The sequence below is a fragment of the Deinococcus marmoris genome (assembly GCF_001949125.1).
In the GTDB taxonomy this organism is placed as follows: domain Bacteria; phylum Deinococcota; class Deinococci; order Deinococcales; family Deinococcaceae; genus Deinococcus; species Deinococcus marmoris_A.
In genome coordinates, this window is the sequence record NZ_MSTI01000115.1 from 1 (window position 1) to 56,542 (window position 56,542).

Consider the following 56,542-nt stretch of genomic DNA (forward strand, 5'->3'; position numbering starts at 1 on the left):
TTCCGGTTGGTGCTCTCTACCGAGCGCACGGAATGGGTCGTGACCAACGACCCAGCTTTACAGACTGCGGACGATGTGCGCCAGACGCTCGTCGTCCGCTGGGCTGCCCTGGTCTTTCACCGCGAACTGAAGCAGATCACAGGGATTGAAGGCTGTCAGTGCCGTCTAGGACGATCTCAGCGCAATCATGTTGGCATAGCGATGCTGGTCTGGATTCGATTGGCCCAAGCTGCGCGAGAGGCAAAGAAGACGATATACGCACTGAAATTTGGCCTCCTCGACGAGTACATGCGTCAGCAACTTGCTAACCCATTTGTAAGTTTCGCGTAAGCCCTACAGATATTACGAAAGCCCTAGGGCTACTGCCGCACCAGATCACGCCTGACTGCGCCTTCCAGCAGCAGATTCAGCGCCAGCCGCATTTCCTCCTGCAAGGGGCGTTCGGTGCCGTAGGCGCTCCAACGCAGGGCCACCATCAGATACGTGTCGGCGATCAGGTTGCTGATGCGCTGCAAGCTGAGGTCCGTCCGCATCTGCCCACTCTGATGCAGGGGGCGCAGGATCAGCTCGATCACCTTGCTCAGCGGCAGCGCCTGATACGCGGTGCGGGCGCGTTCGGGGTTGGGATTCATGACCTCGTAGGCCAGCGGTGGGAACAGATCGCGCTCGCGGGCGTTTTCCTCGGCCAGTGCGTCCCAGACCTCGTATAACACGGTCAGCGGGGCAATACCCTGGGCCAGCCGCGACTCGGCCTGATCGCGCAGGCGCTCCATGACCTCGGAGCCGTAATCGAGCAGCACGGCTTCCTTGTAGGGGTAATAGTTGAAGAAGGTGCCGCGCGAGACGTTGCTGGCCTTGGCGATGTCGGTGGCCGTGGTGGTCTGGAAGCCGCCGCGCTTGAACAGCTCAATGGCGACACTGTAGATCCGGGCGCGTCGGCGCTCCTTCTGACGTTCACGCAGCGAGGAAGAATCCATAGGGGTGACACAGGTATAGCGCTTCCAGTCTAAAATTGCACCCCGTCTAAATTAGGGAAGACCCAAGGTGGTTTGGTCAAGCGGGGCGGGAGGTGGGATGTTTGCCCACTGTGGGATGAGTTATGCGTCTGGGGCAAAAAGACAACCCCTCTCCTGCGGAGCTGTGCCAGCCAGTCTGCTCCCCTCAAAAGGGAGCCAAGAGTGCGCTGCTGGCCGGGCAATTCCGAGACCCTTGCCTCCCTTCTGAGGGGAGGTGCCCCGAAGGGGCGGACTCGCAGAGCTGCCAAGCAGAGGGGTTAAGCGGGCAGGGCGATTCCAAAACCGGACTCCATATTCGCCACACCCCAGAGCCGTGATGAAGAAAATTGAGTCTTCCAAAAGCGACTTCTTCCCCAGCGTCACGGGCCAACCTGCCCAACCTCACTCCGTCGCCCACCCCGGCCCCCAACTTCGCTTAGGCTGTAGCGCATGAGCGTGATTCTGGGCATCGATATCGGCGGCAGTGGCATCAAGGGCGCACCCGTGGACACCGCCACTGGCAAGCTGCTGGAAGAACGGCACCGCATCCCCACCCCTGAAGGTGCGCACCCGGACGCGGTGAAAGACGTGGTGGCCGAGCTAGCAAAGCACTTCGGCACCACTGGCCCCATCGGCGTGACCTTTCCCGGCATTGTGCAGCACGGGCGGACCCTCAGCGCGGCCAATGTGGACAAGGACTGGATCGGGCTGGACGCCGACGCGCTTTTTACCAAGGCCACCGGGCAGGACGTGTACCTGATCAATGATGCCGACGCCGCCGGACTGGCCGAGGCCCGCTTCGGGGCGGGGGCGGGCGTGGACGGCGTCGTGCTGGTGCTGACCTTCGGCACGGGCATCGGCAGCGCTTTAATCCACAACGGCGTGCTGGTGCCCAACACCGAACTGGGCCACCTGTGGTTGCGCGACAAGGAAGCCGAGGGCTGGGCCTCTGACCGCGCCCGCGAGCGCGACGATCTGAACTGGAAACAGTGGAGCAAGCGCGTCAGCACCTACCTGCAACACCTGGAATTGTTGTTCAGTCCCGACCTGTTCATCATCGGCGGCGGCGTCAGCAAGAAGGCCGACAAATGGCAGGACCACATCAAGCTGGAGCGCAGCAAACTGGTGCCCGCCAAGCTGCTGAACGAGGCCGGAATCGTCGGCGCGGCCATGCTGGCACAGGAATCTCAGAACGATAGTGGGGAGAAAAAGCCTGTCGCCTCCAAAGCCGCGCCGAAGGCTGAGAGCAAGGCGGGCAAGAAGAAGTAGGATTCGCGTTCCAGAGAAGCTCCAGGCAGGGCCGAGGGCGAAAATCCCCGCCCCACCCCTCTAACATGCCCACATGACCCTTTCCTCGCCTGATCCGTTCACGCCGCGCCTGTTCGTCTGCGATGTCCTGTACACCGGCATGGGCGGTGGCCACGCGCCCGGCGGAGTCGTGGTGGTGAGCGGCACGGTGGCGGCCACGGGCGATCCGGCGCAACTTCGCCTCCAGCATCCGCAGGCGGTTGTGGAAGAGATTGGAGGCATCATCGCCCCGCCGCCGATCAACGCACACACGCATCTGGACATGAGCGCCTACGCGTTTCAGGCTTTGCCTTATTTTCGCTGGCTGCCTGAAGTCGTGATTGCCCAGCGCGAGCAGCGTGGCGTATCAGGCGCGCTGGCGGGGGCCGACGAACTCTCGCGCCTGGGTGTGGGCGGCGTGGGCGACATCGTGTGGTCCCCGGAGGTGATGGACGCCCTGCTGGCACGGGAAGATTTGCGCGGCGTCCTCTACTTCGAGGTGCTGAATACCTTTCCTGGTAAGGCCGACGAGGTCTTCGCCGGAATGCGACAGCGGGTGGAGGCGTGGCGCAAGCTGGAGCGCCCCGGCGGCCCCCGCATCGGCCTGTCGCCGCACACGCCGTACACGGTCAGCCACCGCCTGATGAAACTGGTCTGCGATTACGCGGCGGGCGAGGGCCTGCCCCTCCAGATTCATGTGGCCGAGCATCCCAGTGAACCCGAGCTGTTTGCCACGGGCGCGGGACCACTGTGGGACAACCGCCTGCTGCCATTCTGGCCTGAAACCTTTGCAGAGGTTATTGGGCGCACGCCGGAGCCGGAGCTGACCCCCGTGCGCTATCTGGACGAACTGGGCGTGCTGGCCGCCAAACCCACACTGATCCATATGGTCAACGTCACCCCAGACGACATCGCGCGGGTGGCGCGGGCTGGGTGCGCGGTGGTCAGTTGCCCGCGCAGCAACCACCATCTGGAATGCGGCACCTTTCCGTGGACCGCCTTTGCCGCCGCCGGGGTGGAAATCGCGCTGGGTACAGATTCCGTTGCCAGCGGCGAAAGTCTGGACGTGCGCGAGGACGTGGCCTTTGCCCGGAACCTTTACCCAAAGCTCGATCCACGCCTGCTGGTGCGCGCCGCCGTCAAGGGAGGCGGGCGCGTGGTGGGCCTGCCCGCACCATTCATCCGGCGCGGGGAGGTATGGTCAGAGGATTTTCTGTGGAGTCGGCGCGGTTAGGACTGGCTGCTGAGGTTGGCCTCGCAGGTGCCGTTGGCCACCGTCTGGCCGTTGCGCGTGTAGGTCAGCGTGCCGATCAGCGGGTTGCCTGCCAGATTGTCGAGCTTGCAGGTGTAGACCACCTTGTCGAAGCTGGCCGCCCCAGCGTCGCCCACCCAGCGAAACTCGGCGTTGCGGCGGTCCGGGTCATAGGTGGCCACGGCAAATCCAGCGCGGTTGTCGTTAAATCCGGTGTACTCGTCCCGAGCGCTGGAGGAGGCGAATTTGCCCTGCACGTTCACCAGATCGGGGATCTTGACGGTGGTGACCACGTTGCGGCTGTCCACCACGCCGCTGAGGGTCCAAGTCTGCCCGACGGCCAGCGGCCCGAATTGCAGCGGCCCCTTCTCACCGTCGGTAGAGGAAAGCAGCGAGGCCACTGGCCCGCACGCTCCCAGCAGCAGAGGCAGACCCAGGGCCAGCGGTAAGACAGCGCGTTTCAACATGTCCGCAGGATACGGGCCACACATGAGGAAGCTGGGAAATGCGTGACAGGTCAGGGCTGCGCTGGAAACAGACCGCCCTCGCTGCCTTCCAGCAGTCGCCGGATGGGCGCGAAGGTCCGGCGGTGGGTCGCGCTCACGCCCAGTCGCTCCAGCGCGGCGCGGTGGGCCGGTGCGCCGTAGCCCTTATGGGCTGCAAAACCGTAGCCGGGATGCTGGCGGTCCAGTTCGCGCATCACGGCGTCACGCTCTGTTTTCGCCAGCAGGCTGGCGGCGGCCACGCTGTAGCTCAGGACGTCGGCCTTTGGGGGGGCGCTGATGGGAATCCTGACGCGGAGTTTCAGGTAATCCGTGACCAGCGCCTGCGGGGGCGGACGGAGTCTTTCCAGCGCCCGCAACGCCGCCGCGTGCGTCGCGCCCAGGATGTTGAGTTCGTCGATCTCGTCGGGCCAGGCGTGTTCCACGGCGTAGGCCAGGGCCACGCGGCGGACCTCTGCGGCGTATTCCTCGCGTTGCGGCGCTGTCAGTTGCTTGCTGTCGCGGAAGGGGTAGTCCATCGCCAGACCGGGGAGGATCACCGCCGCCACCGTGACCGGCCCGGCCCAGGCCCCGCGCCCGGCCTCGTCCACACCCGCCACCCGGAAATACCCGCGCCGCCAGTGTTCGCGCTCGTAGGCCCAGTCCGGCGTCACAGAGGGGGTCAAAGGAGGCATGGGGGGAGGGTAGCAGGCGTGGACCGCGCCGTGTTTCCAGCCCGCCAGTCTCAGCCGCCCCCACGTTTGTGAGCTATGTCGTAAACTGCCCGGCGTGAGTGCCCAAGTCGAGACTGTTCAAGACAACTCTGCCCGCCCCGTTAAGCTGGCCCCCAGTATCCTGTCGTGCGACTTCGCGCATCTGGCCGACGAACTGGGGGCCATCGCCGGGGCCGACTGGGCACATGTGGACGTGATGGACGGGATGTTCGTGCCCAACATCAGTTTCGGGCTGCCGATCCTGGCGGCGGCGCGGCGGGCCAGCAACCTGCCGCTGGACGTGCATCTGATGATCGAGCGTCCCGAGCGCTACCTGAAGGACTTTGCCGCCGCCGGGGCCGACAGCATGACCGTGCATGTCGAGTCCACGCCGCACGTTCACCGCGCCGTGCAGCAGATCCGGGAACTGGGCAAGCGGGCGGGCGTGACCCTCAACCCCGGCACACCGCTGGAGGCCGTGCGGCCCTTGCTGGGCGACGTGGACTTGGTGCTGGTCATGAGCGTCAATCCCGGCTTCGGTGGCCAGAAGTTCATTCCGGCCAGCCTGGAGCGGATTCGCACGCTGCGCCGCTGGCTGGACGAGATGGGCAGCGACGCCGAGTTGCAGGTGGACGGCGGCGTGTCCAGCACCAACGCCCGCGCGGTGGTCAGTGCCGGGGCCACGGTGCTGGTGGCCGGCAGCGCCGTCTTTGGGCCAGGGGGCGCAAAGGCTGGACTGGAACGCCTGCGGGAAGCCCTGAAGTGAAGGGCGCAGCGGCATGAAACTGCGCGTCGATCTGCTGCCACACGGGAATTACCCGGACGTGGTGCTGGTGATCGATGCGTTGCGCGCCACCACCACCGCCGTTGCTTACCTGGAACGCGGCGCACAGGCGCTGCTGCTGACCAGCACGCCGGAAGTGGCGCTGGCCCTGCGCGGCACGCGGGAAAACCTGCTGCTGGCCGGAGAACGTGGCGGCCTGCCCATTCCCGGCTTCGATTTCGGCAACAGCCCAGCAGAGGCAGGGACGCAGAACTTTGCGGGCAAGACGGTGGTCATGAACACCACCAACGGCACCGGGGCCGCCCACGTCGCCGCGCAGAGTGGCAAACATGTGCTGCTGGCCGCCCTGACCAACGCCCACGCCGCCGCCCGCCGCGCCCGCGCCCTGGCCTCCGAGGGCATTGCCATCGTCTGTGCCGGAACGGATGGGCGGGTGGGTCTGGAAGACGTGTACACCGCTGGGGTGCTGGCCGAGTACCTGCTGGCGATGGGCGACTTCACGCTGGACGACGGCGCGCGGATTGCCCTGACCGTGCGCCGGGGCGGCGGCGATCCCGCAGAGGCCCTGTCAGGCAGCGATCACGGCCTGCATCTGGCCACCCTGGGTCTGGCCGAGGACGTGCAACTCGCGGCAGGCCTCAGCACCAGCACGGTGGTTCCCACCCTGGAACGCGGCGAGGATGTGCCGGAGGGAACGCTCCGGTTTGTGGCAGGCTGAGGAGCGGACAACTTCATGGGCGAGGTCTTTCTTTCCTCTCTGTGTCATGAAACAGTAGTTCGGAACTTTTTTTGATGTCGCTGGAAATATCTGCACTGGGACAGCTTCGCCGTCCACCCCCCTCCCAACCCTCCCCCGCAAGGAGGGAGGGCTTTTGTGTTATCTGACACGGAGTTTGCGGTAAAGACGTTGACGCCGAACTCAAAAAATTTCCAAACCATTGATGAAAGAACGCCGCCCAAAATTCCAGGTTTCGGGCGGCGTTCTCTGGAGACTGGATCTAGATCCGCGTAAAGTCTGGCCCTTCCTCCAGATCCTTCACCCAGGCCGCGATGATGTCGATGCACGCCTTGACATCATGGGCGTCCACCATTTCGCTGGGGCTGTGCATGTAGCGGTTGGGAATGCTGACCACGGCGGTGGGCACCCCTGAACGCACCAGCGTCAGCGCGTCGGCGTCGGTGCCGGTGCGCGAGGTATTGGCCCCCAGCGTGAAGGGAATGCTGTTCTTGCGCGCGGCCTCCTGAAGCTGGCGTACCACCACCGGGCTGCTGGTTGGCCCCACGCCCAGATTCGCACCGCTGCCGAAGTGGATCACGCCGTACTTCTTCTCGCTGACGCCGTTCTGCTTGGTCTCGTGCGTCACGTCCACCGCGATTCCGGCGATGGGATCGATTTTGTGGCCGCCCAGTCGCGCGCCGAACAGCCCGATTTCCTCCTGGCTGGTGCCCACGGCCACGACGCGGTGCTTGAGGTCCGTATGTTGGAGCGCCTTGAGGGCTTCCAGCACCACGAACGCGCCCACGCGGTTGTCAAGCGCCCGGCTGACGATCTTGTTCCCCACCATGATCGGTCCCTGCTCGATCACGCCGTAGGTGCCCACCGGAATCTGCTCCTGCGCGTCCTCCTTGCTCAGGCCCACGTCGATCCACAGGTCTTCCAGTTTGCTGGCCTTGCTGCGCTCCTCGGATTCCATGACGTGGATGGCCTTCTTGCCGATCACGCCCAGCAGATCGCCGCCCGGTGCCAGCAGGCGGATGCGCTGGCCCACCAGCACCTGCGGGTCCCAGCCGCCGATGGGCAGCACGCTGAGAAAGCCCTCGTCGCCCACATGCGAGACGATCAGGCCGATCTCGTCCAGGTGGCCCATCAAGGCAATCGCGGGCGCGTCCTGTGGTCCCAGTTCGGCGTACACGTTGCCGTAATGGTCCTCGGAGACGCGGGCAAAGGCGCTGGCCTCGGCTTTCCAGACGTCGGCGGCGCGGCGTTCCAGACCGCTGGGTGCGGCTTCGGAAAGCAGCGCGAAAAGGAAGTCCTTGTTGATGCCCAGTTCTGAGTTAGAAGTCACGCAGGGCAGTGTAGAGCAGGCTTCCGCGCGCTGCCTTCAGCACATGACCCACCGATTGCTCATACGCGCCGCCGGGGCACGTTGCGGCGCTGGCCTCCGCTATCCTCTGAACCCATGAGCCGTCCTCCCCCCGATTCAGAACGTTCAGACCCTCCCAGTCCCGACTCCGGGGCCAACACTGCGCCGGACATCCGTATCAGCGTGCAGGTCAGCCATCTGGCCGCGCACAGTACGCCGGAGCGCAAGGTTTTCAGCTATGTGATTCGCATAGAGAACCACCACGATCAGACCTGGCAACTGCTGGCCCGGCACTGGGACATCGTGGACGCGCACGGCCACGAGATCAATGTGGACGGCGACGGCGTGGTGGGCGAGCAGCCCGTGATCGCGCCGGGCGGCACCTTCGTCTACGATTCCTTCGTGACGGTGGAGGCCACGCCGGGTGTGATGCGCGGCTATTACGTGATGCAGGACGCCTGGGGCGCGCGGGTGCGGGTGCCGATTCCGGCGTTCATGCTGGACGTGCCGGGGCAGCGGACGCTGAATTAGGCTTTTTTAGCCTTCCCGCCTATTCTCCAGTAGCATCGCGTCGCCCAGCGAATAAAAGCGGTAGTCCCCCGCCAGCGCCGCGTCATAAGCTGCCTGAATGCGCTCCTCTCCAGCAAAGGCAGACACCAGCAGTAGCAGGGTGCTGCCCGGCAGATGCAGGTTGGTGATCAGCAGATCGGGAACGTGAACAGGCGTGCCAGGGGTGATGAAAATACGCGTGTCGCCCTCGCCCGCCTGTACCATCTGCCCGTCCCAGGCGCTTTCCAGCGTGCGAACCGTGGTGGTGCCGACGGCCACGACGCGGCGGCCCTCGGCCCTGGCGCGGTTGATGGCCTGCGCGGTGGCCTCGCTCACCGAATACCGCTCGGCATGCATGGTGTGGTCCGCCACCGATCCCTGGATGGGCCTGAATGTTCCCGCGCCCACATGCAGGGTTACGGCGCAGCGTTCCACGCCCCTGCTGTCCAGCCGCGCCAGCAGCTCCGGCGTGAAGTGCAGCCCGGCGGTGGGGGCGGCCACGCTGCCGGGATCGCGGGCATACACCGTCTGGTAGCGTTCGCGCCAGACCTCGTCATCGTCGCCAGCATCGATATACGGCGGCAGCGGCAGCCGCCCGATCTCGTCCAGATGCGGCTTGAGGTCATGCTCGAAGCGCAAAAGCCGTGCGCCGTCTTCCAGAATGCCGACGACTTCGGCCCGATGCTGCTCACCGTCAGCCTGGCCCAGCCACAACTCTTTCCCGGCCCGTTTCGCAGGCTTGAGATACGCGCTCCAGACATTGTTCTCTTCCTCGCGCAGCAGCATGACTTCCACCACGCCGCCGCCGTGGCCTTCGGGGGTCACGGGCTTGCGCGCCATCACACGGGCGGGAATGACGCGGCTCTGGTTAGAAACCAGCAGGTCGCTGGGGCGCAGCAGCGTGGGCAGATCGCTGAAGACGCGGTGCGAAATCTCGCCCTGGCCTACCACCATCAGGCGGGAGGAGTCGCGCGGTTCGGCCCCGGTCTGGGCGATGCGCTCCGGGGGCAAATCGAAGTTCAGGCGGGCGAGAACGGCGTCGGCGTCATAAAGATTGGAGTCGGGCATCGCTGGATTACTGGACGGGTTCTTCTGGCTTCGGCTCGTCGGCCTTGGCATTGTTGCGCTGGCGGGCGGGCATCAACGCGTCCTCGATGTCGGGCAGGTGCATGAAGCGGTCTGCGGCGTCGATCAGGCGCTGGGCGGTGTGTTCGCGGAAGGCGATGACCTCCACGCGCTTGCCGCGCTCCTGCAAGACCTCCACCATGTCGGTGAAATCGCCGTCGCCGCTGCCCAGCACCACCACGTCCAGATGGTCCATCAGGCGCACCATGTCGGCCACGATGCCCATGTCCCAGTTGCCCTCGTAGATGGGTTTGCCGCCGTCGGTGACGTGGTGCAGGTGCAGGTTCATGCGCCGCACCTTGAAGCCCAGCGTGGACAGCTTGTAGATGAAGGGCCGGGCGGTGGCCTCGTTCTCGCGCTCCACCGTGTAGGAAATGGCGTGCAGTAGCTCGCGGCCATCCACGGCCACGTTCAGCAGCGTCTCGAAGTTGACGGTGCGTTCCAGCAGGTCACGCGCGGAGTGGTAGAGGTTCTGGGTATCGATAAACACGCCCACGCGGGGGCGGTGAACTACGTATTGCATTGGGTTTCTCCTGTTGTGGGCCGGGCTTGGGTAAAGCGCAAAAAGGGATGGGGCGGGAAATGGGCTGCTCTCAAAGGGCTTTCCCCAAACAAGGGAGTGAGGTCTGCCGCAGGGAGTCTAACACCGGGGCAGGGGCCTGAAAATGCGTGGGGTGACGTTGTCTGTGGCCGGGTGACACCCAGAATTCTCCAGCCCTTTCAAATCCAGCCCTGCAAATCCTGCCCGCTCCCACAGCCCCACACTCCGGTAGCGCATTAGAATCGGTGGCAATGATTGCTTACCTGTCTGGCGTGGTGCGCGAGGTGCGCGAGAACAGCGCCGTGGTGGTGGCGGGCGGCGTGGGCTACGAGGTCCAGTGTCCGGCGGGAACGCTGGCGAAACTGGTGGCGGGGCAGCCCGCCGAACTGAACACCCGTTTCATCGTGCGCGAGGATGCCCAACTGCTGTTCGGTTTCGCGGATACCGACAGCGTGCGGCTGTTCGATCTGCTGACCGGGGTGAGCGGCGTGGGGCCAAAGCTGGGGCTGGCGATGCTGTCGGCCATGCCCGTCTCGGCGCTGGCGCAGGGCCTGCTGAGCGGCGACGCCAAACTGCTGTCCAGCGTCTCTGGCGTGGGCAAGAAGACCGCTGAGCGGCTGGTGCTGGAGCTTCAGGGCAAGGTGCCCGAACATCTGGCCGCGCCTGCCGTGGGCGGCGTGAGGGCCACCAGACCAGTGACGACGGAGGGCCGCGACGCGGTGGACGCGCTACTGGCCCTGGGTTTCCGCGAGGCCGGGGTGCGCGCGGTGGTGGCCGAACTGCTGTCCGCCGAGCCGGGGCTGAGCGCCGACGCGCTGATCCGCAAGGGCCTGGGTCGCTTGAGGTGAGGGGCTGCTTACGGTGGCCTGCCTCACTCATCTGATAAAAAAATCCGCGTGACGCACGGCCAGCCCGACGAAGTGATACGGACTCCGATTGAATCGTTTGCAAAAACGATGAAATCCGAGCGGATGCGAGAAGGAGAAGGACGGGTTCCGGGCGTGGAGTTAACGAACCGGAGCTTTCCCGGTTTGTTAACGCAACAGACGGAATCCGTATGAATCTCCAGAGAACCGTGGAAGATGCGCCCTCTGAAGCCCAGGATCAGGAGAGTTCTGTTTACCAGGAGCAGAAGGTCTCCTGGCTGGAACTGTTCTTTGACCTGATCTTCGTGGTGGCCTTCGATCAGCTTGCCAAGCGGCTGGGCCAGTCGCCGGACTTCATGAGCCTCTTGCACTTCGGGCTGCTGTTCGTGGCGGTGTGGTGGGCCTGGGCGGGCAACGCCACCTTCGCCGCCCGCTACGGCAACGAGAGCCGCACCTACCGCTGGGGCACGCTGGCGCAACTGGTGTCGCTGGGCATGATTGCCCTGACCATCCGGGGCGATCTGGTGGATACCGGTTCGGCCTTTGCGCTGGCCTACGGGGTCAACCGGCTGATCCAGACAGGGCTGTACGTGGCGGTGGCGCGGCGTGGTCCCGCCGTGGCCGCCTTCGCCGGGCGCATGGCGCTGGCCTTCGGCACGGCAGCGGCGCTGTGGCTGGTCTCGGCGGCGTGGCCGGGTGGCTCGGCGGCGCAGATCGGGCTGTGGTGCGCCGCCCTGCTGCTGGACGTGCTGACCCCGGTCTTCATCCGCAACCACAGCCGCCACGCCCTGCCGCACGAGGGCCACCTGCCCGAACGGGTGGGCCTGCTGCAAATCATCGCGCTGGGGGAAATCGTCACCGAAGTCGTGGGCGGCAGCCGACAGCAGGAGCTGAACGCGAATAACCTGATTCCGGCGCTGGCGGCCATCGTGACGGCGGTGGCGCTGTGGCGCATGTACTTCGATCAGGCCCGCTCGCTGCCGCTGCTGGGGGCGCGGGTGGACCGCCGGGTGGAGGGCATGCTGGCGTGGCTGTACGGCCACCTGCCCTTCACGTTGGCGGTGGTGGTGCTGAGCGTGGGGCTGGGACACGGCCTGTCTGCCGCCGGGTCCAGCAAGGCCGCCGAGGACCAGCAGTTGGTGGCCGCCGCGCTGGCCCTGGCCCTGCTGACGCTGGCGTTTTTGCGCTGGAATTCGCTACGGGTCACGCGCCGTTTCTTCCCGGACAGAAGTCTGCCCGCGCTGCTGGTGGGGGCGGGGCTGGCCGTGGGGCTGCTGTTCATCGATCTGGACACTTTCCGGGTGCATCTGGCCGTCGCCGCCTTAACCACGCTGGTGGCCCTGATCATCGCCACCGATCCGGTTACGCGGCGGCTGGGCCAACTGGAGGAAGCAGTGCTGGAGCGTCTTGGAGAGGGCGATCAGCCCGACTCGGTAGAGGACGCCCTGGAGGAATTGCCCCAGACACCGTCAGGATGAGGCCCGCACCGCCGACACGTCCGAGTAGCCGCCCACGAACAGGGCCACGCGCAATTCCTGAATGAAGTTCGCCAGCCAGTCCTCCACGGCTTCAGCGCTGTCCAGCGCGGGTGCAAGAAGTGGGCGGGCCACCGCCACCACCCCCGCGCCCAGGCTGAGGGCGCGGGCGGCGTCCAGCCCCGTGCGAATGCCCCCGGAGGCGATCAGGGGCATTCTCGGGGCAGCGATTCTGGCCTCACGTAATGCCTGGGCCGTCGGCACGCCCACCTCGCACAGATCAGGACTGATGACCGCGCCATGTTCCACCAGTTGTTCCACCCGCGCCCAACTGGTGCCCCCGGCTCCGGCCACGTCCAGCGCGGCGAATCCCAGGTCACGAACAGCAGCAACGGTGTGCGCGTCCAGCCCATGCCCCACCTCTTTAAGAACCACCGGGAAGGGCAGGTCTGGCAGCAGTTCGGCCAGCCGCGCAGTCAGGCCCGTCCAGTTCGTATCGCCGCCGCGCTGCAACGCTTCCTGCAAGGGGTTGACGTGAATCGCCAGAGCGTCCGCGCCCACGGTCTGCACGGCGCGGCTGGCCTCTTTCGCGCCGTAGCCCAGCAGGAACTGTGCCCCGCCCAGATTGCCGAGCAGCAGGATATCGGGGGCCAGTTCGCGGATCTGGAAGGTGGCGGCGGTGTCGGGGCGCTCCAGCATCACGCGCTGCGAACCCAGCATCAGACCCACGCCCAGCTTCTGCGCGGCCTGTGCCAGATGGGCATTGATGTGCCCCGCCCGCTCGGCCCCGCCAGTCATCGCGCCGATCAGGACCGGGGCCTTCAGGGTGTGGCCCAGAAACGTGGTGGTCAGGTTTATCTCGCTCAGGTTGCGCTCCGGCAGGGCGCGGTAGAGCCAGGGCACCGCCTCCAGCCCGGTGGTCACGCCCGCGTACTGGCTCTCCGGCAGCAGGCACGCCTCCACATGGCGCAGTTTGCGCGCCGCGATTTCGGAGGCTGGCGTGGGGATCATCCCCCCAGCCTAGCGCCCGCCGGGTCAGGCTGGCGCACGAATTCACGCACTCCCTCTCGCCCTGCGCCGCCCTATGGCAACCCCATGCACAGTTGACAGTCCGGGCGGGGGGCTGTACTATTCCCAAGCGCTGAGAAGAGAAGGACGGCGTGAGGCACGTTAAAAGTGCTGAAAGTTTCAAAGGATAACGCAGGGTAGAGCAGTCTGGTAGCTCGTCGGGCTCATAACCCGGAGGTCGCAGGTTCAAATCCTGTCCCTGCAACCAAAGTAAATAAAGTCCCCACTTCGCGGTGGGGGCTTTTTCGTGTCTGGCTGTCCAACCGTCCAAAGGTCCGACTGTCACGCCGCCGGAAGTTGGGTGGGGAACCTCCAGCCCGCGTGCGCCGTACTGTGCTGGGACATGAGCCTCGCCTTTCTGATTTTTCTGGTTGCCTGGATCGTCGGCATGGTGGCGACCTTCGTGCCAGTGCTGCCCGCCACGCTGATCATCTTTCTGGGGGCGCTGGGGGCCACGCTGCTGGACGGCTTTCAGGTCTGGCCGGACCTGCCATTTCTGCTGACCTTCGGGGCGCTGACCATCCTGATCGGCTTCGTGGACAACCTGGCCTCGGCGTGGGGGGCGCGGCGCTACGGCGGCAGCAAACAGGCGGTCTGGGGCGCATTGATCGGCGGGCTGGCCGGGCTGTTCATTCCCTTTGGCCTGATCGTGGGGCCGCTGGCCGGGGCGCTGCTGGCCGAACTGCTGGTGGTCCGCAAGAACCTGCCAGACGCCCTGCGCTCGGCCTGGGGAACGCTGGTGGGCCTGCTGACCGGACTGGGTGCCAAGCTGATCCTGCACCTGCTGATGGGCATTTACGAGCTGTGGCGGCTGTGGGAACCTGCGCGGAGCGTGGTGGGCGCTTAGAAGGTTGGTCTGCAAATAAGAATGCTCAGCTCAAGGCCCTGTGAACCCCGCCCAGCACAGCCCCACGCCGCGCCGCTCTAGCCTGACCCCCATGACCTCACTCAATAGCGTTCCCCTGACCCTCACGGTCAATGGGCAGGCGCACGCGCTGGATATTCCTGTGCAGGCCACCCTGCTGGACGTGCTGCGCGAGCGGTTGCATCTGACCGGCACCAAGAAGGGCTGCGATCACGGCCAGTGCGGGGCCTGCACCGTGCTGATGGACGGCGAACCCCACCTGAGTTGCCTGACCCTGGCCCTCAGCGCCCAGGACCACGAAATCCGCACCATCGAGGGCCTGAGCGGGCCAGACGGCGCACTGCACCCGATGCAGGCGGCCTTTATCGAACACGACGCCTTTCAGTGCGGCTACTGCACGCCCGGCCAGATTCTCAGTGCAGTGGCCTGCGTGGAGGGCGGACATGCCGCGAATAACGCTGAATTGCGCGACTTCATGAGCGGGAACCTGTGCCGCTGCGCCGCCTATCCGCAGATTGTCGAGGCCGTCAAGAGTGTGGCTGGAGAGCGCCAGTGAGGCCCTTCGAGTACGCGCGGGCGCAGAGTGTAGAGGGTGCGGTGGGCCAGCCGGGCAAATTCCTGGCGGGCGGCACCACCCTGATCGACCTGATGAAACTGGACGTGGAGCGCCCCTCCCACCTGACCGACATCACACCGCTGCGCGAGAACGGGGAGTTGTCGCAGATCGTGGAGGACGGCGAGGGCGTGCGGATCGGCGCACTCGCCAGCATGTCGCAGACCGCTGAACACGCCCTGATTGCCGAACGTTACCCGGCGCTCCGTGAAGCCCTCCTTGCAGGTGCCTCCCAGCAGATTCGCAACATGGCGAGTATGGGCGGCAACATCATGCAGCGCACGCGTTGCCCGTATTTCCGCGACCTGGCCTTCAAGGAATGCAACAAGCGCGATCCGGGCAGCGGGTGCGGCGCACGCGAGGGCCATCACCGCAAAATGGCGATTCTGGGCGGCTCGGATCAGTGCATTGCCACGCACGCCTCGGACGCTTCGGTGGCGCTGGTGGCGTATGGGGCCAGTGTGGTTTTGCGCGGGCCAGATGGAGAGCGCACCGTCAGGATGGAGGACTTTAATCTGCTGCCCGGCGAAACGCCCCACATTGAACACGATTTGAGGGATGGTGAACTGATCGTGGCGCTGATCCTTCCCGCGCCCATTGCCAGGAACGCCGTGTATCTCAAGGTGCGGGACCGCGAGAGCTACGAGTTCGCGCTGAGCAGTTGCGCCGCCGTGCTGGACGTTCAGGATGGGAAAGTGAATGCAGCCCGTGTCGCGCTGGGTGGAGTGGGCACTAAACCCTGGCGTTCACCGGAAGCGGAAGCCGCTTTAGTCGACCAGCCCGCCACCCGTGAAACCTTTGAAGCCGCCGCCCGCGCCGCGCTTCAGCACGCGCACCCGCTGGCGCAGAATGCCTTCAAGGTGCCGCTGACCGCCCGCGTGATCGTCCGGGCGCTGATGCAGGCGGCAGGGCTTGTGGATGAAGCCGGAAATTCAATCGAAGGAGCAGGCGCATGACCGTTCAGAAAGGCCAGCCTCAGAATTATGTGGGCCAGCGGGTCAGCCGCGTGGACGGCCCCGACAAGGTGCGCGGCGCGGCGACGTACACCGCCGAATTTGATCTGCCGGAACTGGCGCACGCCGTCCTGGTCAGCGCGACGATTCCCCACGGAAGTATCAGGAGCATTGACCAGAAGGCCGCCCGCGCCGTGCCGGGGGTGCTGGACATCCTGACCCACGAGTCTCAGGGCATAGAGCTGAAGCCGGTCAAGGCGTATCCGCGTGGTCCTGCCGGAACCTCGGTTTTGCCTTTGCAATCGCCCAACATTGAGTTCCGAGGGCAGCCCGTCGCCCTGGTGGTGGCCGAGTCGCTGGAAGCCGCCCAACACGCCGCGCAACTCCTCGAAATCGAATATGACGCCTCCGACTTCCGCGCTACGCTGGAACAGGGATTGAAAGGATTGCCGCTGCTGGACAAGCTGCCGCTGCCGCCGCTGGGCCACTCGCGCGGGAATGTTAAAAAAGGTCTGAAGGACGCCGCCAGCACCTTCGAGGCCACCTACGACACCCCGGTCCACCACCACAACCCGCTGGAGATGCACGCCGTCATTGCCGCCTGGGACGGCGACGAGCGCGTCACTATCTACGAGCCAACGCAGTGGATGCAGTCCGCGCAGCACACCCTGGCTGCCATGCTGGGGCTGGAGCCGGACAACGTGCATGTCATCAGCCCCTTCGTGGGCGGAGGGTTTGGCAGCAAGGCCACCACCTGGCCGCACCTGCCGACTGTCGTGCTGGCTGCGCGCAAACTGGGCCGCCCGGTCAAGCTGGTGCTGTCCCGCGCCCAGATGTTTGCCGCCGTGGGCTACCGCGCCGCGACGACCTCGGCGTACTCGGTGGGGCTGGACGACAACGCGCAATTCACGGCCATGAAGTTGGACGCGCAGACGCAGACTGGGGTGTCCGACCTCTTCCCCGAGCAGGTGGGCAATGTGCCCAAGATGCTGTACGCCAACCCGAACATGGCCCTGAATTACACGCTGATCCGCACCCATGCCGGGCCAAACATCATGATGCGCGCCCCCGGCGAGGCCAGCGGCAGCTTTGGCCTGGAAGTGCTGATGGATGAGTTGGCCGAGAAAGCCGGTCTCGATCCGCTGGAATTTCGCCGCTGCAACCACGCCCCCGAGAACAGTGATCCAGAAAGCGGCAAGCCGTACAGCAGCAAGCACCTGCTGGAATGCTATGACCGCGCGGCAGGGGCGTTTGGCTGGGAAAATCGCACCCCCGAAATCGGCTCCATGCGCGACGGCCACACCCTGATCGGCTGGGGCATGGCCACCGCCACCTACCCGGTCTACGCCAGCGCCGCCACCGCCCGCGCCCGGCTGTGCGCCGACGGCCATGTAGAAATTGAGGCGGGCAGCCACGACATCGGCACCGGCACCTATTCCATCCTGGCCGGAATCGCCGCCGATTCGCTGGGTCTGGACATTGGGCAGATTACGGTCAAGCTGGGCGATTCGCGCCTGCCCAAGAACGGCTATTCCGGGGGCAGCCGCACGGCCAGCAGTGTGGGAAGCGCCGTGCTGGCCGCCGCGATGGGCCTGCGTGAGGAATTGATGGAAGCCGCCACGCACGATTCCGCCTCCCCGTTGTTTGGCGTGGCCGGGCAGGACATCCACCCGCGCGATGGCGGCCTGTATCTGGGCGAAACGGATCAGGGCGAGGACTATACCGCCATCCTCAAACGCCTGGGCAAGGACCAGCACGAGGTCTACCGCGAAACCATCCCGCACGAGGGCAGCCAGAAACACCTCGATCAGCTCAAGGCGGGCAAGGACGGCAGCGTGGCAGCGGTGGCCGAGCGCTTCGCCCGCCATTCCTGGGGTGCGGTGTTCGTGGAGGTTCGCATCGATCCCGATTTCATGACCCCGCGTGTCAGCCGGGTGGTGGGGGCCTTCGACATCGGGCAGGTCATCAACGCAAAGACTGCCGAATCGCAACTGACGGGCGGCATGGTCTGGGGCGTGGGCATGGCGCTGCACGAGGAAACCCACACCGACGCGCGCACGGGCCTGATCCTGAACAGCAATCTGGCCGAGTACCACATTCCCGTCAATGCCGATATCGGCAGCGTACAGGCCATCGCGCTGGACCATCCCGACTTCCACGTCAGCGCTCTGGGCGCACGTGGCGCGGGCGAAATCGGCATCGTGGGGACCGCCGCCGCCGTCGCCAACGCCATCTACCACGCGACAGGCAAGCGGGTGCGCGAGACGCCGATCACGCTGGACAAGTTGATTTGAGCTGGAAGTAGGTCCCTCACCGCGCTACATTCATTCCCGTCATGACCTCATCCACACTGCCCCGCCTGACCGTCTGGAACGAGTACCGCCACGAACTGGAAAACCCCAAAGTCAGCGTCCACTACCCGGACGGCATCCACAGCGTGATTGCCGACGGGTTGCGGAGGCACGGCTTTGAAAGTGTCCAGACCGCCACCCTCGATCAGCCTGAACATGGCCTGACCGACGAGGTGCTGAACAATACGGACGTGCTGCTGTGGTGGGGACACAAGGCACACGGCGACGTGTCGGACGCTGTGGCGGCGAAAGTGGTGGCCCGCGTGCTGAACGGCATGGGCCTGATCGTGCTGCATTCCGGGCACTTCAGCAAGCCGTTCAAGACGCTCATGGGCACCGGCTGTGATCTGAAATGGCGTGAGGTAGGCGAGAAGGAGCGGCTGTGGGTGGTTAACCCGGCGCACCCCGTCGCGCAGGGCGTGGGCGAATTCATCGAGCTGGAGCATGAGGAGATGTACGGCGAGCATTTCGACATCCCTGCCCCCGATGAACTGGTCTTCGTAAGCTGGTTCGCGGGCGGCGAGGTGTTCCGCAGCGGCTGCACCTTCACGCGCGGCAGCGGCAAGATCTTTTACTTCCGCCCCGGCCACGAAACATTTCCGACGTACCACAACCCGCAGATTCAACAGGTGATTGCCAACGCCGCACGCTGGGCCATGCCCACGGCCAGTGCGCCGCGTTCGTTCGGACACCGGCCCCAGCCACTGGAAACACTGCCGCTGGAAAAGCTGTGACCACTGTGCTGCCGCAGTCTGCCCCGCTGAATGTCGGCATCATCGGCGCGGGGGCCATCTCGCAGCGGCACTACGAGGGCTACAGCCACGCCGGGGCCAATGTGATGGCCTTCGCCGAAACGAACGGGGCCGCCCGGCAGCGGCGCGAGACCGACTGGAACGCGCGGGGCTACAGCGACTTCACGGAACTGCTGGAAAGCGGCGGGGTGCAGGCGGTCAGCATCTGCACGCCCAACGCCTTCCACGCGCCCGCTGCCCTGGCTGCCCTGCGGCGGGGCATTCACGTCCTGTGCGAGAAACCGCTGTCCCTCGATCTGGCCGCCTGCGACGAGATGATCGCGGCGGCGCACGAGGGCGGGGCCATTCTGCAAACCGGGCATCACCTGCGTTCCAGCCCCCTGGTGCAGACCGCCAAGCGCCTGATGGACGAGGGCCGCATCGGGCGCGTGACCTTCATGCGGCTGCGGCAGGCGCACGACTGGGGCGGTGCGCCGGAAGTGCGTGGGGCCTTCGGCAGCCTCGCGGCCAGCGGGGGCGGCACCCTGCTGGACAACGGCTGTCACATGATGGACCTCGCCCGGCACTTTGGCGGCGATGTGGAGAGCATCTACGCCCGCATGGCCACCCTGAAATTTGAGATCGAGGTAGAGGACACCAGCGTCGCCACCCTGGAGTTTAAAAACGGCGGCTTTGCCAGCGTGGAAAACGCCTGGACGGCCACCGGCTGGGAGGAGAGTTTCGCCGTCTACGGCACAGAGGGAGCGCTGGAATGCAGCAACCGCCTGGGCAAACCGCGCCTGCGTTTCGTGAACCGCGAATCGGGTTACGGGCAGTGGGGCCAGACGGACGAGACTTGGTACGACTTCGCCGCGTCCGACAATGCCCACGTCCGCAGCGTCGTGCGCTTTGTCCAGAGCATTCAGGACGGTGCGCCCGTCGTCTGCACGGGCGAGGACGGGCGCGAGAGCGTGCGGCTGGTGCTGGGCGGCTACGAGAGTGCGCGGACAGGGCTGCCCGTCCGCTGGTGAATTGATCCGGGCTGGTGCGTTTGGCTGGCGCGTCAATCGTGTATGCAACAGCAAAAAGGAGGTGGCGCGAGTAGAACAGTCTACTTGCGCCACCTCCTCAAACCTTTGATTTAAGACATGTCCGATCCAGGGATCAGAACAGCGCCTCTCAGCGTCGTCCGCTGAACATTCCGATCAGATCGTTGAGGGCATTGCCGTCGCCGTCGCGGTCCAGCACATTGTTGAGGGTGCCGACGATGCCGCCCGCGCCGCCCTGCTGGGTGTCCTGTTGCGCCTGATTGTTCTGCGGGGGCAGGCCGGAAATGACCGGGCCGCCGCCCAGTATGCCGCCGCCGCTCTGGGATTGCTGAGGTTGTGGGGCCTGCTGACCGCCGCCCAGAAGACCGCCGAGCATGCCGCCCAGACCTCCAGCGGAACCGCCGCCGAGGAGTCCGCCCAGCAAACCGCCGAGGTCCGGGCCACCGCCCTGCCCCCCCTGCTGACCGCCTCCCTGCTGCTTCTGACGGCCCAGGTAGGCCAGCACCAGCGGCGCGGCCATGCTCAGAATCTGCATGGCAAGCTGGGGATCGATGCCCGCGCGTTTGCCGACGGCGTTGGCGGCAGACTGCTGCTGGTTGCCGAACACATGGCCCAGGATTTTCTGACCTTCCTGCATGTTGGGTGCGCCGCCCTGGCTGAACATATCCAGCGCACTGCCGTCGTGCTGGCCCAAAGCCCCGGCCAGCGAGGCCGCGCCCTGCGGGCTGCCCGCGTTGCGGGTCATGGCCCCCAGCAGCAACGGAATGGCCGCCTCCATCGCGGACGCGGATTGTTGCGGGGTGGCTCTGGTCTGCTGGCTGACCTGCTGCTGAGCGTTGCCCATCCCGCCGAGCATGTTGAAGATGTCCATCATAAGTGTTGACCTCCTGTGGGTGAATGTGAACTATTGAACACCGCATAGCTTACGCCCTGTGGACTGAGCAAGGACTTCAGAAAAGGTAGAGGTTGGGAGGGGTGTGGCGCACGGACCCCTCCGCCATCTGGCCCATGCGCCCGCGCTCCGGCAGCCGCTAAGCTCTCTGGCCTGTATGCGAGCGGCCCTGAAACCCACGCCACGCCCCTCCTCCCCACGCCTCAACGCCCCGCTATACGCCTCGGTGGCGCGGCTGGGCTTCCGGCGGCAGTTCGCGTACCCGCAGGCGGCGCTGTGGGGGCTGATCACCAACCTGTTTTTTGGCGTGCTGCGAATCTCTGTGCTGGTGGCGCTGTTCGGCAGCAAGCCGCAGGTGGCCGGATACACCGTTCAGGACGCCATTACCTACACCGGACTCACGCAGGCATTCATCATGGCCCTGTCCCTGTTCGGCTGGACCGATTTCATGCGGACGGTTCACCGGGGCGAGGTGGCCTCCGATCTGCTGCGCCCCCATAACCTGCTGGCCTTCTGGGCGGCGCAGGACGCGGGCCGCGCGGTGGGCCAGTTCGTGCTGCGCGGTCTGCCGATGCTGGCGCTGTTCGCGCTGATCTGGGGCGCTACGTTTCCCGCCGGGTTCACGGGCTGGCTGCTGACCACCCTGAGCCTGCTGCTGGCCTGGGCCTGCGGCTTCGCCTTCCGTTTTCTGGTCAACTGCGCGGCCTTCTGGTCCCCGGACGCCGTGGGCTTCGGGCGCTTTGCCTGGGCGGTGCTGGGCCTGGGCAGCGGTTTCCTGATGCCATTGGCCTTCTTCCCACAATGGTTTCAGGGCGTGCTGGCCTTCACCCCCTTTCCCAGCATGATGAACACGACGGTGGAAATCTGGCTGGGCGTCACAACCGGGCCGGAAGCGTGGGCGGGATTGGCCGTGCAGTTCGGCTGGGCGCTGCTTCTGTCTGGAGTGGCGGCGTTCGTGCTGTCACGCGGCTTGCGGCGGTTGGAGGTGGCGGGTGGCTAGGTCATTCAACTCACGCCCAGGCCAGAAGAAAGATCTTTTTTCATCCGCCGTCTACCACCTGCACCTCTACTTCCTGCTGCTGCGTGCCCAGGCCCGTTCGCAGGCCGTTTACCGGGTGTCGTTCGCGCTGGACGCGCTGGGATCGGCCCTGATTACGCTGGCGGAATTTGCCGCCTTCGCGCTGGTGCTGCCGCGTTTCGGTTCGCTGAGCGGCTGGACGCTGGGAGAGGTCAGCCTGCTCTACGGCCTCGCGGAAATCGCCTTTGTGCTGATGGACCTCGCATTCGGCGGGTTTGATGCCCCCAACCTCAGTCAGCATGTGCGGAGCGGCAGCTTCAATACCTTTCTGCTGCGGCCCGCGCCCCTGCGCCTGCAAATCTTCGGCTCGGACTTCGCGTTGCGGCGGATCACGCGGGTCTTTCTGGCGGCGGGGATTCTGGCGTATGGCGTGGGTGCGTCCGGGGCCGTCTTGACGCCCGAAACTGCCCTGCTGCTGGCTGGAAGTGTGCTGGGGATGATCGCCTTTTTCGGTGGCCTGTTCGTCATCGGCGGCACCCTGACCTTCTGGACGGTGGAGAGCGTGGAGGCCATGAACGTGCTGACCTACGGCGGACGCACCCTGATTTCCTACCCGATGGATATTTACGGCCAGTTCCTCCGCAAGACCTTCACATACCTGATTCCCGCCGCCTTCCTGTCCTATTTCCCCGTACTGCACGTTCTGGGCCGTCCCCTGCCGGATGGTCTGCCCCTGCTGGCCGCTTACCTGTCGCCCCTCGTCGGCCCGCTGATGCTGGCGGCGGCCTTCGCGTTCTGGCGCGTGGGCGTGCGGCATTACGGGGGAACGGGAACGTGAATTGGGGTGTGGGACGTGGGTTGTGGGGTGTGGGAAAAGACGTGTACCCCTTGTGTGAGAGGGAGGGAGGCGCAAAGTGCCGGAAGGGTGAGTCGCAGACCTGCTCGCAGAAGGGGCCACCGGGCAGGCCCAGGAAATCATCAAGTCGCTCTGGCCGTTCACACAACCCACCTCCTACACCCCACAACCTGCTCCAGAGGAGCATCCATGATCACCGTCCACAACCTCAAAAAAACTTTCCGCGTGCATCAGGGCGGGCTATTGCGCGGTTCCAGCGTCGTCATGGAAGCCGTGAAGGACGTGAGCTTCAGCGTTGAACGCGGCGAGATCGTGGGCTATCTGGGGCCAAACGGCGCGGGCAAAAGTACCACCATCAAGGTGCTGACCGGGTTGCTGGTCCCCGACAGCGGGCGGGTGGAGGTGGGCGGTCTGGTGCCGTGGAAGGACCGCCGGGCGCATGTGGCGCGCCTGGGCGCGGTGTTCGGCCAGCGCACGACGCTGTGGTGGGACCTGCCCGTCCACGAGTCGCTGGAACTCCTGCGCCACATCTACCGCGTGCCCGAACCCCGGTTTCGCCAGAACCTGCGCGATTTTACCGAGCTGCTGGAACTGGGGCCATTCCTGAACACGCCCGCCCGCGCCCTCAGCCTGGGCCAGCGCATGCGGGCAGACCTCGCCGCCGCCCTGCTGCACGATCCCGAACTGCTGTTTCTGGACGAGCCGACGGTGGGGCTGGACGTGGTGGCCAAGGAGCGCATCCGCGAATTCATCCGGCATATCAACGCCACCCGCGAGGTCACGGTGCTGCTGACCACCCACGATCTGGGCGACGTGGAGCGGCTGGCCCGCCGCGTGATGATCATTGACCACGGCTCCCTGCTGTACGACGGCGCGCTGGCGAGTTTGCAGGCCCGCTACGGCAGCGCCCGCGAACTGGTGGTGGATTTTGAGTTCACTCCGATTGACCCGCAGGTGCCGGGGCTGACACTGCTGGGTGCGGAAGGCCCGCGTGTGCGCTACGGCTTCACCGGGGCTGCCGCCGCCCCGATTGCCCGCGTCACTGCCCACGCCCCGGTGCGTGACATCACTGTGAAAGAGCCGGAGATTGAGGCGACGATCCGCCGCATTTACGAGGGTGGATTGCTGCGGGATGGGATAATCTGAATCATGGATCAGCGGGATGGCGTGTCAGAAGGCGAACAGCGCGGGCCAACGCCGAGTGTCAGTACGCCGCTGCTTTTTCTGGTCATGCTGAGTGTCGTGGCGGCGTTTTCGGTGGTCTCCGTTCTCGTGAGTCCCAGCGAAAATCCGCTCAAGCTCTGGCTGGCCGCGCTAATTCCGCTTCCTGCGCTGTTCGGATGGTGGTTCTGGGCGCGGTATCGGCAGCATCCACAACTCCTGCCAGTCATCTTTCTGGCTTTTGTCGCCGGCCAATTTATTTCTGTGCTGGGCCAGATCGTCGTTGTGGGCGAGTCTTATAGCCGCACCATCGGCTTCATGTGGCTGAATCTGGCACTGGCTGGCCTGGCATTCATCGGCGGTCTGATTTATCTGTGGTTTCAAACCCGTCAGGGGAGACAGGTCTGACGCCCGAGGACTGCCCCGGCCCCAAGGATGACCTGGACGACTGGCGTGATCAGCAGCACTCCAACCCCTCCAACCGCTGACCATTCTCATTCCCTGCCCCCATAAGTTCGGGGGTGTGTTTGATGCCCTGACTGCCGACGCCCTGCTGGGTGCATTGCTTATTTTCTCGCTCAGAATCGTGGACGTGTCGCTGGGAACCTTGCGGATCGGGATGCTGGTGCGCGGCAAACGCCGGATCGCCGGGGTGCTGAGTTTCTTCGAGTCGCTGGTGTGGCTGATGGCGGCGGCCAAGGTCCTCAGCACGCTGGACAGCCCCCTGCAATTCATCGCCTACGCGGGCGGCTACGCGTCGGGCACCATGCTGGGCGCGAACATCGAGCGCTGGCTGGCGGTGGGCAAGGTGGTGCTGCGGATTATCGTGCCCGTCAGCGCCCCCGACGTGCAGGAGGCGCTCCGCAAGGCCGGATTTTACGTCACCACCGTCAACGCCTCGGGCCGTGACGGCGAGGTGAGGATCATGTTCAGCGTGATCGCTCGCAAAAAAATGAAACAGGCGTTCCGCGCCATAGAGGCGGTTTACCCTAAAGCGTTTGTCACTGTGGAAGAGGTCACCACCGCCCAGCTTCAGGACACCGTGACCCGCCAGGAAGGGCAGGCGTTCCGGCGGCTGCGGATGCTGCGGAAGTAAGCGCCGTGATATCCCCACTGCCCGCCACCTTTTTTGACCGTGATCCAGTGGATGTGGCCCGTGAGTTGCTGGGCGGAACCCTGGTTCATGTCCTGCCCGGTGGCGAAATCCTGAGCGGCAGAATCGTGGAAACTGAAGCCTACGATTGCCCGCGTGACCCCGCCTGCACCGCTGGACGTTTTCATGCTGCCCGCAGCGCCGAGATGGCCGTCCAGGCAGGCCGCTGGCTGTTCTGGAGTACGCACGGGCATCCGTTACTGCAAGTGTCGTGCCGCCCGGTGGGCATCGCCGCCAGCGTCCTGATCCGTGCGCTGGAACCGCTGGAAGGCCGGGGCCAGATGCTCACGCACCGCCCCGTGACCCGCGAACGTGACCTGACCAACGGCCCCGCAAAACTGGTCTACGCGCTGGGCATCCGCCCCGCCGAGGTGAAAGGGACGGCGGTGGATAGCGCGGAGTTGCATCTCTTTGCGCCAGCTCTCACTTTGCCCGATGAAGAGGTGGAGATCACCGCCCGCGTGGGCATCAGGGAGGGGCGCAACCTGCCGTGGCGGTTCATCGTTCGGGGCAACTTGTGGGTCTCGCCAGGGATACCCAGCATGGATCTGGCCCGGCTGGAATAGGGGAGAGAGGGGAGAGGCCCTACAGCCCCAGCATCCCCCGGTAGCCCGCCACGATGCCCGCGCCCCAGATCAGTGCCACCAATGCACCGAAGGCCAGGAAGGGACCGAATTTGACCCGGTTCTCCTGCTTGCGCGCCAGTTGGATCACGCCGATGATCGCCCCGGCGAAGACGGCCACGAGCAGGGCCACCAGCAACCGCTCCCAGCCCAGGAACGCGCCGATCACGGCAGCCAGCTTCACGTCCCCGAAGCCCATTGCGCTGGCGTCGTACTGCTCGTCTGCGCCGTCGTCCTCTGCCTCATCCGCAGCGCCGGGGCGGTGTTTGACCCACCAGTAGATGCCTGCCACCAGAGACACGCCGCCCGCCGCCGCCAGTGAACCCTGCACCATCAGGATCAGGCCTGGGCCGATGCCCGCGCTGCCGATCACCACGCTCAGAAGCAGACCGCCCAGGGTCAGCAGTTCGGGAATGCGGACCACGCGGCGGCTGACCATATTCACCGCCGCCGACAGCAGGCCCACGCCTGCGCCCCACCACGGCCCCAGCCACGCGCCCGCCAGCAGGCCCAGGCTGATCTGCTGGAACCCAATGGGAAATTCGGGATACTGCCGCTCGCGGAAACGCCGCAGCACCCACGAGCCGAACTGGTTGATGGCGACGAGCAGGCCCGCGCCCAGCAACGCGCCGTTGACCGCGCCTGCCAGATCGGGCAAGCCCTCCACCGCGTTCCTGCCGTTAAAGAAACCGAAAAGTAAACCCAGCGCCACGCCGGGCAGCGTCAGCTCGTCGGGAATCGTGTAGGTGTCCAGATCAATCGCGCTGCCCACCAGCAGCAGCGTGAACAGCACCATCAGGCCCAGGCTGCCCGCGCCGTAAATAAAGATGGGAAACAGCACGGCGATGCCAGCGTAGCCCAGCCCGGTCAGCGCCTCGATAATCGGATACCGCGACTTGATCGGCGCACGGCAGTAGCGGCATTTGCCGCCCAGCGACAGCCACGAGAACAGCGGCACCAGATCGCGTGGGCTGAGGTCGTGGTCACAGTGGGGGCAATGGCTGGGCGGAAAGGCGATGTTCTCGCCGCGCGGCAGCCGCCAGATCAGCACGTTGGAAAACGATCCCACCAGCAGGCCGAAGAGACCAGCGAAGACCACCAGCAAGACGTCGAGACTCACGGCAGAAGTGTAAGCGCCCCGGCCTTACAGTGGCCTTCCACGCCAAATCTGTTTCACGACACGTCGTCCTGCGCCGGGGAAGGAGATCACCTTTTGACCGCGTTCCAACTTGCACCGCCCCCAGGCGTTATGCGGGATAATGAGACACTTCCGAATCTGGCCGGTGCCTGCTTTTGCGCCCCGGCTGCTCCGATTCCCCAACGCGCCCGGCTGGTTCTAGTCCGGTATCTCTCAAACAAAGGGTTGAACTGAACATGACTCAAACTCCTTCCAATGTCCACCTGAACATCCACCCCGCCGTCCACGTCACCCCGGCTCTGCCGCAGATCATTCAGGGCGGCATGGGCGTGGGCATCTCGCACTGGGGGCTGGCGCAGGCCGTGTCCCGCATCGGGCAACTGGGCATCGTGTCCTGCACGGGCATCGACAACGTGCTGGTGCGACGCCTCCAGGACGGCGACGAGGGCGGGCATGTGCGCCGCGCTCTGGCTGCCTATCCCAATCAGGAACGCGCCGAGAAGGTCATCAAGATGTACTTTCTGCCGGAGGGGCGCGAACCCGGCCAGTCTTACCGCCGTGTGCCGCTGCCCACCGTGACCAAACACGGCGCGGCCTGGGAACTGGGCGTCATGGGCAGTTTCGTGGAAGTGTTTCTGGCGCGTGAGGGCCACGACAACCCGGTGGGCGTCAACCTGCTGACCAAGCTGCAACTGCACACCGTCCCGGCCCTCTACGGGGCGATGCTGGCCGGGGCCGACACCGTGATCATGGGCGCGGGCATTCCGCGCGAGATTCCCGGCGTGCTGGACGCTTTCGCGGCGGGTGGTCAGGCATCCATCAAGCTGGATGTGAAGGGCGGGGACGCCGCCGTCCTGACCTTTGACCCCGCCGACTACGGGCTGGAGCGGCGCGAGCTGCCGCGCCCGAAGTTCTACCCGATTGTGACCTCGCACATTCTGGCCGGGGTGCTGATGAAGAAGGCCAGCGGCTCGGTGGAGGGTTTTATCATTGAAGGCCCCACCGCTGGGGGCCACAACGCCCCGCCGCGCGGAACGCCCACCTTTGACGAATCCGGCCAGCCGATCTACGGCGAGCGCGACATCGCCGATCTGGACGAGATGAAGAAGCTGGGCCTTCCCTTCTGGCTGGCCGGAAGCCGCGCCACGCCTGAAGCCTTGCAGGAAGCGCTGGCACGCGGCGCGGCGGGCATTCAGGTGGGCACGCTGTTCGCCTACTGCGCCGACAGTGGCCTGCGCGATGATCTGCGCGAACAGGTTCATGTGCTGACCAAGGACGGCGGTGTGGAGGTCTACACTGATCCGCTGGCCTCGCCCACCGGGTTTCCGTTCAAGGTGGTGCAGGTGGACGACACGCTGGCCCGTGTGGAACAGTATCTGGCCCGCCCGCGCGTGTGCGACATCGGCTACCTGCGCGAAGCCTACGCGGGCGAGGACGGCAAGACCGGCCTGCGCTGCGCCGCCGAACCCGTGGACGCCTACGTCGCCAAGGGCGGCAAGATTGAGGACACCGTGGGCCGCAAATGCCTGTGCAACGCCCTGATGACCGACGCCGGATACGCGCAGGTGCAGAAGGGCGGCTACACCGAAGGCTCGCTGATGACCAGCGGCGACAGCCTGAACGACATCGCCGCGTGGCCTCTGGGGTATGGGGCCGGGGATGTGGTGGAGTTCCTGCTGGGGCGGTATGTGCCGGGAGTGGATTGAACCATGCAAGATACGGCAGCGGAATACTTTGAGCGCTCAATCGTTAGAGCCAGAGATGCCACCATCAGTAATTTTGATGGCTACTTTACAGGCGAGTCCGGTGCTGAGTACGCACGCTTTATCCACAGCATCTACTCGCAGATTGACGACAGATCACGAGTTGCCGTAGATTCTCTGCTCCCTTGCATCGTGGACGAAACCATCGGAATCATGCTTCAAGTCTTTGATGAGATGATTGACGCCTACAAGATCAAATTAAATCTGGGCGACTCGGAAGTGTCAGTCTACGAAATCTATGAGTTGCTGGAGCCTGAGTTAAGACCCAAAGACGGCTGGATTCATAAATACAGCCGTCAAAGAATAGTGGAGATGTAAGGTTCTCCCAACCCTGACTCAATGCCCCCCGAAATGCCCTAATTGCGGCACGTTCGGCTTCCACTCGGGCCGTTCCACCACTTCCCCGAACAAGTCGTATTCATCGCTGTCCTCAATCCGGGCGCGCACGATGTCGCCGATTTTAACCCCACCCGCGAAGTCGCCCGCGAACAGGTAGACCTGGCCGTCAATGCCGGGCGCGTCGCCCTTGGTGCGCCCGATCAGGCGGGTTCCCGGCGCGTCGCCCTCGTCGTCGTTGAATTCGTCCACGATCACGTCCATCACGCGGCCCACCTTCTCGGCCAGCCGCTCGGTGCTGATGCGCTGGGCGACTTCCATAAAGCGGGCCAGCCGCTCCTGCTTCACGTCCTCTGGCACCGGATCAGGCAGGGCGTTGGCGTCGGCTTCCTCCACGTCCGAGTAGGCGAAGGCTCCCACGCGGTCTAACCTCGCATCCTCTAAAAAGGTCAGCAGCTCGCCGAATTCTTCCTCGGTCTCGCCGGGAAAGCCGACGATAAAGGTGCTGCGGATGGTCAGTTCGGGGCAGATGCCGCGCCAGCGCCGGATGGTGTCCAGTTGCTTGCCCGCGCCGGGCCGCCGCATCAGCTTCAGGATGCGCGGCGAGGCGTGTTGCAGCGGCACGTCCAGATACGGCAGGATCTTGCCCTGCGCCATCAGCTCCACGATGCGGTCCACATGCGGGTACGGGTAGACGTAGTGCATCCGCACCCACGCGCCCATCTCGCCCAGCTTGACGGCCAGATCGGTCAGGTGGGCGCGGACCTGCTCGCCCTGAAACTCGGACTCGCGGTAACGCACGTCCACACCGTAGGCGCTGGTGTCCTGCGAAATGATCATCAGTTCCTTGGTACCGCCCGCGATCAGGCGGAACGACTCGTACAGCACCGCGCCCGCGTCGCGCGAGACCTGAAGGCCGCGCAGCTTGGGAATGATGCAGAACGCGCAGGTGTGGTTGCAGCCCTCGGCGATCTTGACATAGGCGTAATGCCGGGGCGTCAGCTTGATGGTGGGCGCGAACACGTCGCCGTGCTTGGTGTTCTCACGCTCCGGGCGCATGCCCGATGCGGTGACGGGCAGCACGCCCGTGAACTCGTCTGTTTCAATCGGCAGCAGCTCGCGCACATGCATCATCACGTCGTCCACGGCCTCGCTGCCCGTAATCGCGGCGACTTTGGGGTGGCGTTCCAGAATCTTGTCGGGGCGCTCGCCCAGGCAGCCAGTCACGATCACGCGGCCCGTGGCCTCCAGCGCCTCGCCGATGGCGCTCAGGGATTCCTCCACGGCGGGGGTGATAAAGCCGCAGGTGTTGACGATCACGGCGTCCGCGCCCTCGTAGCTGGCGGCCACCTCGTACCCTTCCACCCGGAGCTGGGTCAGGATGCGTTCGCTGTCCACCAGGGCTTTGGGGCAGCCCAGGCTGATGAAACCGACTTTCCTGCTCGCCATATTTTGCTTGCCCACTGTTTGTTTATCTACAGTTGTGGGCGAATCTACCGTTTGAGTCATGCGCTCTCCTCCGTCCTCTCGCCTCACTCCAACAGGGCGGAGGCAGGGTCAGCCCGTCAGTGTACAGGCCAGCAGCGGGACAGAGGTAGGGCGCACGTTACACGCTGGAGCAGCTCAGCGTTTCACCAGCAGCGCCAGCGGAAAGTCCTCCAGCACCTTTGCCACCGGAATCTTGCCGCCACGCACCTTGAAGCGTTCGCCCGTCAGCACATTCTCGAACGTCCCGGAGGCGGGCAGCGTGAGCTGGCGCGTGCCCCACGTCTCGCCCAGCGCCCAGGGAACCGCCTGACGGGTCAGGGTCAGCGTCAGGCGCGGCGCAACGGTGACCGCCAATTCGCCCTCGTGTTCGCGGGCAAAGGCCAGCAGGTGACGGCCGGCGTCTATGGAGCGGTAACTCCCCGCCTGGAACAACTCCGGGTGGGCGGCGCGGGTTTGCAGGGCGGCCCAGGTGACCAGCGTTTTCACGCTGCCGTCCTCATAACTCCCCAGCAGTTTGCGGGCCAGTGGCAGGCCCACGCCCTTTTCCAGCCGGGTCAGGCGGCGGGTCAGCCCCTGATAATCCACCGGGCGGCGGTTGTCGGGGTCCACCAGACTCTGGTTCCAGCCCTCCGAACCCTGGTAGGTGTCGGGGACACCGGGGGCGGTCAGGCGGGCGAGCGTGGCACTCAGGCCGTTCTGCGCGCCGTAAGGGTTGATCAGCGTATGCAGATCGCGCAGCGCACCAGCGAAGCCGCTGTCGGCCAGCAACCCGCGCACGAAGCGGTCCATTGCCGCCTCGTATTCCTCGTCGGGGGCAGCCCAACTGGTTCGCAGCTTGGCCTCGCGGCTGGCCTTGAGCAGGTAGGCGCTCAGGCGGTCCGGGAAATCTGTCAGATCGCCGGACAGCGGATAGGCCCCCAGCGCCGTTTGCAGCAGCGTGTAGGAATCCAGCGGACTGGGGGCCAGACCCAGCTCCTGCTCCTGGCTCAGCTCCAGAATGGGGGCGGCCCAGCGGCGCACGAAGGCCCCCCACGCCTGCGGCAGCTCGCTGATCACGCTGATGCGGGCGCGGGTGTCCTCGCCGCGTTTGGTGTCGTGGGTGCTGCCCGAGAGCATGGCGTGCGGCCAGCGCTGCGAGCGCTCCTGCGCGGCCTTGTGAAAGTCCTTGAGGCGCGTGCCGAAGTGCGCCGGATCGCCGCCCACCTCGTTCAGCGAGATCAGGCGGGCGTAGCGGTAAAAGGCGGTGTCCTCCGCGCCCTTGGCCGTCACCGGGCCGGTGAGTTGCTGGAAGCTGAGGGCAAAGTCGGCGTAAGCTCCCCGCGTCTCGCCGTCGGGCACGTCCATCGTCAGCACCGAAGCCAGGTAATCGAAGACGCTGGGGTCCAGTGGCCCGCCCTCGCGGCGGTTCTGGATCTTGGCGTCGCGCACGGCCCTGGCAATCTTGGCATTGTCGCCGGGTTCGCGGTCTCCGTTGGCGCGCAGATACGTGCGGTAGACCGGGAAGGTGGCGATGACCTCGCGCACAGCGTTGCGCAGCGCCGAGAGAGTGAAGTCGCGCGAACGCAGGTCCGACTCGCCCAGCCGCTCCAGCGATTCGGTCAGCACGTTGACCTCGCCGGGCAGGCTGACGCGCTGGATCAGTTGCTTACCCCGGTACAGATGCTCGCCGTAGCTGAGGCGGTCCCCGGTGAAGCGGCGGTAGATGGCGCTGATCTCGTCCTCGTGGGTAGAATCCACAAAAACGCCGTTCAGCTCGGCCAGGAAGTCGTACCCTGTGGTGCCGTCCACCGCCCAGTCGTTCGGGAGGTGTTCCCCCGGCTCCAGAATCTTCTCGGCCACCACGTACAGCGGCAGCGGGCCGCCTACACCGGGTTTCCAGTCCACGCCAAGCGCCTCGGCAGCTCCGGCTTGCAGCGCCTGGAAATACCCGGCAGGATCGTACAGGCCATCGGTGTGGTCCAGCCGCACGCCCTGAACGACGCCCTCGCGGATCAGCCCGAACAGGGTGGTGTGCGCCCAGGCAAAGACGCGCGGGTCTTCCATCCGCAGCGCCGCCAGATCGTTGATGTCGAAAAAGCGTCGGTAATTGATTTCCTCGGCGGCCACCTTCCAGAAGGCCAGCCGGTAATTCTGCTCGCCCACCAGCGCGTCCAGCCCGGCTGGATCGGCGTTGATGGCCGCAAGTGCGGCGTCCAGCGCGGTCTGCACCTCGGCGGAGGTTTCCAGCAGCGCCCGCAGGCGGCGGGTCATGACCTCCAGTTCCTGCGCGCGGCCCAGGCGGTCCACGTCGGTCAGTGCGTCGGAAGAGCTGCGGGGCAGGCTCTCCATGCTGCGCGCTAGACTGGCGAGTTCCGCCCGGATGCTCTCAGCGGCGGCGCGCGGAAGCTGTTGCCCCACCGCCGCCAGCACCGTGCCGATGCTGCGCGGCGACATGGGCAGCTTGCGTTCCCAGTAGCGCACGAAGAAGCGGCCCCCGGCGTGTTCCAGCGCCAGCTCGCCGTTCTCCAGCACCCGCCCGTACTGATCGCCCAGCACCGGCAGCAGCACTTTGCCTTCCAGCGCGCGTTTCAGCGGCTGCCACGAGATATCGAAGAAGTGCGCGTAGCGACTGGCCTGCCCGTGCATCAGCACGTCTTCCCAGTATGGGTTGTGGCCGCCCTGAATGCCCATGTGGTTGGGCACGAAATCCACGATCACGCCCAGCCCCAGCTCCTGCGCCCGCGCCGAGAACTTGCGCAGGCCACCCAGGCCGCCCAGTTCGGGATTGACCACCGAATGATCGGTCACGTCGTAACCGTGCGGACTGCCCGGCGTGCTGCCCCACATCGGCGACAGGTACACGTCCGAGACGCCCAACCGCGCCAGATACGGCAGAATTTTGCGCGCATCGGCAAAGTTAAAATCCCTGTTCAGTTGCAGGCGGTAGGTGGAGGAGGGGATGTGGGTTGTTTTGGGTTGTGGGGTGTGGGCTGTAGGTTGTGGGTTTGTGGCGGTCATACGTTCCCCAGAAGAACAACCTCGCCCACGGGCAGGGAGGTGAGGGTGGTAGGCGGTCCGTCCGTCTGCTCGGAGTGGAGGACGACGCGGGTGGGGAGCGGGTGGGGCAATCTCAGTCTGCCCAGCGTCACCTCTGTCTTGCCCACGTTCCACAGCAGCAGGCGTTCGCCTGCCGGGTTGCACTGGCGCACCCACAGCACCTCGCCCTCGCTGCCCGCGCTCAGGTGCTGGCGTGAGCGGTCTTGCAAGACCGGGTCTTCGCTCCGCAGCTTGAGCAGGGTCTTGTAGAGGCCCAGCGTCCGGGCGTGTTCGCCGCCGTCTTTCTCTTGCCAGTCCAGTTTGGCGCTCTCGAAGGTGCTGCGGGCCTGTGGGTCTGGCACTTCCAGATGCTCGAAGTCACTGAAATACGCGAATTCCTTTTTGCGCCCCTCCGTGACCAGATGGCCCAGTTCCCCGGAGTGATCACTGAAGAAGGGAAACGGCGTTTCGGCGGCCCATTCCTGCCCCTGGAACAGCAGCGGCGTCATCGGCAGCGTCAGCAGCAGCGTGGACGCCCCCCGGAACTGCTGGATGCTTACCTTCGCGTGCTGCTGAAGCCGGTCCCCGAGGGCGCGGTTGCCGATCTGGTCATGGTTCTGGATGCAGTACACGAAGCTGGGCGCTTCCAGCCCGTCCGAGGACTTGCCGCGTGCGTGTTCCTCGCCAGTCACGGACCAGAATTGGCCCTCGTACTTCCAGCCCCGGTTGATCACATGCGCCAGCTCGGCGGCGCTGCCCTGGAAGCCGCCGTAATAGCCCTCCTGCTCGCCTGTCAGGGTCACGCGCACTTCATGGTGGAAGTCGTCCACCCAGATGCCGTCCAGACCGTCATCCAGCACCAGACCGGGTTCGTTGCGGTGGTCCTCGGCCAGCAGCAGGTGGGTGCCGCCCAGTTCATGCACTTCCTGTGCCAGCTCTTGCAAGATATGGACCGGGCTGTCGTCCTGCATGGCGGCGGTGGCGTCCAGGCGCAGGCCGTCGAACCCGTACTCGTCCAGCCACATCAACGCGTTGCCAGTCACATAGCGGCGCATGTGGGCCTCGGCGTAATCCAGGCCCATGCCCCAGGCGCTGGAAAAACGCTCGGTAAAGTAGCTGGGGCTGTAGGCCGACAGATAGTTGCCTGCCGGGCCAAAGTGGTTATAAACAACGTCCAGAAACACGCCCAGCCCCAGCCCGTGCGCGGCGTCGATGAAGGCCATCAGGTCTTCGGGCCGTCCGTAGGGCGCGTGCGGCGCGTACATCGCCACGCCGTCGTAACCCCAGCCGCGCTCGCCGTCGTAGGCAGCCAGCGGCATCATCTGGACGGCAGTGATCCCCAGCTCTTTCAGGTATGGCAGCTTTTCCTGCGCGGCCTGATAGGTGCCTTCGGGGGTAAAGGTGCCGACATGCAGTTCGTAGAACACACACCCGTCCAGCGCGACGCCGTTCCAGTCGGTGTTCTTCCAGGTATAGGCGTCGGGATGGTCCACCTCCGCCTCGCCGTGTACGCCGTCCGGCAGAAAGCGGGCGTATGGATCGGGCACTTCCTGACCGTCCAGCACGAACAGGTAACGTGCGCCCGCCCCGACGGGCAGAACCGCCTCAAAAAAGCAGTCGCCCAGGGCGGTCATGGGGTGCAGCGTGCCGTTTACCCGCACCTCCACCTGCCCGGCGGTGGTACTCCAGACCCGGAAACGCGTCTGTTCTCCGCCGGGCAGCAGGTGCGCGCCCAGCCGGGTTTCGGGGGCGTCCTGGGGCAGTGAGGTGATGGGGGCCTTGAGGTTCTCGGTCTGTTCTCGTGAGGGGTGGATCATGACTTGCTCCTTCCAAATTGCCCTGAATTTCAGACAATTAACATTTCAGCCTAGAGGCTGGCGCAGCCCCGGCCATGAGAAAAACGCGAAGGGACGCCCACGCAACTGCCGCGTCTGGCGTCCCCCTGAAGCTGTGATCGCAGCCCGAATCTAGCCGCGCACGCAGCGGTACAGCTTGACGCTGCGCGCCTTGAGCGTGGTTTCCTCGCCCGTCTTGATCTGCTCCTCGGCGTTGTCGTCGGAGGTATCCAGCAGCAACTCCCAGTTGTCGCAACTGTCCAGATCGGGGAGGCGGAAGGGCAGGTCCACGTAGGAACTGCTCAGGAGCAGCAGCAGATCGTCGTCGTGCAGGGCGTTGCCCTCGGCGTCCACATCGTCCAGACCGTCGCCGTCCAGAAAGAGGCCCAGGCTCTGGGTCTGGTTGTTGTTCCAGTCGGCGTCGGTCATGGTCTGGCCGTCGAAGCGCAGCCACACCAGATCCTGAATGTCCTCGCCCCGGATGGTGCGCCCGGAGAAGAACTTGCGGCGGTGCAGCGAGGGGTGCGCCTTGCGAAGAGCGATGACCTTTCGGGTAAAGGCCAGCAACTCCTCGTCTACATTTTCCCAGTCGTACCAACTGATCTCGTTGTCCTGGCAGTAGGCGTTGTTGTTGCCGTCCTGGGTGCGCCCGATCTCGTCGCCGCCCAGGATCATCGGGGTGCCCTGGCCCAGCAGCAGGGTGGCCAGGAAATTGCGCTGCTGCTGACCGCGCAGGGCGTTGATGGCCGCGTCGTCGGTCTCGCCCTCCACACCGCAGTTCCAACTGATGTTGTGGTTGTGGCCGTCGTTGTTGCCCTCGCCGTTGGCGTCGTTGTGTTTGTGTTCGTAGGTCACGCTGTCGCGCAGCGTGAAGCCGTCGTGCGCGGTCACGAAGTTGATGGAGGCATAGGGCGCGCGTCCGTCGTTCTGGTACAGATCGCTGCTGCCCGTCAGGCGGTAGCCGATCTCGGAGGCCAGCCCACCCTCGCCCTTCCAGAAGGCGCGCATGTCGTCGCGGTAGATGCCGTTCCACTCGGCCCAGTTGACCGGGAAGTTGCCCACCTGATAGCCGCCCTCGCCCACGTCCCACGGCTCGGCGATCAACTTGACCTGAGAGATGATCGGGTCCTGGTGGATGATGGTGAAGAAGCCCGAGAGCTGATCCACTTCATGCAGCCCGCGTGCCAGTGTGGAGGCCAGATCGAAGCGGAAGCCGTCCACGCGCATTTCCGTGACCCAGTAGCGCAGCGAGTCCATGATCAGTTGCAGCGTCTGCGGATGGCGCACGTTCAGGCTGTTGCCGGTGCCGGTGTAGTCGAAGTAGAAACGCGGGTTCTCGGCCACCAGGCGGTAATAGGTGGGGTTGTCGATGCCCTTGAAGCTCAGGGTCGGCCCCATGTGGTTGCCCTCGGCGGTGTGGTTGTACACCACATCCAGAATCACCTCGATTCCGGCGTCGTGCAGGGCGCGCACCATGTTCTTGAACTCGGCCACCGCGCCCGAAGGGTTGCCCTTGCGGGCCTCGGCGGAGTAGCGCACGTCAGGGGCAAAGAAGCTCAGCGTGCTGTAGCCCCAGTAGTTGGTCAGGCCCTTGTCCAGCAAAAAGGGATCGTCCAGATGCTGATGCACCGGCAGGAACTCGATGGCGGTGATGCCCAGTTCCTTGAGGTAATCGAGCATCGGCCCCGTCGCCACGCCCGCGTAGGTGCCGCGCAGGGCCTCGGGGATGTCCGGGTGGGTCATGGTCAGGCCCTTGACGTGGGCCTCGTAGATCACCGACTGGTGAAAGGGGACATTGGGCTTGGTGTCGCCCACCCAGTTGAACACCGGATCGATGACCACGCCCAGCGGTGCGCCGCGCTGTTCCCCCGTCTGCATGGTCAGGTCGTCGCCGCCCGGCACGTAGCCGAAGACGCCCTCGGCGAATTCCTCGGTGCCGCTCAGGGCCTTGGCGTAGGGATCGAGCAGGACCACGTTGGGGTTGAAGCGCAGACCGCGTTCGGGGGCGTACTCGCCGTGAACCCGGTAGCCGTACTTCTGCCCCGGCGCGACGTTGGGCAGATAACCGTGCCAGACGAAGGCGGTCTGCTCGGTCAGCGGATGACGGGTCTCAACGCCCGCATCGTCGAACAGGCAAAGTTCTACGCCGCCCGCGTTCTCGCTGTACAGGGCAAAGTTGGTCCCCTTGCCGTCCCAGGTGGCCCCCAGCGGGTAGGGGGTGCCGGGACGCATTCGGATGGTAACGGGAGGCTTTTCGGTGGTTGGCATATCGCGTGAAACTCCTTGAAAGGGTCTGAATCCTGTGAACGTCACTTCTTTTCCAGTGGTCACGAGGTCAGGCCCGCAAATAGCAAGAGAATAGGGGAGAGGACAGTTTGTTGCATCTGCCCTCTACCCCCTTGGTGGAAACGCTACCAGAACTGAAGCCCCGCATCTGTAGGCCGATTTGCAGGTCCCCTTAACCATTCTTGAGAGAGCCGGGGCGGTCTAGAACTCCAGCCGTCCGCGCGGGCCGCTCAGCCGGGCCAGCTTTTCGGGGGTCCACAGTTCGTAGTCGTACATCGGGTACTGCCGCTTGAATCGGCCCACCTTGTCCCAGACCTCGCGCGACTCGAAGGGGATCACCATGATCAGGCGGATCACGCTGTCCTCGTAGTCGTAGACATAGAAATCGAAGTGGAAAGCCGACTCGTTGCCGCTGTCGCTGAACAGCGGGAAGGGGAAGGGGCGGTAACGCCACGCCTTTTTCTTCTCGGTCAGCACGGCAGCGGCCACCCGTTTGAGGTTGCTCTCGGGAAAGGTCAGCTTCTCGCCGTCGCGGTCCTTGAAGACCGTGTCGGGCGGCGGCGCGTCCAGTTGCACCCTCTTCAGCTCCGGCATGGGCTTGCGGCCCAGCTTGGGGGGCGGTTTGCGTCCGGGGGCGGGCTTGAAGGTCCGTCCTGCCGCGCCTTCCTTGCGTTCGCCTCTGCTATCCGCGCTGCGTTCACCTGCCGCCCGTTCACCTGCTGCCCGCTCCCCCGGTCCGCGCCGCGCCGGATTGGTGGCACTTTTTGCCCCGCTTGCTCCACCGGGCCGCCGCTCCGTCTGTGTTGCCCGGCTGCCTGATGGTTTTGCAGGTCCTGTTCTGGCTCCCGTCCTGGTTCCTGGCCTGCCGCTTCCTGCGGTCTCTACCTCACTGCCGCGTGAGGTGGTGCGTTCGCGTGGTGCAGGCTTGACCGTATCGCGCGTCGCTCCGCCGCGTCCCTGCGCCGTGTTGCGCTTTGGGGCGCGTCCCCGTGATCCTTTCTTTGGCCCCGTCATGTGGGCAGTCTAGCGGCTGGATGCACAGACCAATGGAAGACGGTGGCTGGACAGGCCCGCCCATGCTGATCTCTCGTGCTGATCTCTGGCCGCCGCCCACGCCCTCCCTAGCCCACGCCCAGAAACTCCACCTGCACCCCCGAAGCCTCCGCTGCCTGCCGGGCGCTGAGCAGGGCGGCCTGGGCGGCGGGGCGCAGCGCGCGTTCCGGGCGCTGCCACAACGCCTGGGCCACCTTGCTGGCGCGGCGTACCAGCAGCGATTCGCCGGGCTGGGCCAGTTCCACCGCTGCCAGCAGGGCCTGGGCGCTGGGCGGCACCTCGGACATGGGGTCCAGCGTGACGTGCGCCGTGACGCGCTCGCCGCTACGGCGCAGGCTGACGCGGGCCTCGGTCAGGGCGGGGCGCTGCTCGATCAGCACGTCGGCCTGCGCCGCATGCAGCCCCGGCGTGCCGCCCCCGCGCCGCGCGTCATTCGCCAGATTGTGCGCCGAGAGCATGTGCCGCCGCGTGCGCGGCAGGTAGCCCACCCGCAGGGCCACGCCACGCGTTTCGGCCTCGTCCATCACCTCGCGCGCCCGTTCGCCCAGATGCTGGCCCCCGCGCCCGCGTGAAACGGCGGCGATCACGGCCTGATTGTCGGTAAACACGCTCAGGGGTTCGCCTGCCGGGGCCAGCCGCACCGCTTCCAGCACGGCGCGCAACTCTGCCGCGTTGTTGTCGGGGGCCTCCAACTGGCCCTGAAAGCGCTGTGGCAGGCTGCCCGGCGTCCGCAGCACCAGCCCCCAGCCGCCCACGCCGGAGCCGTCCGGGAGTTCATGCCAACTGGCATCCACGTAAGCGTGATTCACGGCCCGCCTCCCTGTGCTGTAGATGCCGCGTCATGCTGGGCGGTTCCTGATTTCACACCCCAGCATCGCTGTTTTTCAGAGCGGGCGCAATCGGCCTGATGGCTGACCTTTCGCTCATACAGACTGCTCTGGATTCCAATTGCTGTTCTGGGTTCTCATTGAGAATTGCCAGCTCATGCCTGAACAGGGTTTTCATGCAATGCAGGTATTCACGCGGTGACAGTCGGTTTTGATGGAGCCAGGAAGCAGGAGACACGCCTCCCTTCTGGGGCCATTTTCTCTAATTTTCGCTCAGCAAGAACCGCAGAGCGTCCGGCAACCGCACCTTCCACGCCGTTTCACGGTGGATTCCTTCCGGGTCCGCCTGGAAGCGCAGGCGTTCGCCCAGGCCCTTTTCCAGCAGCAGGTCACGCATGGCGTGGGCGTCGTCCCAGTACGCCTGCTGCTGCTCCGGGTGATCGGTGCCTTCCTTGCCGCCGATGTCCATCCAGATCCTGCCCGCAATGGGTGGACTGTTCCGCACGCGCCCAAACGCCTCACCCGCGCAGGCCCAGAAAGCCGGACTCATCACGCCCGCTCCGCTGAAGACCTCCGGGCGCGTCAGCAGGGCGTGCAGGCTAATGAGTCCGCCCATGCTGGAGCCGATCAGCGATGTGTGCGCGGCGTCCGGCAGGGTTCGCAGGTTGTCGTCGGCCAGTGGCTTGACCGTATCGATCAGAAAGCTGAGGTAATCGTCCCCGCCCCCGCCGCCTTCCACTTCCGGCGGAAAGCCGGGATGACGCACCGGGCTGTACTCGTGGTAGCGCCGCTCGTCGCCGTTGGGAATGCCGATGGCGATGGCTTCCAGCCCCTCCGCCGCCAGCGCGGTTAGCGTCTCGTCGGCCTCCCACTCGCTGATGTTGTAGCTGATGGCCGCATCGAACACGTTCTGGCCGTCGTGGAAATAAACCACCGGGTAGCGTTTGTCTGGCTGCGATTCATAGGAGGGTGGCAGCCACGCCAGCATGGTGCGGGCGGCGTGTTTGTCGTCGCCCACGCCCTCCCACTGAAGCAATGTTCCGGTCACGGTGCTGTCCGGCTTCGCGGCGTAGGGTTGCCAGCTCACGCTTCCGCCTCGATCAGGTATTCCATCCCTAAACGGTATCCCAGAAAGCCCAGACCGCTGATCTTGCCCTTACAGACCGCCGCCGTCACCGACCTGTGCCGGAACTCCTCGCGGGCGTCCACGTTGCTGATATGCACCTCTACCACGGGGAGTTGCTGGCCCGAGATAGCGTCGCGCAGGGCGTAGCTGTAATGGGTCAGCGCGCCGGGATTGATCACGATGCCGGAAAAACCCTGCTCCTGCGCTTCCTGAATCCATTCCAGAAGCTGGCCCTCGTAGTTGCTCTGGCGGCAGGTGACGGCCTCGCCCAGTTCCGCGCCCCACGCCTCGCACTGGCGCTCCAGGTCTTCGAGGGTCTGCGAGCCGTACACGCCCGGTTCACGCAGGCCCAGGCGATTGAGGTTGGGGCCGTTGAGGATCAGCAGCATGAATTGAGGTTAGCAGGGCGAACGGTCAGGCGCGGCGCAGCAGCGGTTTGGTCAGGCAGGTGGGACCGCCCTCGGCCTTCAGCGACAGCTCCTCGCCCACGTAGGTGTGGACGGTGAAGCCCGCCTCTTCCAGCCGCTGCTGCGTCACTGGATTGCCCGCCAGCATCAGGCAGGCGGTGGGCGACAACGCCAGTACGTTGGACGCCTGGGTGGGGAATTCGGCGTCGGGAATCTCGATCAGGCGCATGTCTCGGCGCTGCAATTCCTGCCACAGCGGCACGGGCATCAGGCGCGGATAGACCACGGCGGCGTCGGGGGCCAGCGGGCTGATCACCGACATCAGGTGCAGGCACGCCTCGGCCCCGTCGTAGACCGGCATGTCGTAGGCCAGCACCGTCACGCCGCGCGGCTCCAGCAGGGCGCGCAGGGCGGCCACACCGGCCTCGTTGGTGCGGAAGGTCCGGCCCACCGCCAGCGTCTGATCGTCCAGCCAGAACATGTCGCCGCCCTCGGCCCGCTGATCCCCCGTCAGGCGTCCGATGACGGGGACGCCCAGCGCCTCAAATTGCTGTCCCAGCGCCGCCTCTTCACCCTCACGCAGCGCCTTGCCCAGTTGCAGCAGAATCGCGCCGTCGTTGGTGATCAGCGCCGGATCGTACACGAACACCGAATCGGCCCGCGTGGGCTGGTCCACCTCGTGGTAAACCACTTCGGCCCCGGCCTCCCGCAAGATGGCCGTGAAGGCGTCGTGTTCGGCCTGCGCGGCGGCCAGATCGGGGCGGGCGGTGTAGTGCCACGCCACCGGATCATCGACGGCGAACGCGCCATCGGGCCGCTTGACCAGCACCCGCCGCAGCGGCGCGGTCATGCTCTGGTGAAAGATGGGGGTGGGCGTCGTTTCCGGTGTGGTCATGGGGACTCCAGCAAAAGGTAGGGCGGAGAGGGCAATCGAACCTCTCCGGGGCATAGGTTCAGAGAGTTGACTTTACTTGCAGCGAATATCGGTCTTGAAGTATTTCTGCGAGATCTTGTTGTACGTGCCGTCCTTCTGCATGGCGGCCAGAGCGGTGTCCACGGCAGTCTTGACCGCCGCGTTCCCCTTGCCGATGGCGAAACCGATCTTCTCCTGAAACAGCATCGAGCCGATCTGGAGTTTGGCCGCCGGGTTCTTCTCCTGCGCGGTCAGCGCCACGAAACGGTCCGTCACGAAAGCGTCCGAGCGTTTGGCCAGCAGGTTTTGTAGGGCGGCGGGATCGCTGGGCAGCGTCTTGATCTCGCCCACCCCCGGCACCTCGCGCAGCCGCTGGAAATAGGTGGTCCCCACCTGCACCACCACCGTCTTGCCCTTCAGGTCCGCCACTGTTTTTGGCCCACCGGGAGGGCTGAGGATGACGCCGCCAGAGCAGTAGTCGGGCGTGCTGAAATCCACCGCCTTGAGGCGTTCGGGCGTGATGCCGTGCGATCCCACCACGATGTCGAAACGTTTTTGCCCCAGCCCGATCAGCAGGTTGTCGAAGGGCTGGTATTTCCAGACGGGTTTGAGGTCCAGGCGGCGGGCCACCTCGTTCATGACCTCCACCTCGAAGCCGCCCAGGGTCTCACCCTTCAGAAAAATAAACGGGGGATAGGTAGGATCGGTGCCGATGGTCAGGCTACCGGGAGTAAGGAGTGTGGGAATGGACGCGGCAGAGGCGACGCCCGTTCCGATCACGGCGCTGAGGGACAAACCTAGAACTGTGGACTTCCACTTGAACATACGGTCCTCCTGAAGGGGTTCAGTGTGACAGGTCAGTGCGCGGCGGGCAGGCGGCCCATCTGCACCTGCCATTCCGCAAATGCTTCCTGCAACACGGGTTCCGGCACCCGCGTCAGGTACGGCTGGGCCAGATCACACAGCAGCACGAAGCGCACGCCCTGTGCATCGGCCTTCTTGTCGCGGGCCATGTAGGGCATGACATCCTCGAAGGTTAGCGGGGGCAGGGGCGCGGGCCGCTGCCAGTTCAGGAAAGCCAGGGTGTGCGGTGTCAGGTCCGCGCCGCCCATTGCGCGTGAAAGGAGGGCGGCGTAGTGCATGCCGTAGCCCACCGCGTCGCCGTGCGTGACCGCGTGGTCCGTGACCGCCTCCAGCGCGTGCGCCAGCGTATGCCCGAAGTTCAGATAGGCCCGCTCGCCCTGCTCGGTCAGGTCACGGGTGACGACTCCGGCTTTGACGGCAATCGCGTCGGTCAGCGTGTCTTCCAGAATCGCGCCGCCGGGCCTGAATTCCGGCGAAAGCACCCGCTCCAGCAAACTGGGATCGGAGATCAGCCCGTGCTTGTACGCTTCGGCAGCGCCCTCGCGGAACACGGCGTCGGGCAGGGTTGCCAGCGTATCGGTGTCGCACCACACGGCCCTGGGGGGCCAGAACGCGCCCACCAGATTCTTGCCCTCCGGCAGATTGACGCCTGTTTTGCCGCCCACCGCCGCGTCCACCATGCCCAGCAGCGTGGTGGGCAGCGTGTAGAAGGCCACGCCGCGCAGGTAACTGGCCGCCGCAAACCCCGCCAGATCGGTGGCCGCGCCGCCGCCCAAGCCCACCACCGCACCGTCGCGGGGAATGTTGGCGGCAGCGAGTTTGGACAGCACGCTGCCCAGCACCTCCAGCGTCTTGCAGTCGTCGCGGGCCGGAATCTCGATGGTCATGATGGGGGAGAGGCTGGCCTGCACCGCCGCCACGAATTGCGCGGGCAGATCAACCGGATGAATCAGCGCGATATGTCGCTCTGGGAGTTGCAGACCGGAGAGCAACCCCGTCCCAACCTCCACCCCATACGGCTGCGCCCCGCCAACCTCAATCCGCCGCACGGTCCGCCACGGCTTCGGATTCGGGGGTCTCGGCCCAGGCGTGGGCGGCATCGGACCAGCTCCACAGCCGCTCGATGATCTCCTCCACGATTTCCTCGGAGGGCCGCCCGTCGCTGTGGACGTGGATGGTGCCCTGGCGGTACACGCCCTCGCGCTCGTCCATCAGGCTGCGGATGCGGCCCAGGGGGTCCTCGGCGCGCAGCAGCGGGCGGTCACTGTGCTTGGTGCGCTGGTACACGGTTTCGGGAGTGGCCCACAACACCACCACCGGGCCGCGTTCCAGCAGCGCGGCGCGGTTGGCCTCATGAATGAAGGTGCCGCCGCCCAGACTGATGACCGCGTGTTCCAGCCGGGAAACGCGGCTGACCACCTCGGCCTCGCAGGCGCGGAAATAATGCTCGCCCTCCTGCTCGAAGACCTCGGGGATGCTCTTGCCCACCACCCGCGTGATCAGCTTGTCGGTGTCCACGAAATGCAGCGCCAGGGCGCGCGACAGTTCCCAGCCCACGCGGCTTTTTCCAGTGCCCATGAAGCCCGCCAGCGCCACCCAGTCCACTGGGCGTTCGATCAGGCCCGTACCCCACATGGGGGACAGTCTAGAGGACTCGCCTGTGAGCGGGGTAACAAAGGCACGGTCTGACCCGCCTTCGGGTGCTTCGGGCGGGGCCGCCAGCAGCACCTGAAGCGCGTCCTCCACGCATTCGGGCAGGCATTCCAGGGAGGCTTCGCTGGGAGGTGGCGGCGGCGTCATTTCGTTCAGGGTCACTAGTAGGACTGCGCGTAGGCCCGCGCCGCCGCCACCCGTTCCTGCAACTCGGCCAGGGTATCGCCACCAAATTTTTCCTGAATGGCGTCGGCGATCACCAGCCCGATCACGCATTGCAGGATCACCCCGGCGGCGGGCACGGCGGTGGTGTCGCTGCGCTCGCGGGCCGCGTCGGACGCCTCGTGCGAGACCACATTGACGGTGGGCAGCGGCTTCATCAGCGTGGCAATCGGTTTCATCGCCACGCGGACTACCAGTTCCTCGCCGTTGGTCATGCCCGCTTCCAGGCCGCCCGCGCCGTTGGTGTCGCGGGCATAAGTGCCTTCACGGTAATGAATCGCGTCATGCACGCCGCTTCCGGCCTTAACGGCGTTGTCGAAGGCCCGCCCGATCTCCACCCCTTTCATGGCCTGCACGCTCAGACACGCCTGGGCAATGCGCCCGTCGAGCTTGCGGTCCCAGTGGACGAAGCTGCCCAGGCCCACCGGCAGGCCCCGGAAACGCACTTCCAGAATGCCGCCCAGGGTGTCGCCGTCCTTCTTGGCCGCGTCGATTCGTTCGCGCATCTGCTCGGCAGCGTCGGCGTCGGGGGTTCGTAAGTCGCTGTCCTCGATGGCTTCCAGCGCGTCCCAGCTAAACTCCTGTTTGGTTTCGATTCCGGCCAGACTGGATACGTAATTCGCGCCCTGAATGCCCAGTTCCTCCAGTAGCTTGAGGGCCACACTGCCCACCGCCACGCGCGCCGCCGTCTCGCGGGCGCTGGCGCGCTCCAGCACGTCGCGCAGATCCTTGTGACGGTATTTGATGCCGCCGGTCAGGTCCGCGTGGCCGGGGCGGGCGTCGGTCAGGGCCTTCTTGCGCGGCTCGCCCCCCGGCTCCGGCGACATGATCTCGGTCCAGTTGCGGTGGTCCTTGTTCTCGATCACCAGGGCAATCGGCGCTCCAGTGGTCCGTCCGGCCCGCACGCCGCTGAGGATGGCGGCCTCGTCGGTCTCGATCACCATGCGCCGCCCGCGCCCGTAGCCGCCCTGCCGCCGCCGCAGCCACGGGTCGATGTCCCCTTTGCCCAGCGGCAGCCCCGACGGCACCCCCTCGATGATGGCCGTCAGTTGCGGCCCGTGCGATTCTCCAGCGGTCAGATACCTCATATGGGGTGACTGTAGCGCCCGCCCCGCGTGTGCCGGGCCGCCATGCCCAAACAGGGCAGGGAGTTTGGAGGGCAACGAAAAGCCCCCCTCCATTCGCAGGAGAGGGGCCAGACTGGAGCGGAACTTACTTGACGACGCTCCCGGTGATGACCACCAGCAACTGGGTCTGCTCTTTCTTGGTGATTTCCTTGCCGAACAGACCGCCGATCACAGGAATACTAGACAGGAACGGAACGCCGTCGTTGTTGCGGGTTTCCTTGGTCTTCAGCAGGCCGCTCAGGAGCAGGGTTTCGCCGCTCTTGAAGGTCAGCGTGGTCTGCGCCTCACTGTTGGTGAACTGAAGCAGATTGGGCACTGTCGCGGCGGTGATGGCGGTGGTCAGATCATTGACCTGGCCGCGCACACGCAGGGTGATCGAGCCGTCCGGGGCCACCTGTGGGTTGTAGAAATCCAGGTTGACGCCGTAATCGATCTGTTTGTCGATGCCAGGGACGTTGGCCGCCGCCGAGGGAATGTTGATCTCCAGCCGTCCGCCGGACTTGATGCTGGCCGCTGCACTGGCCGAGGCGTTCTGGGTCTGGCCCCCACCGTCCAGCGAACGCTGACCGCTCTGCATGGTGATCGCGCCGTCGTAGACGCTCTTGGACAGGCCCTGGTTTTGCAGGGTGTTCAGCGTTGCGCCCAGGTTGAAGCCCATCAGGCTCTGGGTGGGGTTGAAGGCCGCGCCCAGCCCGCCGCTGCCCGCCGAGACCGTGAAGCCGCCGAAGCCCGCTTTCCAGTCGATGCCCAGGCTGCGGCCCGCCGTCTCGGTGATTTCTTGAATGCGGACCTGCACGTTGATCTGCGGCACCTTCTGGTCCAGTTGCGGGATCAGTTGGGCCACCTGCTCGACCTGATCGGAAGTGCCGCGCACGATCACGCTGTTGGTGCGCTTGTCTGCGATGATGGTGGCGGGCTGGGCCGCGACACTGGCTGCGCCATCTGCTGCCGTGCCCGTGGTCTGCGGTTGCAGCGGCAGATTGGCCAGGGGACCGCTCACGTAGGGCTGCCCGGTAATCGGGTTGATCAGGGTGGCATTGGGGGTCAGGGTGTTCGGGGTCACGTCACGGGCCAGGGTGCCTTCCAGGGTGGCCTTGACGTCCTCGGCGCTGGCGTTGACCAGGGTAAAGACGCGCTGCACGGTGCTGGCGGCCACGGGCGCGGCCATATCCACCTGTCCCAGCAGGGCCAGCGCAGCGCTGAGCTGTTCCTGTGGGCCGCTGATGACCAGCCGCTCGGTGGTGCCGATAGGCGTGACTTTCAGGCCCGGATACTGCGCGGCCAGGAACTTGGTCACGTCATCGGACTTGCCCTTGGCGGAGTAGACCTGGGTGCCCAGCTTGGGGTCTGGCGCGGCGCTCACGGGGCGGTCCACCTGGGCCAGCAGCTTGAGGGCCTCGCCGAGCTGATCCTCGGGGCCGCTGACCACGACCTGTCCGGTGGTGCCCACGGGCGAGACGTTCAGGGCCGGATACTGCTTGGCCAGCAGCGCCACCACGTCTTCCTGACGGCCATTGACGCTGTACACGCGCTGGACGTTGGGAATCGGGGTGGGCTTGACCACGGCGGGGGCCGACGCCTGCGCGGCGATGATCTGGTTCAGCAGCCTTTCAACCTGCGCGACTTCCTGGTTGGTGCCCCGGATGATCACGCTGTTGGAAACCGGCTCGGCCACGATCCGCATGGTGGGCGAATCCAGGATGATTTCTTCCTGGCTGGCCTCGGTGGTGGTGGCGCTGCTCTGTGTTCCGGCGGCGCTGGCCCCCGCTGCCGGGGCGGCGTTGGTCTGGCTGCTGGTGATCTTGCGCAGGCTGCCGAAGGACAGCTTGAGCTGACGCTCGGTGTCGGCGGCGCTCAGGCCGGCGGGCAGCCTGACGATCTTCTGAATGGGCTTGATGCCCACCCGCAGCACGGTCTTGCCGCCAATCCCCAGCGACTCGTAGCTGAGGCCGTAGATGTCCAGCACCAGCGGCCAGACCTCGTTGAAGGGCTTGTCCTTGAAGGAGTACGACACGACGCTGCCGGTTGCGGCGGGCGCTGCGCCAGCAGGAGTGGCGGCGGTGGGGGCAGAGACACTGTTGGCCTGCAACACGCCGTCCACCGAGGGTTCGATGATGATCTCGTAGCCCGCGCTCATGGCCAGGGCGATCAGCATGGAGGCCAGATCGCTGCCTGCGCGGCGGACCTCGAAGGTCACCTTCGCGCCGGAAAGCTGGGGGTCGGCCACGGCGGCCTGTGCGGCGCTGATCTTGGGAGCGGCGGCGGGAACGGCCTGGGTGGGGGTGGTCTGCGCGGCGGCCATGCCGAGCGCGGCGGTCAGCAGGAGGGCGTAACGGTTCATCATGGCTTGGCTCACCTTTGGTCCAGTTCGAGAGTTTTGAGTTCTTTGCCCAGGCTCAGGACAGCGGTGGTGGCGCTCACTTCCTTGACCGTGACCTGAGAGTTGGGGAGGGTCTGGCCCACGGCGACGACCACGTAACCGTCCTGGCCCCGGAAGATGGCGGTGTTGATGGGACCGAGGACGGCGGCGTTAAAGGCCAGTTGCTGCTTTTGCACGAACAGATCGAGCTTGCTGGCACTGGAGGCCGTGTCCGTCGCGTTGCCCTCGGCTGCGCCCTGGCCCAGCGAGGTGATGACCTGTGGACTGCTGCCGGGAGCAGGGGTGCCGGACGCGCCGCCGGTGGACCCTGGGCGGCCAGCGCCAGTGATGGTCGTGGCTGCCCCCTGGGCGGGTCTGGACGGGGTGACGGGCACGCGGGTCACGTTTGGCACGTTCATCCCGGTGATGGGCGGCACGATGGGCTTGGGCGGTTTGGGGGCGGTGATGACCACCGCGCCCTGCGAACTGGTCTGGCCACTGGTCTGTCCAGCGGTCTGGCCCGGAGTGCCTGCGGCGTTCGGGTTTCTGGAGGCCGCCGTGCCCGAACCGCTGCCTGTGCTGCTGCCAGCGCCCGTGCTGCCGCCGATCACGGTCACGCCGGAGTCGCCGCTGTTGCCGGAGATGGTGCGGCCAGGGGCGCTACCGGAAACGGTGCCGCCTGCGCCCGTGTTGCCGGAGCCGCCAGGAATGGCGCTGCTGGAGGTGACGCCGCTGCCAGGGATGTTCAGACCCGCGCTGGGGTTGCCCAGTCCTGTACTGCCGTCCCCACCGGGAATGCTGGGCAGGCCGCTGGTGCTGCCGGACGTGACGCCCGTGCTGCCGCCCGCTCCGGGGATCGGGCTGATCGCCAGCGGTCCGGCGTTGGTGCTGGGCGTGATCGGCGTGGTCTGCACGCTGCCGCCGGAAGTGCTGGCCTGCGGGCTGGACGGTCTGCCGCTGCCGGCCAGACCCGAAGCGGCTGCCGGAGCAGCGGCGTTCTGGGCGCCGGCCTGGGTGCTGGGGTCCACCGACAGGGGCCGGAAGGGGTTGTTGCGGGGCACGCTGGCGATGCTGGCCTGGGGGTTGATGCCGCCGGGGGTCGCCGTGCCGTCGGGCGCGCTGGGCACCTCGGGGGTGGGGAAGGGCGGAATGACCTCGATCTCCACGGGCCGGTTGGGCTGCACGGCCAGGGCGCCGGGGTTGCCTGCGCCCACGGTGCCTGCACCTGTGCCGTTCTGCCCGGACGCGCCGCTGGACGGGATCAGGGGCACCGTGTCCGCGCCATTGCCCAGACCCGTGCCACCGGGGGCCGCGCCGGTATTGGAGCTTGTGCCGGGCTGTCCAGCGTTCGCCGTGGGGGTGCTGGGCTGGTTGTCGGGCTGGCTGCCGGGCTGGCTGGACGTCGCCGCGCCGTCGGCTGGAGTGTTGCCTGTGGCGCTGGCTGGATCACTGGAAGGATCGCTGGCTGTCCCTCCATCAGTGGCCGTCACGCCATCGTTGCTGGGGGCCGTGTCGCCGGGAGCCGTGCCCGTTGCGGTGCCGTTGGCCGGATCTGCGCCCGTACTGGGCAGGGCCTGGGGGTCCGTCCCAGTGCCTGTCGTTCCGGTGGGAGAGGAAGGGGCAACCAGCGTGCGGCTGTTGGTCCAGACATACCACGCGCCGATCAATGCCACCATCAGGAGCAGCAGCAGCAGCAGTTTCATCTCGCGGGAGAGTTTGATGGGCGCGCGGGTCACTGGGTTCCTCCTGGGGCGCTGGTGGGGGCGCTGGGGGCCGCTTCCGGTGCCTGTGTGGTGCCGCCTGCGGCCTGCGCGCTGGCCTGGGCCGGGTCGAAGGTATAGACGGTCAGGCCCAGGGTGCCCTGCAATTCGGGATCGAAGCTGGTCGCGGCGGGCAGTTGCAGCGCCACGTTGTTGACGGTGGTAAAGCGGCCAGCCGTTTCCAGGGCGCGCAGGGTCTCGAACATCTGGGCAAATTTGCCGGACACGCCCACGCTCAGACCGATGGGCCGCACGCCGCCGGGCAGATTGCCTGCCGCGCCGCTGCCCTGTATAGCGAAGGTATTCAGGGTGGCCCCGCTGGCCGCCATGGTGCGGCTCAGCTCATCGAGAATCGAGTTGAAGTTGGCGGCATCGGGCAGGGCGGTCACGAACTCCTGCTGATCGACGCGCAGTTTGGCGACGCGTTCACGCAGCGCGGGCAGGCCCTGCGAGGCCGAACGCATGGTGGCCACGCGGGTCTGGAGCGGCTCGATCTGACTTTGCAGGTCCGTGATCTGCTGCTGCCGGGGCTGAAAGCGCAGCACGAACCACAGCGCCAGCACCAGCAGGCACACGGCCATGACGATCAGAAACAGGTTTCTGGGAGAGAGTTTAGTTAACACTGCCCGCTCCTTGTGCCGGTGGGGCTGCTGGCGTGGCTGCCGGTGGGGCTGGGGCTGCGCCTGGAGCAGACTGCACCGCTGGCGTCTCGGTGCCCACAGGTGGCCCGCCCACGATCCCGACGCTTGCGGTAAAGGTGTAGCGTTTCTTCGCGCCCGCCGCGCCGTTCTGGCCTGCGCCGATCAGGGCCGCTCCGCCCTGCGCGTCACTTTGCAGGGACTTGAAGTTCACGCCGAAATTGGGGTTGTCCTCGTAGAGTTTCAGGAAATTCACCACGGCCTGCTGGCTGGTGGCCGTGCCACTCAGATCGATCTCGCGCGTCACCGCCTTGCCCATGTAGATGCCGCCCTGCTGCAACGTGATCAGGTTGCCCGCGTCCAGATTGCGGATGGTCATGGAATTGACCGCCAGGCTGCCGTCATTGGGAAGCTGCGAGGTAAAGGCGGCCAGATCGTTGGTCCAGTACGTTTTGCCGGTTCTGAGCTGCTGGGCGATGGACGTGACCTGTTCCAGGGTGCGGGCCTCCGCCGTCAGGGTGTCGAATTCCTGCTTGGCGGGGGCCAGCGCGGCGACGTCGCCGTTCAGGGCGTCCAGCTCGCGGTTCAGGTCGCCCACGCGGGTGGAGGTGACCACTTCCGGGATCAGGATGGCGGCCACCAGCGCGATGGGCAGGGCGTAGGTGGCGTAGCGCCACGCGCTGGGGGCGGACTGCCTGCGGTACTGCGCGGGCAGCAGGTTGATTTCAACCACGGCCACTCACCCCCCGCAGCGCCAGCCCCAGCGGCACGGTAAATTCCGGCGCGTTGGTCTGAAGGTAGCCGGTGTCCACGTTGGCCTGATCGGTCTGCACGGTCAGCCACGGGCTGGCGATTTCCACCCGGAAGCCCAGCGCATCGCTGATGGCCGCCGCCAGACCGCGCAGTTTCGCGCCGCCGCCGGCCAGGAAGGTCCGGTCGATGACCACGTCGCCGCTCTGGACGCGGTAGAACTCCAGCGAGCGACGGATCTCGGTGATCAGGTCGCCCAGCACCGGGCGCACCACCTCGAACACGCGCGCCGGGCTGTACTGCTCGCGGGCCATGTCGAAATTCAGCAGGTCTTCCTCGTCCTCGGTGGGCGTGGTGGCCGTGGCGTAGCCCAGCTTGACGTCCTCGGCGGCGCTGAAGTCCAGATCGAAGGCTTTTTGCAGCGCCGTGGTGAAGTCGTCGGCGGCCACATTGATGTTGCGCGCCATCAGCACGCGGTCACCGCGCACCAGACTGATCACCGAGCTGCTCGCGCCGATCTCCATGACCAGCGCCACCTCGCCGGATTCGGTGTAGTTGGTGCCGGTCAGGGTGCTTTTGGTCAGGTGTTCGCCCAGCAGGTTGCCGCGCAGGGCGCGCAGGGCCGCGAAGCTTTTCAGATCGATCACGGTGGGTTCCAGGCCCGCCAGCCGCAGCACCTCAATCTGCCGGGCCACCGCCTCGGTGGGGGCGGCGGCGATCACCACTTCCAGTTGTCCGTCCTCGGGGATGGTGGCCGGGTCGTCCAGGATGTCGAAATCCAGGCTGACGTCGTTGATCGGGTACGGGATGTAGCGTTCGGCCTCCCACTTGATGGCTTCCTGGAGGTCCTTGCGGTCCATCTTGGGCACCATGATGTTGCGTGTGACCGCCGACTGGTTGGGCACGGCGGTCACCGCGTATTTGGTGGTGATGCGGTGTTCGGCCAGCAGCTTGCGCAGTTCGTTGGCCACGGCCTGGGGTTCGACGACCAGACCGTCCTGCATGCTGCCGATGGGTGTGGGCGTCATCACGGCGTGCAGCAGCGAGGGCGGTGAACCGGCCCGCAGCGCCACCACCTTGATGGCGCTGGTGCCGATTTCTACCCCGAGCGCAGCGGGGCGCGGGTTGAGCAGACGTTGTACGAAACTAGACATTCTCCCTCCAGATTAGGGTGGATTTTAGCAGGCGCTCATCTGTCGGGAGCTGTTCCAGACGGGGAAAAGGGGCGAAAGACGGCGGGCGGGAGGACGGAACGCTGCGGCTACCATAAGCCCCTCCATGCAACCATTCCGGTGCTTACCGAACTCTGACACGGTGAAAAACGGTGTCTGGGCGTCAGGCTGCACTGGGCGGTCTGGACGCATGAAGACAGTTTTTCTGCCACGCAGTAGAAAATAGGGGGCGTTAATAAAAAGTCTCTTTTCTAAGAAGTGTGTGGAAGGGCCTCGGGGGGATTCAGGCAGTTGAAAGAGCGGGAAGACGCCCCCCGCAGAGCTGACCCGCCGAACAGTATGGCCTGGAATGGGGGTGGCGCTGATTGCGCTGGCCGCATTGCATAGACGGATGTGGGCGAACAGAGGAATGCGTGCAGTCGGGACACGGCCATCGGTACACAACAGTCGGCCCAGGGCAGTTCGCACAGAGCAGTTCGCACAGAGCAATTCACACGGAGTAGATGTGGCCGGGGAGTGGCATCCTGGCCCCTGTTCTTGACTCGCCCCGCTTCTTGCTACCGCTCGCGCAGGTCCACACCGAAGACGCGCACCTGACCCTGTGGGCTGACCGTGACCACATCGCCCCCCACCAGCCCCACCCGTCCTGGCCCGTGCGGCACGCGGCCCACCACGCCGCCCGCCGTGTCCAGCCGCTGCAACTCACCGTTCGCCAGCCGGTAGGTGCCGAAATCCGTGGTCACGCCGGGAACGTCCGCCGATTTCGCTCCGGTGGGCGTGGCCCGCAGATATGGCCCCGCGCCGGTTTCCAGCACCGCGCCGTCGGCTACCCGCAGCAGCTTGCCGCCCAGCAGCACATAATCCTGGCCGCCCCCGCCCGTGATGGCCGCCGACGGCGCACCGATCACGCCGCGCGCCGCCGCCCCCGCGTAGGTCACGGCGGTGCCGTCCTCGCGGTAGGCGCGGGTATTGCTCAGGGCCACCACCCGGCCCACCTGCGTGGTCTGCGCGGCGCGGTCCAGCGTGATCACCGCGCCCAGGCCCGGAATAGCGGCCCAGGCGTCCCCGCCGTTCCAGCCCACGTCCACCGCCGGGGGCAGGCTGGGGCAGCTCATGCGGTATGACGGCACACGCGCCACGCAGGCCCGCCCGCCCGAGACCCACGCCACGCCTTCGGGGGCAAAGGCAGCCCGGAAACCGGGATCGGCGGGCGCGGCGACGGCAGCCGGGCGGGCAGGCTGAGATTGGGCCGGGGACTGGGCCGGGAACTGGGCGGGGGCCGGGGCGCAGGCCACCAGCGGCAGCAGACCCAAAGACAGTGGCAAGAGGCGGCGCATAACAGTCATTGTTCCCGGCATTAGGCTGGGGTGCATGAGGCAGCCCATCACCCACTTCGCCCGGACCCGCGATCAGTTTGAGAGCGCGCGCCTGAGCTACCAGCGCCCGGATGTCGCCTTCTTCTCGGCGGGCGCATGTCAGATCCTGGCCTTCGCCTTTCTGGAAACGTATCCGCACGCGGGCTTTCGGCCCCGTTTTATCTACCCCACGCCTGGATTCGACGGCAGCCACGTCTATGTGACCGACGGCCAGACCGCCTTCGACGCGCAGGGCTATCTCTCAGAGGCCGGTTTGCTGCGCCGCCACCACGCTGCCTACGCCCCGTACTGGCAGGGTGGCGTGGAGGACATCACCGTGCCAATGGCCGAATTCTGCGCGGCCAACGATCACGCCGCGCCCGGTTACTTCCCGCCGGGTGCATGGGAGCGGGCGCTGGCGTATCTGGCTCAGTTTCCAGAACCGTCTGCACTGGCGCTGTCCCGCAACTGAACCCGGTCACGTAACTGGAGCAGCGCGTCCACCACCACGTCCAGCCCCACACCCGCCTGCGCCCGCTGCTCTGGCGTCCATGAAATCCCCCGGCTGGCCTTGATCAGCACCACATCGCCGTCCCTGACTTCCCCCAGCAGGGCGGCAGTCAGTTCAGGCACGGTGGCGAACGCCCGCTCGCCCAGTTCGGCGGCGAACGCGCCCACACCGTAGGTCAGATCAGCTTTTGCACGCGCTTCCTGGCCTACCTGTGCGTGTAGCTCGCGCTCCGTGCCCCCCAGTTCCAGCATGCGCCCCAGCACGCTGATGCGGCGGCCCGGCATCCCTGTCAGGGCGGCCAGCGCGGCAGATACGGCCACGGGGGAGGCATTGTAGGCGTCGTCGATCACCGTGAAGCGCCCTGCGTGGACCCGATAACGACCCCCCGGCACGCTGACTTCCGAGAGTCGTGCCGCCGCCTCTGCCAAATCCAGACCCGCTTCCCGCGCCAGCAGCAGCCCCAGCACTGCCGCCTCGGCCTGCACGCGGGCGGCCAGGGGCAGGTGAACCTCTATTCCGTCGAAAGTAAAGTGTGCGCCCTGCGGAGTCACCTCTAAATCCTGCCCGGCGTGCTTTACGTCCCCAAAACCGTAGCTTTCCACGCCCGGATAGAACGGCGCGGCCTGTGCGCCCACCAGACCCCGTAACCCCGCCAGAATGACGCCCTTCTCGCGCACGATGTTCTCGATGCTGCTCAGTTGCTCCAGATGCGCGGGGCCAATCGCCGTGACCACGCCCACGTCCGGGCGCACCAGTTCCACCAGTTCGGCCATTTCACCCAGGCGGTCAATGCCCATTTCTATCACCAGCGGCCCTGCGGAGGCCCCGAACTCGACGAGAAAGCAGGCAATGGCGGGCTGCGTGTTGAAGACCGGCATGAAGTGGGCGTCCAGCGCTGCCGCCGCATACGCCTTGGCGGTGGTCTTGCCCGCGCTGCCCGTGATGCCGATCACCCTTCTATTCTTTGCCCGCTCGGCCTGCGCCCAGGCTTTCAGGGCCGCCCAGGCATCCGGCACCCGCACGGCGCGTGGCACGTCCAGATCGGTTAAAACGAAGGGTGCGCCCGCTGCCAGCGCCGAGTCCACGAAGCGGTTGCCGTGCATCGTCTCGCCAGGGAGGGCGACGAAGGCCACGTCCGGCCCAGCCTCGCGCGAGTCCCAGGTCAGGCGGGCGGCGGGGCGGGCGTCCGGGTGAACGGCGGCGGAAAAGGGGAGGGCGGCGTGTGGGTCTGGCATCGGCCATCAGAGTAACGCGGCAGAATATCTGTAGCCTGGGCTGCATGGCTGACCATCACCTGAGCGCCGAGCATATCCACACCGTCTGGGACCGTACGCTGACCCCTGCGCTACGGGTGCGGCCCGGCGACACCCTCATCTTCGACACGCTGGACGCCTCGGACGGCGGGGTGGCGCGGCGGGTGGTGACCGGGGAATTGACGGCCCCGGCTGCCCTGGACGCCCTGATCCGTGCCGATGCCCGTCCCGCCCGTGATGCGCCGCGCGGACATCCGCTGACCGGCCCGGTATTAGTGGAGGGCGCGCAGCCGGGTGACGCCCTGAAGATCGACATTCTGGAAGTCCGGCCCGCCGCCTGGGGCTGGACCGCCTGTCGCCCGGACGGCATCGGCCTGCTGGACGCCGTCCTGGCCGGGGAAGGCTTGCAACCCTACACGCATTTCTGGGATCTGCGGGCTGGCACCCATACGGATTTTCTGCCCGGCATTCGCCTCCCGCTCGCGCCTTTTCCGGGTGTGATCGGAGTCGCGCCCGCTGCGGACGGCCCCCACCCCACCGCGCCGCCCCGGCAGGTGGGCGGCAATATGGACATCCGGCAACTGGTGGCGGGCAGCACGCTGTTCTTGCCGATTGAAGTTCCCGGCGCGCTGCTCTCGGTGGGCGATTTACACGCGGCGCAGGGCGACGGCGAATTGTCGGGCACGGGCATCGAGATGGCGGGCCAGATCACGCTGCGGATTGAGCTGGAGAAGGGTGCGGGCCTGACCACGCCTGAATTCCTCACGCCCACACACGGAGGCACCAGTTCGCGCTGGCACGCCACGACTGGGCACGATCCAGACCTGATGACCGCCGCTCGCCTTGCCCTGCGCGCCCTGCTGCGGCGGCTGACCGCGCGCGGCCTCAGCCTGGAGCAGGCCTACGTGCTGTCCAGCGCCTGTGTCGATCTGAAGATCAGTCAGGTGGTGGACGCGCCGAACTACACGGTCAGCGCCTTCCTGCCGCTGGATATTTTTGTGGATTCGTAGGCGGCGAGGAAGGACGAGGAAGCAATAGTGCCGATGAAAATGGTGTTCCTGGCCCCTCCCACCTTGCGGGGGAGGCTGGGAGGGGTGAGGGTTAACGTCCTGCCAGCGCCGCCAGAATACAACGGCACTCTGCCTGTATTTGCAGCGAAAGCAAAGATGGGAGACTTGACCTCACCATCCGACAGACCCCGTTCC

Annotated in this window: 52 protein-coding genes, 1 tRNA gene and 1 pseudogene; 25 read left to right on the forward strand and 29 right to left on the reverse strand. The window is 65.9% G+C overall.

From position 1 onward, the window contains the following. Nucleotides 1–330: pseudogene (locus BOO71_RS16720) on the forward strand (IS701-like element ISPlag1 family transposase); the annotation flags it as partial. 29 nt (nt 331–359) lie between these two features. Here BOO71_RS16720 and BOO71_RS16725 read toward each other — a convergent pair. Continuing rightward, nucleotides 360–977 (reverse strand): TetR/AcrR family transcriptional regulator, encoded by a 618-nt coding sequence (locus BOO71_RS16725; RefSeq protein ID WP_075834238.1) that lies wholly within the window; start codon nt 975–977, stop codon nt 360–362. A gap of 468 nt (nt 978–1,445) precedes the next feature. Between BOO71_RS16725 and ppgK the strand changes: the two genes are divergently transcribed. Together ppgK and BOO71_RS16735 are read left to right on the forward strand one after the other, a co-directional pair. Further along, complete coding sequence (gene ppgK, locus BOO71_RS16730) at nt 1,446–2,264, forward strand: polyphosphate--glucose phosphotransferase (RefSeq protein ID WP_075834240.1); 819 nt, start codon at nt 1,446–1,448, stop codon at nt 2,262–2,264. 73 nt (nt 2,265–2,337) lie between these two features. Then, nucleotides 2,338–3,516, forward strand: a complete 1,179-nt coding sequence (locus tag BOO71_RS16735) for an amidohydrolase family protein (protein ID WP_075834242.1) — start codon at nt 2,338–2,340, stop codon at nt 3,514–3,516. On the opposite strand, the gene BOO71_RS16740 is transcribed toward BOO71_RS16735, so the two are convergent. Then, complete coding sequence (locus BOO71_RS16740) at nt 3,513–4,001, reverse strand: hypothetical protein (protein ID WP_075834244.1); 489 nt, start codon at nt 3,999–4,001, stop codon at nt 3,513–3,515. The two genes, BOO71_RS16735 and BOO71_RS16740, sit on opposite strands and share 4 nt — an antisense overlap. A 50-nt stretch (nt 4,002–4,051) precedes the next feature. After that, nucleotides 4,052–4,711: a ribonuclease HII gene (locus BOO71_RS16745; protein ID WP_075834246.1), complete on the reverse strand. Its 660-nt coding sequence runs from the start codon at nt 4,709–4,711 to the stop codon at nt 4,052–4,054. Between the two features lie 94 nt (nt 4,712–4,805). Here BOO71_RS16745 and rpe point away from each other — a divergent pair, with 94 nt between their 5' ends. Together rpe and BOO71_RS16755 are read left to right on the forward strand one after the other, a co-directional pair. Then, complete coding sequence (gene rpe, locus BOO71_RS16750) at nt 4,806–5,495, forward strand: ribulose-phosphate 3-epimerase (RefSeq protein WP_075834248.1); 690 nt, start codon at nt 4,806–4,808, stop codon at nt 5,493–5,495. Between the two features lie 13 nt (nt 5,496–5,508). Beyond that, nucleotides 5,509–6,231: a 2-phosphosulfolactate phosphatase gene (locus BOO71_RS16755; RefSeq protein WP_075834250.1), complete on the forward strand. Its 723-nt coding sequence runs from the start codon at nt 5,509–5,511 to the stop codon at nt 6,229–6,231. Nucleotides 6,232–6,511: 280 nt separating this feature from the next. On the opposite strand, the gene BOO71_RS16760 is transcribed toward BOO71_RS16755, so the two are convergent. Then, entirely contained in the window at nt 6,512–7,579 is a 1,068-nt protein-coding gene (locus BOO71_RS16760; RefSeq protein ID WP_075834252.1) for a M42 family metallopeptidase, read from the reverse strand. A gap of 114 nt (nt 7,580–7,693) precedes the next feature. Between BOO71_RS16760 and apaG the strand changes: the two genes are divergently transcribed. Beyond that, on the forward strand, nt 7,694–8,128 hold the full coding sequence (gene apaG, locus BOO71_RS16765) for a Co2+/Mg2+ efflux protein ApaG (RefSeq protein WP_083653537.1): 435 nt from the start codon (nt 7,694–7,696) through the stop codon (nt 8,126–8,128). A gap of 6 nt (nt 8,129–8,134) precedes the next feature. Here the strand turns inward: apaG and queA are convergent, their stop codons facing one another. Then, nucleotides 8,135–9,214 carry a tRNA preQ1(34) S-adenosylmethionine ribosyltransferase-isomerase QueA gene (queA, locus tag BOO71_RS16770; protein WP_075834254.1) on the reverse strand — a complete coding sequence of 360 codons (1,080 nt, stop codon included), beginning with the start codon at nt 9,212–9,214 and terminating at the stop codon, nt 8,135–8,137. Between the two features lie 7 nt (nt 9,215–9,221). Next, nucleotides 9,222–9,794 (reverse strand): LabA-like NYN domain-containing protein, encoded by a 573-nt coding sequence (locus BOO71_RS16775; RefSeq protein WP_029479696.1) that lies wholly within the window; start codon nt 9,792–9,794, stop codon nt 9,222–9,224. 269 nt (nt 9,795–10,063) lie between these two features. On the opposite strand from BOO71_RS16775, the gene ruvA reads away from it, so the two are divergent. Next, entirely contained in the window at nt 10,064–10,660 is a 597-nt protein-coding gene (gene ruvA, locus BOO71_RS16780; protein WP_075834256.1) for a Holliday junction branch migration protein RuvA, read from the forward strand. 209 nt (nt 10,661–10,869) lie between these two features. Beyond that, nucleotides 10,870–12,156: a low temperature requirement protein A gene (locus BOO71_RS16785; RefSeq protein WP_083653539.1), complete on the forward strand. Its 1,287-nt coding sequence runs from the start codon at nt 10,870–10,872 to the stop codon at nt 12,154–12,156. Here BOO71_RS16785 and fni read toward each other — a convergent pair. Continuing rightward, nucleotides 12,148–13,164 carry a type 2 isopentenyl-diphosphate Delta-isomerase gene (fni, locus tag BOO71_RS16790; protein ID WP_075834258.1) on the reverse strand — a complete coding sequence of 339 codons (1,017 nt, stop codon included), beginning with the start codon at nt 13,162–13,164 and terminating at the stop codon, nt 12,148–12,150. The two genes, BOO71_RS16785 and fni, sit on opposite strands and share 9 nt — an antisense overlap. A gap of 188 nt (nt 13,165–13,352) precedes the next feature. Here fni and BOO71_RS16795 point away from each other — a divergent pair. The 7 genes from BOO71_RS16795 to BOO71_RS16825 all read left to right on the forward strand — a co-directional run bounded on the left by BOO71_RS16795 (nt 13,353) and on the right by BOO71_RS16825 (nt 19,765). Further along, a tRNA-Met gene (locus BOO71_RS16795) sits at nt 13,353–13,429 on the forward strand. A 135-nt stretch (nt 13,430–13,564) separates the two neighbouring features. Continuing rightward, the gene (locus BOO71_RS16800; protein WP_075834260.1) at nt 13,565–14,068 is read left to right on the forward strand and encodes a DUF456 domain-containing protein; all 504 of its coding nucleotides are present in this window, start codon (nt 13,565–13,567) and stop codon (nt 14,066–14,068) included. Nucleotides 14,069–14,159: 91 nt separating this feature from the next. Then, entirely contained in the window at nt 14,160–14,642 is a 483-nt protein-coding gene (locus tag BOO71_RS16805; RefSeq protein WP_075834262.1) for a (2Fe-2S)-binding protein, read from the forward strand. After that, complete coding sequence (locus tag BOO71_RS16810) at nt 14,639–15,655, forward strand: FAD binding domain-containing protein (RefSeq protein WP_075834264.1); 1,017 nt, start codon at nt 14,639–14,641, stop codon at nt 15,653–15,655. Before BOO71_RS16805 ends, BOO71_RS16810 begins: the two co-directional genes overlap by 4 nt. Continuing rightward, the gene (locus BOO71_RS16815; protein WP_075834266.1) at nt 15,652–17,946 is read left to right on the forward strand and encodes a xanthine dehydrogenase family protein molybdopterin-binding subunit; all 2,295 of its coding nucleotides are present in this window, start codon (nt 15,652–15,654) and stop codon (nt 17,944–17,946) included. Before BOO71_RS16810 ends, BOO71_RS16815 begins: the two co-directional genes overlap by 4 nt. 41 nt (nt 17,947–17,987) lie before the next feature. Then, a complete protein-coding gene (locus BOO71_RS16820; RefSeq protein ID WP_075834268.1) occupies nt 17,988–18,737 on the forward strand; it encodes a ThuA domain-containing protein in 750 nt (249 codons plus the stop codon). Then, nucleotides 18,734–19,765 carry a Gfo/Idh/MocA family protein gene (locus BOO71_RS16825; RefSeq protein WP_139322988.1) on the forward strand — a complete coding sequence of 344 codons (1,032 nt, stop codon included), beginning with the start codon at nt 18,734–18,736 and terminating at the stop codon, nt 19,763–19,765. The genes BOO71_RS16820 and BOO71_RS16825 overlap by 4 nt, the downstream gene beginning before the upstream one ends. A gap of 148 nt (nt 19,766–19,913) precedes the next feature. Here the strand turns inward: BOO71_RS16825 and BOO71_RS16830 are convergent, their stop codons facing one another. Further along, nucleotides 19,914–20,657 carry a DUF937 domain-containing protein gene (locus tag BOO71_RS16830; RefSeq protein WP_075834270.1) on the reverse strand — a complete coding sequence of 248 codons (744 nt, stop codon included), beginning with the start codon at nt 20,655–20,657 and terminating at the stop codon, nt 19,914–19,916. A gap of 175 nt (nt 20,658–20,832) precedes the next feature. Between BOO71_RS16830 and BOO71_RS16835 the strand changes: the two genes are divergently transcribed. The 6 genes from BOO71_RS16835 (at nt 20,833) to BOO71_RS16860 (ending at nt 25,429) form a co-directional block, all read left to right on the forward strand. Next, nucleotides 20,833–21,675 carry an ABC transporter permease gene (locus BOO71_RS16835; RefSeq protein ID WP_075834272.1) on the forward strand — a complete coding sequence of 281 codons (843 nt, stop codon included), beginning with the start codon at nt 20,833–20,835 and terminating at the stop codon, nt 21,673–21,675. Further along, complete coding sequence (locus BOO71_RS16840) at nt 21,668–22,531, forward strand: ABC transporter permease (protein WP_139322989.1); 864 nt, start codon at nt 21,668–21,670, stop codon at nt 22,529–22,531. Before BOO71_RS16835 ends, BOO71_RS16840 begins: the two co-directional genes overlap by 8 nt. A gap of 207 nt (nt 22,532–22,738) precedes the next feature. Then, complete coding sequence (locus tag BOO71_RS16845; RefSeq protein WP_075834274.1) at nt 22,739–23,695, forward strand: ABC transporter ATP-binding protein; 957 nt, start codon at nt 22,739–22,741, stop codon at nt 23,693–23,695. Between the two features lie 3 nt (nt 23,696–23,698). Further along, nucleotides 23,699–24,118, forward strand: coding sequence for a hypothetical protein (locus BOO71_RS16850; RefSeq protein WP_075834276.1), 420 nt, complete (start codon nt 23,699–23,701; stop codon nt 24,116–24,118). A gap of 115 nt (nt 24,119–24,233) precedes the next feature. Continuing rightward, nucleotides 24,234–24,806, forward strand: coding sequence for a DUF2179 domain-containing protein (locus BOO71_RS16855; protein ID WP_075834278.1), 573 nt, complete (start codon nt 24,234–24,236; stop codon nt 24,804–24,806). A 5-nt stretch (nt 24,807–24,811) separates the two neighbouring features. After that, nucleotides 24,812–25,429 (forward strand): DNA-3-methyladenine glycosylase, encoded by a 618-nt coding sequence (locus BOO71_RS16860; RefSeq protein WP_075834280.1) that lies wholly within the window; start codon nt 24,812–24,814, stop codon nt 25,427–25,429. 19 nt (nt 25,430–25,448) lie between these two features. Here the strand turns inward: BOO71_RS16860 and BOO71_RS16865 are convergent, their stop codons facing one another. Beyond that, on the reverse strand, nt 25,449–26,606 hold the full coding sequence (locus tag BOO71_RS16865; RefSeq protein ID WP_075834282.1) for a prepilin peptidase: 1,158 nt from the start codon (nt 26,604–26,606) through the stop codon (nt 25,449–25,451). Between the two features lie 254 nt (nt 26,607–26,860). On the opposite strand from BOO71_RS16865, the gene BOO71_RS16870 reads away from it, so the two are divergent. Both BOO71_RS16870 and BOO71_RS16875 read left to right on the forward strand, forming a co-directional pair. Continuing rightward, a complete protein-coding gene (locus BOO71_RS16870; RefSeq protein WP_254843195.1) occupies nt 26,861–28,330 on the forward strand; it encodes a nitronate monooxygenase in 1,470 nt (489 codons plus the stop codon). Nucleotides 28,331–28,333: 3 nt separating this feature from the next. Next, nucleotides 28,334–28,705 carry a hypothetical protein gene (locus BOO71_RS16875; protein WP_075834284.1) on the forward strand — a complete coding sequence of 124 codons (372 nt, stop codon included), beginning with the start codon at nt 28,334–28,336 and terminating at the stop codon, nt 28,703–28,705. An 18-nt stretch (nt 28,706–28,723) separates the two neighbouring features. On the opposite strand, the gene rimO is transcribed toward BOO71_RS16875, so the two are convergent. From rimO to BOO71_RS16970, 19 genes are all read right to left on the reverse strand, one after another. Further along, nucleotides 28,724–30,172: a 30S ribosomal protein S12 methylthiotransferase RimO gene (gene rimO / locus BOO71_RS16880; RefSeq protein WP_139322997.1), complete on the reverse strand. Its 1,449-nt coding sequence runs from the start codon at nt 30,170–30,172 to the stop codon at nt 28,724–28,726. A gap of 174 nt (nt 30,173–30,346) precedes the next feature. Next, entirely contained in the window at nt 30,347–33,208 is a 2,862-nt protein-coding gene (gene treY / locus BOO71_RS16885) for a malto-oligosyltrehalose synthase (protein ID WP_075834288.1), read from the reverse strand. Beyond that, a complete protein-coding gene (gene treZ / locus BOO71_RS16890) occupies nt 33,205–35,043 on the reverse strand; it encodes a malto-oligosyltrehalose trehalohydrolase (RefSeq protein ID WP_083653541.1) in 1,839 nt (612 codons plus the stop codon). The genes treY and treZ overlap by 4 nt, the downstream gene beginning before the upstream one ends. A gap of 150 nt (nt 35,044–35,193) precedes the next feature. Then, nucleotides 35,194–37,329 carry a glycogen debranching protein GlgX gene (glgX, locus tag BOO71_RS16895; protein ID WP_075834290.1) on the reverse strand — a complete coding sequence of 712 codons (2,136 nt, stop codon included), beginning with the start codon at nt 37,327–37,329 and terminating at the stop codon, nt 35,194–35,196. Nucleotides 37,330–37,548: 219 nt separating this feature from the next. Beyond that, nucleotides 37,549–38,361: a hypothetical protein gene (locus BOO71_RS16900; protein ID WP_075834292.1), complete on the reverse strand. Its 813-nt coding sequence runs from the start codon at nt 38,359–38,361 to the stop codon at nt 37,549–37,551. 107 nt (nt 38,362–38,468) lie between these two features. Further along, nucleotides 38,469–39,209 (reverse strand): RNase H family protein, encoded by a 741-nt coding sequence (locus BOO71_RS16905; protein ID WP_075834294.1) that lies wholly within the window; start codon nt 39,207–39,209, stop codon nt 38,469–38,471. Nucleotides 39,210–39,489: 280 nt separating this feature from the next. After that, on the reverse strand, nt 39,490–40,314 hold the full coding sequence (locus tag BOO71_RS16910; RefSeq protein WP_083653543.1) for an alpha/beta hydrolase: 825 nt from the start codon (nt 40,312–40,314) through the stop codon (nt 39,490–39,492). Further along, on the reverse strand, nt 40,311–40,742 hold the full coding sequence (gene aroQ, locus BOO71_RS16915; protein WP_075834298.1) for a type II 3-dehydroquinate dehydratase: 432 nt from the start codon (nt 40,740–40,742) through the stop codon (nt 40,311–40,313). The genes BOO71_RS16910 and aroQ overlap by 4 nt, the downstream gene beginning before the upstream one ends. A gap of 25 nt (nt 40,743–40,767) precedes the next feature. Beyond that, a complete protein-coding gene (locus BOO71_RS16920) occupies nt 40,768–41,655 on the reverse strand; it encodes a dimethylarginine dimethylaminohydrolase family protein (RefSeq protein ID WP_083653545.1) in 888 nt (295 codons plus the stop codon). Nucleotides 41,656–41,727: 72 nt separating this feature from the next. Then, a complete protein-coding gene (locus BOO71_RS16925) occupies nt 41,728–42,498 on the reverse strand; it encodes an ABC transporter substrate-binding protein (protein WP_075834300.1) in 771 nt (256 codons plus the stop codon). Between the two features lie 32 nt (nt 42,499–42,530). Beyond that, entirely contained in the window at nt 42,531–43,586 is a 1,056-nt protein-coding gene (gene aroB, locus BOO71_RS16930) for a 3-dehydroquinate synthase (RefSeq protein WP_075834301.1), read from the reverse strand. Continuing rightward, complete coding sequence (locus tag BOO71_RS16935; RefSeq protein WP_139322998.1) at nt 43,573–44,337, reverse strand: shikimate kinase; 765 nt, start codon at nt 44,335–44,337, stop codon at nt 43,573–43,575. Before BOO71_RS16935 ends, aroB begins: the two co-directional genes overlap by 14 nt. Before the next feature lie 14 nt (nt 44,338–44,351). Then, nucleotides 44,352–45,500 carry a chorismate synthase gene (gene aroC, locus BOO71_RS16940; protein WP_075834303.1) on the reverse strand — a complete coding sequence of 383 codons (1,149 nt, stop codon included), beginning with the start codon at nt 45,498–45,500 and terminating at the stop codon, nt 44,352–44,354. Nucleotides 45,501–45,624: 124 nt separating this feature from the next. Then, nucleotides 45,625–47,883: a secretin N-terminal domain-containing protein gene (locus tag BOO71_RS16945; RefSeq protein ID WP_075834305.1), complete on the reverse strand. Its 2,259-nt coding sequence runs from the start codon at nt 47,881–47,883 to the stop codon at nt 45,625–45,627. Nucleotides 47,884–47,891: 8 nt separating this feature from the next. Then, nucleotides 47,892–49,634: a hypothetical protein gene (locus BOO71_RS16950; RefSeq protein ID WP_075834306.1), complete on the reverse strand. Its 1,743-nt coding sequence runs from the start codon at nt 49,632–49,634 to the stop codon at nt 47,892–47,894. Further along, the gene (locus tag BOO71_RS16955; protein WP_139322990.1) at nt 49,631–50,281 is read right to left on the reverse strand and encodes a type 4a pilus biogenesis protein PilO; all 651 of its coding nucleotides are present in this window, start codon (nt 50,279–50,281) and stop codon (nt 49,631–49,633) included. The genes BOO71_RS16950 and BOO71_RS16955 overlap by 4 nt, the downstream gene beginning before the upstream one ends. Beyond that, nucleotides 50,271–51,035: a fimbrial assembly protein gene (locus BOO71_RS16960; RefSeq protein ID WP_254843196.1), complete on the reverse strand. Its 765-nt coding sequence runs from the start codon at nt 51,033–51,035 to the stop codon at nt 50,271–50,273. Before BOO71_RS16960 ends, BOO71_RS16955 begins: the two co-directional genes overlap by 11 nt. Next, nucleotides 51,022–52,200 carry a type IV pilus assembly protein PilM gene (gene pilM, locus BOO71_RS16965; protein WP_075834308.1) on the reverse strand — a complete coding sequence of 393 codons (1,179 nt, stop codon included), beginning with the start codon at nt 52,198–52,200 and terminating at the stop codon, nt 51,022–51,024. Before pilM ends, BOO71_RS16960 begins: the two co-directional genes overlap by 14 nt. Nucleotides 52,201–52,775: 575 nt before the next feature. Further along, complete coding sequence (locus BOO71_RS16970) at nt 52,776–53,555, reverse strand: hypothetical protein (protein WP_075834310.1); 780 nt, start codon at nt 53,553–53,555, stop codon at nt 52,776–52,778. Between the two features lie 34 nt (nt 53,556–53,589). Here BOO71_RS16970 and BOO71_RS16975 point away from each other — a divergent pair, with 34 nt between their 5' ends. After that, nucleotides 53,590–54,045 (forward strand): hypothetical protein, encoded by a 456-nt coding sequence (locus BOO71_RS16975; protein WP_075834312.1) that lies wholly within the window; start codon nt 53,590–53,592, stop codon nt 54,043–54,045. Here the strand turns inward: BOO71_RS16975 and murF are convergent. After that, nucleotides 54,003–55,319, reverse strand: a complete 1,317-nt coding sequence (gene murF / locus BOO71_RS16980; protein WP_075834314.1) for a UDP-N-acetylmuramoyl-tripeptide--D-alanyl-D-alanine ligase — start codon at nt 55,317–55,319, stop codon at nt 54,003–54,005. The two genes, BOO71_RS16975 and murF, sit on opposite strands and share 43 nt — an antisense overlap. Before the next feature lie 44 nt (nt 55,320–55,363). Here murF and BOO71_RS16985 point away from each other — a divergent pair, with 44 nt between their 5' ends. Further along, nucleotides 55,364–56,347, forward strand: coding sequence for an acetamidase/formamidase family protein (locus tag BOO71_RS16985; protein WP_075834316.1), 984 nt, complete (start codon nt 55,364–55,366; stop codon nt 56,345–56,347). The last annotated feature ends 195 nt before the right edge of the window (nt 56,348–56,542 follow it).

Bases quoted from the DNA above. Each gene is read 5' to 3' on its own strand.
- BOO71_RS16805 (WP_075834262.1), top strand. From the start codon at position 14,160: ATGACCTCACTCAATAGCGTTCCCCTGACCCTCACGGTCAATGGGCAG.
- BOO71_RS16925 (WP_075834300.1), bottom strand. From the start codon at position 42,498: ATGTTCAAGTGGAAGTCCACAGTTCTAGGTTTGTCCCTCAGCGCCGTG.
- ruvA (WP_075834256.1), top strand. From the start codon at position 10,064: ATGATTGCTTACCTGTCTGGCGTGGTGCGCGAGGTGCGCGAGAACAGC.
- glgX (WP_075834290.1), bottom strand. From the start codon at position 37,329: ATGCCAACCACCGAAAAGCCTCCCGTTACCATCCGAATGCGTCCCGGC.
- ppgK (WP_075834240.1), top strand. From the start codon at position 1,446: ATGAGCGTGATTCTGGGCATCGATATCGGCGGCAGTGGCATCAAGGGC.
- BOO71_RS16985 (WP_075834316.1), top strand. From the start codon at position 55,364: ATGGCTGACCATCACCTGAGCGCCGAGCATATCCACACCGTCTGGGAC.
- treZ (WP_083653541.1), bottom strand. From the start codon at position 35,043: ATGATCCACCCCTCACGAGAACAGACCGAGAACCTCAAGGCCCCCATC.
- aroQ (WP_075834298.1), bottom strand. From the start codon at position 40,742: ATGCTGCTGATCCTCAACGGCCCCAACCTCAATCGCCTGGGCCTGCGT.
- rimO (WP_139322997.1), bottom strand. From the start codon at position 30,172: ATGGCGAGCAGGAAAGTCGGTTTCATCAGCCTGGGCTGCCCCAAAGCC.
- treY (WP_075834288.1), bottom strand. From the start codon at position 33,208: ATGACCGCCACAAACCCACAACCTACAGCCCACACCCCACAACCCAAA.
- BOO71_RS16845 (WP_075834274.1), top strand. From the start codon at position 22,739: ATGATCACCGTCCACAACCTCAAAAAAACTTTCCGCGTGCATCAGGGC.
- BOO71_RS16820 (WP_075834268.1), top strand. From the start codon at position 17,988: ATGACCTCATCCACACTGCCCCGCCTGACCGTCTGGAACGAGTACCGC.
- BOO71_RS16870 (WP_254843195.1), top strand. From the start codon at position 26,861: ATGACTCAAACTCCTTCCAATGTCCACCTGAACATCCACCCCGCCGTC.
- queA (WP_075834254.1), bottom strand. From the start codon at position 9,214: ATGCCCGACTCCAATCTTTATGACGCCGACGCCGTTCTCGCCCGCCTG.
- BOO71_RS16900 (WP_075834292.1), bottom strand. From the start codon at position 38,361: ATGACGGGGCCAAAGAAAGGATCACGGGGACGCGCCCCAAAGCGCAAC.
- pilM (WP_075834308.1), bottom strand. From the start codon at position 52,200: ATGTCTAGTTTCGTACAACGTCTGCTCAACCCGCGCCCCGCTGCGCTC.
- BOO71_RS16745 (WP_075834246.1), bottom strand. From the start codon at position 4,711: ATGCCTCCTTTGACCCCCTCTGTGACGCCGGACTGGGCCTACGAGCGC.
- BOO71_RS16850 (WP_075834276.1), top strand. From the start codon at position 23,699: ATGGATCAGCGGGATGGCGTGTCAGAAGGCGAACAGCGCGGGCCAACG.
- BOO71_RS16815 (WP_075834266.1), top strand. From the start codon at position 15,652: ATGACCGTTCAGAAAGGCCAGCCTCAGAATTATGTGGGCCAGCGGGTC.
- apaG (WP_083653537.1), top strand. From the start codon at position 7,694: ATGAGCCGTCCTCCCCCCGATTCAGAACGTTCAGACCCTCCCAGTCCC.
- BOO71_RS16785 (WP_083653539.1), top strand. From the start codon at position 10,870: ATGAATCTCCAGAGAACCGTGGAAGATGCGCCCTCTGAAGCCCAGGAT.
- fni (WP_075834258.1), bottom strand. From the start codon at position 13,164: ATGATCCCCACGCCAGCCTCCGAAATCGCGGCGCGCAAACTGCGCCAT.
- BOO71_RS16735 (WP_075834242.1), top strand. From the start codon at position 2,338: ATGACCCTTTCCTCGCCTGATCCGTTCACGCCGCGCCTGTTCGTCTGC.
- BOO71_RS16775 (WP_029479696.1), bottom strand. From the start codon at position 9,794: ATGCAATACGTAGTTCACCGCCCCCGCGTGGGCGTGTTTATCGATACC.
- BOO71_RS16830 (WP_075834270.1), bottom strand. From the start codon at position 20,657: ATGATGGACATCTTCAACATGCTCGGCGGGATGGGCAACGCTCAGCAG.
- BOO71_RS16935 (WP_139322998.1), bottom strand. From the start codon at position 44,337: ATGACGCCGCCGCCACCTCCCAGCGAAGCCTCCCTGGAATGCCTGCCC.
- BOO71_RS16725 (WP_075834238.1), bottom strand. From the start codon at position 977: ATGGATTCTTCCTCGCTGCGTGAACGTCAGAAGGAGCGCCGACGCGCC.
- murF (WP_075834314.1), bottom strand. From the start codon at position 55,319: ATGCCAGACCCACACGCCGCCCTCCCCTTTTCCGCCGCCGTTCACCCG.
- BOO71_RS16800 (WP_075834260.1), top strand. From the start codon at position 13,565: ATGAGCCTCGCCTTTCTGATTTTTCTGGTTGCCTGGATCGTCGGCATG.
- BOO71_RS16975 (WP_075834312.1), top strand. From the start codon at position 53,590: ATGAGGCAGCCCATCACCCACTTCGCCCGGACCCGCGATCAGTTTGAG.
- BOO71_RS16875 (WP_075834284.1), top strand. From the start codon at position 28,334: ATGCAAGATACGGCAGCGGAATACTTTGAGCGCTCAATCGTTAGAGCC.
- BOO71_RS16755 (WP_075834250.1), top strand. From the start codon at position 5,509: ATGAAACTGCGCGTCGATCTGCTGCCACACGGGAATTACCCGGACGTG.
- BOO71_RS16835 (WP_075834272.1), top strand. From the start codon at position 20,833: ATGCGAGCGGCCCTGAAACCCACGCCACGCCCCTCCTCCCCACGCCTC.
- BOO71_RS16740 (WP_075834244.1), bottom strand. From the start codon at position 4,001: ATGTTGAAACGCGCTGTCTTACCGCTGGCCCTGGGTCTGCCTCTGCTG.
- BOO71_RS16945 (WP_075834305.1), bottom strand. From the start codon at position 47,883: ATGATGAACCGTTACGCCCTCCTGCTGACCGCCGCGCTCGGCATGGCC.
- aroC (WP_075834303.1), bottom strand. From the start codon at position 45,500: ATGAGGTATCTGACCGCTGGAGAATCGCACGGGCCGCAACTGACGGCC.
- BOO71_RS16920 (WP_083653545.1), bottom strand. From the start codon at position 41,655: ATGACCACACCGGAAACGACGCCCACCCCCATCTTTCACCAGAGCATG.
- BOO71_RS16970 (WP_075834310.1), bottom strand. From the start codon at position 53,555: ATGCGCCGCCTCTTGCCACTGTCTTTGGGTCTGCTGCCGCTGGTGGCC.